General features: G+C 60.7%; 54 protein-coding genes (2 of these 54 only partly in view). 29 read left to right on the top strand and 25 right to left on the bottom strand.

The features are described from left to right. Window positions 1-792, bottom strand: the 5' portion of a protein-coding gene (pcaR, locus tag QMK50_RS19935) for a pca regulon transcriptional regulator PcaR (protein ID WP_095167009.1). Its footprint begins 51 nt before the window's first position; only the first 792 of its 843 coding nucleotides appear in the window; the start codon lies at window positions 790-792; the stop codon falls past the left edge of the window. Window positions 793-1,495: 703 nt separating this feature from the next. Here pcaR and QMK50_RS19930 point away from each other — a divergent pair. Beyond that, on the top strand, window positions 1,496-1,696 hold the full coding sequence (locus tag QMK50_RS19930) for a hypothetical protein (protein WP_095167007.1): 201 nt from the start codon (window positions 1,496-1,498) through the stop codon (window positions 1,694-1,696). A gap of 367 nt (window positions 1,697-2,063) precedes the next feature. After that, complete coding sequence (locus QMK50_RS19925; RefSeq protein ID WP_095167005.1) at window positions 2,064-3,539, top strand: inorganic phosphate transporter; 1,476 nt, start codon at window positions 2,064-2,066, stop codon at window positions 3,537-3,539. 100 nt (window positions 3,540-3,639) lie between these two features. Here the strand turns inward: QMK50_RS19925 and ltrA are convergent, their stop codons facing one another. The 4 genes from ltrA to QMK50_RS19905 form a co-directional block, all read right to left on the bottom strand. Then, a complete protein-coding gene (gene ltrA, locus QMK50_RS19920) occupies window positions 3,640-4,932 on the bottom strand; it encodes a group II intron reverse transcriptase/maturase (protein WP_320333777.1) in 1,293 nt (430 codons plus the stop codon). Window positions 4,933-5,551: 619 nt separating this feature from the next. Continuing rightward, complete coding sequence (ccoM, locus tag QMK50_RS19915) at window positions 5,552-5,668, bottom strand: cytochrome c oxidase subunit CcoM (protein ID WP_305886485.1); 117 nt, start codon at window positions 5,666-5,668, stop codon at window positions 5,552-5,554. Window positions 5,669-5,813: 145 nt separating this feature from the next. Continuing rightward, on the bottom strand, window positions 5,814-5,975 hold the full coding sequence (locus tag QMK50_RS19910) for a hypothetical protein (RefSeq protein WP_007906621.1): 162 nt from the start codon (window positions 5,973-5,975) through the stop codon (window positions 5,814-5,816). A 140-nt stretch (window positions 5,976-6,115) separates the two neighbouring features. After that, window positions 6,116-6,457, bottom strand: a complete 342-nt coding sequence (locus QMK50_RS19905) for an aspartate-semialdehyde dehydrogenase (RefSeq protein WP_095167003.1) — start codon at window positions 6,455-6,457, stop codon at window positions 6,116-6,118. Between the two features lie 206 nt (window positions 6,458-6,663). Here QMK50_RS19905 and rapA point away from each other — a divergent pair, with 206 nt between their 5' ends. Continuing rightward, window positions 6,664-9,510 (top strand): RNA polymerase-associated protein RapA, encoded by a 2,847-nt coding sequence (rapA, locus tag QMK50_RS19900; RefSeq protein WP_159994121.1) that lies wholly within the window; start codon window positions 6,664-6,666, stop codon window positions 9,508-9,510. 85 nt (window positions 9,511-9,595) lie between these two features. On the opposite strand, the gene QMK50_RS19895 is transcribed toward rapA, so the two are convergent. Beyond that, window positions 9,596-10,948 carry a spinster family MFS transporter gene (locus tag QMK50_RS19895; RefSeq protein WP_159994119.1) on the bottom strand — a complete coding sequence of 451 codons (1,353 nt, stop codon included), beginning with the start codon at window positions 10,946-10,948 and terminating at the stop codon, window positions 9,596-9,598. A gap of 288 nt (window positions 10,949-11,236) precedes the next feature. Here QMK50_RS19895 and QMK50_RS19890 point away from each other — a divergent pair, with 288 nt between their 5' ends. Further along, a complete protein-coding gene (locus QMK50_RS19890; RefSeq protein WP_320333776.1) occupies window positions 11,237-13,522 on the top strand; it encodes a bifunctional diguanylate cyclase/phosphodiesterase in 2,286 nt (761 codons plus the stop codon). On the opposite strand, the gene QMK50_RS19885 is transcribed toward QMK50_RS19890, so the two are convergent. Both QMK50_RS19885 and QMK50_RS19880 read right to left on the bottom strand, forming a co-directional pair. Next, window positions 13,413-14,306 carry an NAD(P)-dependent oxidoreductase gene (locus tag QMK50_RS19885; protein ID WP_320333775.1) on the bottom strand — a complete coding sequence of 298 codons (894 nt, stop codon included), beginning with the start codon at window positions 14,304-14,306 and terminating at the stop codon, window positions 13,413-13,415. The two genes, QMK50_RS19890 and QMK50_RS19885, sit on opposite strands and share 110 nt — an antisense overlap. A gap of 281 nt (window positions 14,307-14,587) precedes the next feature. Next, on the bottom strand, window positions 14,588-14,893 hold the full coding sequence (locus QMK50_RS19880; RefSeq protein WP_095166992.1) for a DUF2288 domain-containing protein: 306 nt from the start codon (window positions 14,891-14,893) through the stop codon (window positions 14,588-14,590). 347 nt (window positions 14,894-15,240) lie between these two features. Between QMK50_RS19880 and QMK50_RS19875 the strand changes: the two genes are divergently transcribed. The 5 genes from QMK50_RS19875 (at window position 15,241) to QMK50_RS19855 (ending at window position 20,242) form a co-directional block, all read left to right on the top strand. Then, entirely contained in the window at window positions 15,241-16,368 is a 1,128-nt protein-coding gene (locus QMK50_RS19875; protein WP_095166990.1) for a branched-chain amino acid ABC transporter substrate-binding protein, read from the top strand. Between the two features lie 231 nt (window positions 16,369-16,599). Continuing rightward, entirely contained in the window at window positions 16,600-17,523 is a 924-nt protein-coding gene (gene livH / locus QMK50_RS19870; protein ID WP_095166988.1) for a high-affinity branched-chain amino acid ABC transporter permease LivH, read from the top strand. Then, window positions 17,520-18,776: a high-affinity branched-chain amino acid ABC transporter permease LivM gene (locus QMK50_RS19865; protein WP_095166986.1), complete on the top strand. Its 1,257-nt coding sequence runs from the start codon at window positions 17,520-17,522 to the stop codon at window positions 18,774-18,776. The genes livH and QMK50_RS19865 overlap by 4 nt, the downstream gene beginning before the upstream one ends. After that, entirely contained in the window at window positions 18,773-19,540 is a 768-nt protein-coding gene (gene livG, locus QMK50_RS19860) for a high-affinity branched-chain amino acid ABC transporter ATP-binding protein LivG (RefSeq protein WP_320333774.1), read from the top strand. The genes QMK50_RS19865 and livG overlap by 4 nt, the downstream gene beginning before the upstream one ends. Further along, entirely contained in the window at window positions 19,541-20,242 is a 702-nt protein-coding gene (locus tag QMK50_RS19855) for an ABC transporter ATP-binding protein (RefSeq protein ID WP_095166982.1), read from the top strand. Between the two features lie 60 nt (window positions 20,243-20,302). Here the strand turns inward: QMK50_RS19855 and QMK50_RS19850 are convergent, their stop codons facing one another. Continuing rightward, window positions 20,303-21,211 carry a LysR family transcriptional regulator gene (locus QMK50_RS19850; RefSeq protein WP_320333773.1) on the bottom strand — a complete coding sequence of 303 codons (909 nt, stop codon included), beginning with the start codon at window positions 21,209-21,211 and terminating at the stop codon, window positions 20,303-20,305. Window positions 21,212-21,315: 104 nt separating this feature from the next. Between QMK50_RS19850 and QMK50_RS19845 the strand changes: the two genes are divergently transcribed. The 3 genes from QMK50_RS19845 to QMK50_RS19835 all read left to right on the top strand — a co-directional run bounded on the left by QMK50_RS19845 (window position 21,316) and on the right by QMK50_RS19835 (window position 24,371). After that, complete coding sequence (locus tag QMK50_RS19845) at window positions 21,316-21,915, top strand: short chain dehydrogenase (RefSeq protein ID WP_320333772.1); 600 nt, start codon at window positions 21,316-21,318, stop codon at window positions 21,913-21,915. 61 nt (window positions 21,916-21,976) lie between these two features. Then, window positions 21,977-22,651, top strand: coding sequence for a hypothetical protein (locus QMK50_RS19840; RefSeq protein ID WP_095166974.1), 675 nt, complete (start codon window positions 21,977-21,979; stop codon window positions 22,649-22,651). Between the two features lie 106 nt (window positions 22,652-22,757). Beyond that, window positions 22,758-24,371, top strand: a complete 1,614-nt coding sequence (locus QMK50_RS19835) for an NAD(P)/FAD-dependent oxidoreductase (RefSeq protein WP_320333771.1) — start codon at window positions 22,758-22,760, stop codon at window positions 24,369-24,371. A gap of 144 nt (window positions 24,372-24,515) precedes the next feature. Here the strand turns inward: QMK50_RS19835 and QMK50_RS19830 are convergent, their stop codons facing one another. Beyond that, complete coding sequence (locus QMK50_RS19830) at window positions 24,516-25,610, bottom strand: PLP-dependent cysteine synthase family protein (RefSeq protein ID WP_320333770.1); 1,095 nt, start codon at window positions 25,608-25,610, stop codon at window positions 24,516-24,518. Between the two features lie 250 nt (window positions 25,611-25,860). Here QMK50_RS19830 and nhaA point away from each other — a divergent pair, with 250 nt between their 5' ends. Next, a complete protein-coding gene (gene nhaA / locus QMK50_RS19825; protein WP_320333769.1) occupies window positions 25,861-27,048 on the top strand; it encodes a Na+/H+ antiporter NhaA in 1,188 nt (395 codons plus the stop codon). Between the two features lie 74 nt (window positions 27,049-27,122). On the opposite strand, the gene QMK50_RS19820 is transcribed toward nhaA, so the two are convergent. Further along, complete coding sequence (locus tag QMK50_RS19820) at window positions 27,123-27,587, bottom strand: glycine zipper 2TM domain-containing protein (RefSeq protein WP_095166966.1); 465 nt, start codon at window positions 27,585-27,587, stop codon at window positions 27,123-27,125. Window positions 27,588-27,754: 167 nt separating this feature from the next. On the opposite strand from QMK50_RS19820, the gene QMK50_RS19815 reads away from it, so the two are divergent. Continuing rightward, window positions 27,755-27,991 (top strand): hypothetical protein, encoded by a 237-nt coding sequence (locus QMK50_RS19815; RefSeq protein WP_095166964.1) that lies wholly within the window; start codon window positions 27,755-27,757, stop codon window positions 27,989-27,991. Window positions 27,992-27,996: 5 nt separating this feature from the next. On the opposite strand, the gene pdxH is transcribed toward QMK50_RS19815, so the two are convergent. The 5 genes from pdxH to dinG all read right to left on the bottom strand — a co-directional run bounded on the left by pdxH (window position 27,997) and on the right by dinG (window position 35,822). After that, window positions 27,997-28,644, bottom strand: a complete 648-nt coding sequence (gene pdxH / locus QMK50_RS19810) for a pyridoxamine 5'-phosphate oxidase (RefSeq protein WP_320333768.1) — start codon at window positions 28,642-28,644, stop codon at window positions 27,997-27,999. 24 nt (window positions 28,645-28,668) lie between these two features. Then, window positions 28,669-29,811 (bottom strand): OmpA family protein, encoded by a 1,143-nt coding sequence (locus QMK50_RS19805; protein ID WP_320333767.1) that lies wholly within the window; start codon window positions 29,809-29,811, stop codon window positions 28,669-28,671. Window positions 29,812-29,950: 139 nt separating this feature from the next. Continuing rightward, window positions 29,951-31,096, bottom strand: coding sequence for a serine hydrolase domain-containing protein (locus tag QMK50_RS19800; protein WP_320333766.1), 1,146 nt, complete (start codon window positions 31,094-31,096; stop codon window positions 29,951-29,953). A gap of 114 nt (window positions 31,097-31,210) precedes the next feature. After that, window positions 31,211-33,595: a beta-agarase gene (locus tag QMK50_RS19795; RefSeq protein ID WP_320333765.1), complete on the bottom strand. Its 2,385-nt coding sequence runs from the start codon at window positions 33,593-33,595 to the stop codon at window positions 31,211-31,213. An 82-nt stretch (window positions 33,596-33,677) separates the two neighbouring features. Next, window positions 33,678-35,822 (bottom strand): ATP-dependent DNA helicase DinG, encoded by a 2,145-nt coding sequence (gene dinG / locus QMK50_RS19790; RefSeq protein ID WP_095166957.1) that lies wholly within the window; start codon window positions 35,820-35,822, stop codon window positions 33,678-33,680. A 99-nt stretch (window positions 35,823-35,921) separates the two neighbouring features. On the opposite strand from dinG, the gene QMK50_RS19785 reads away from it, so the two are divergent. Further along, window positions 35,922-36,386 (top strand): CopD family protein, encoded by a 465-nt coding sequence (locus QMK50_RS19785; RefSeq protein ID WP_159994097.1) that lies wholly within the window; start codon window positions 35,922-35,924, stop codon window positions 36,384-36,386. A 182-nt stretch (window positions 36,387-36,568) separates the two neighbouring features. Here the strand turns inward: QMK50_RS19785 and QMK50_RS19780 are convergent, their stop codons facing one another. The 4 genes from QMK50_RS19780 to QMK50_RS19765 form a co-directional block, all read right to left on the bottom strand. After that, window positions 36,569-37,327: a collagen-like protein gene (locus tag QMK50_RS19780; protein WP_320333764.1), complete on the bottom strand. Its 759-nt coding sequence runs from the start codon at window positions 37,325-37,327 to the stop codon at window positions 36,569-36,571. Then, window positions 37,320-37,598: a DUF1145 domain-containing protein gene (locus QMK50_RS19775; protein ID WP_095166951.1), complete on the bottom strand. Its 279-nt coding sequence runs from the start codon at window positions 37,596-37,598 to the stop codon at window positions 37,320-37,322. The genes QMK50_RS19780 and QMK50_RS19775 overlap by 8 nt, the downstream gene beginning before the upstream one ends. A 140-nt stretch (window positions 37,599-37,738) precedes the next feature. Beyond that, window positions 37,739-38,455 carry an OmpA family protein gene (locus QMK50_RS19770; protein ID WP_095166949.1) on the bottom strand — a complete coding sequence of 239 codons (717 nt, stop codon included), beginning with the start codon at window positions 38,453-38,455 and terminating at the stop codon, window positions 37,739-37,741. 90 nt (window positions 38,456-38,545) lie between these two features. Then, entirely contained in the window at window positions 38,546-39,235 is a 690-nt protein-coding gene (locus QMK50_RS19765; RefSeq protein WP_320333763.1) for an OmpA family protein, read from the bottom strand. A 190-nt stretch (window positions 39,236-39,425) separates the two neighbouring features. Between QMK50_RS19765 and QMK50_RS19760 the strand changes: the two genes are divergently transcribed. From QMK50_RS19760 to QMK50_RS19745, 4 genes are read left to right on the top strand one after another with little or no spacing between them, the layout of a single operon-like run. Continuing rightward, window positions 39,426-39,923, top strand: coding sequence for a DUF6231 family protein (locus tag QMK50_RS19760; protein ID WP_095166945.1), 498 nt, complete (start codon window positions 39,426-39,428; stop codon window positions 39,921-39,923). A gap of 4 nt (window positions 39,924-39,927) precedes the next feature. Further along, window positions 39,928-40,401 (top strand): YchJ family protein, encoded by a 474-nt coding sequence (locus QMK50_RS19755; RefSeq protein WP_320333762.1) that lies wholly within the window; start codon window positions 39,928-39,930, stop codon window positions 40,399-40,401. 38 nt (window positions 40,402-40,439) lie between these two features. Continuing rightward, window positions 40,440-40,925, top strand: coding sequence for an LEA type 2 family protein (locus QMK50_RS19750; RefSeq protein ID WP_320333761.1), 486 nt, complete (start codon window positions 40,440-40,442; stop codon window positions 40,923-40,925). Window positions 40,926-40,930: 5 nt separating this feature from the next. Beyond that, on the top strand, window positions 40,931-41,140 hold the full coding sequence (locus tag QMK50_RS19745; RefSeq protein WP_064676164.1) for an SEC-C metal-binding domain-containing protein: 210 nt from the start codon (window positions 40,931-40,933) through the stop codon (window positions 41,138-41,140). Window positions 41,141-41,188: 48 nt separating this feature from the next. On the opposite strand, the gene QMK50_RS19740 is transcribed toward QMK50_RS19745, so the two are convergent. Further along, complete coding sequence (locus QMK50_RS19740; protein ID WP_095166939.1) at window positions 41,189-41,755, bottom strand: cysteine hydrolase family protein; 567 nt, start codon at window positions 41,753-41,755, stop codon at window positions 41,189-41,191. Window positions 41,756-41,940: 185 nt separating this feature from the next. Between QMK50_RS19740 and QMK50_RS19735 the strand changes: the two genes are divergently transcribed. The 6 genes from QMK50_RS19735 to QMK50_RS19710 all read left to right on the top strand — a co-directional run bounded on the left by QMK50_RS19735 (window position 41,941) and on the right by QMK50_RS19710 (window position 48,832). Continuing rightward, entirely contained in the window at window positions 41,941-44,391 is a 2,451-nt protein-coding gene (locus QMK50_RS19735; protein ID WP_320333760.1) for a penicillin acylase family protein, read from the top strand. 240 nt (window positions 44,392-44,631) lie between these two features. Next, window positions 44,632-45,414: a transporter substrate-binding domain-containing protein gene (locus QMK50_RS19730; protein ID WP_095166935.1), complete on the top strand. Its 783-nt coding sequence runs from the start codon at window positions 44,632-44,634 to the stop codon at window positions 45,412-45,414. 58 nt (window positions 45,415-45,472) lie between these two features. After that, on the top strand, window positions 45,473-46,201 hold the full coding sequence (locus QMK50_RS19725; protein WP_095166933.1) for an ABC transporter permease: 729 nt from the start codon (window positions 45,473-45,475) through the stop codon (window positions 46,199-46,201). Then, entirely contained in the window at window positions 46,198-46,908 is a 711-nt protein-coding gene (locus QMK50_RS19720; protein WP_095166931.1) for an ABC transporter permease, read from the top strand. Before QMK50_RS19725 ends, QMK50_RS19720 begins: the two co-directional genes overlap by 4 nt. Before the next feature lie 27 nt (window positions 46,909-46,935). Next, entirely contained in the window at window positions 46,936-48,054 is a 1,119-nt protein-coding gene (locus QMK50_RS19715) for a M14 family metallopeptidase (RefSeq protein WP_320333759.1), read from the top strand. A 13-nt stretch (window positions 48,055-48,067) separates the two neighbouring features. Further along, window positions 48,068-48,832 carry an ABC transporter ATP-binding protein gene (locus tag QMK50_RS19710; protein WP_095166927.1) on the top strand — a complete coding sequence of 255 codons (765 nt, stop codon included), beginning with the start codon at window positions 48,068-48,070 and terminating at the stop codon, window positions 48,830-48,832. Between the two features lie 45 nt (window positions 48,833-48,877). On the opposite strand, the gene QMK50_RS19705 is transcribed toward QMK50_RS19710, so the two are convergent. The 3 genes from QMK50_RS19705 to dcd form a co-directional block, all read right to left on the bottom strand. Beyond that, window positions 48,878-49,249, bottom strand: coding sequence for a hypothetical protein (locus QMK50_RS19705; protein ID WP_320333758.1), 372 nt, complete (start codon window positions 49,247-49,249; stop codon window positions 48,878-48,880). A 205-nt stretch (window positions 49,250-49,454) separates the two neighbouring features. Next, on the bottom strand, window positions 49,455-49,664 hold the full coding sequence (locus QMK50_RS19700) for a hypothetical protein (protein ID WP_320333757.1): 210 nt from the start codon (window positions 49,662-49,664) through the stop codon (window positions 49,455-49,457). 108 nt (window positions 49,665-49,772) lie between these two features. Further along, a complete protein-coding gene (gene dcd / locus QMK50_RS19695) occupies window positions 49,773-50,339 on the bottom strand; it encodes a dCTP deaminase (protein ID WP_003219273.1) in 567 nt (188 codons plus the stop codon). Window positions 50,340-50,693: 354 nt separating this feature from the next. Between dcd and QMK50_RS19690 the strand changes: the two genes are divergently transcribed. Further along, the gene (locus tag QMK50_RS19690) at window positions 50,694-50,903 is read left to right on the top strand and encodes a cold-shock protein (RefSeq protein WP_002554837.1); all 210 of its coding nucleotides are present in this window, start codon (window positions 50,694-50,696) and stop codon (window positions 50,901-50,903) included. 156 nt (window positions 50,904-51,059) lie between these two features. Here the strand turns inward: QMK50_RS19690 and QMK50_RS19685 are convergent, their stop codons facing one another. Then, the gene (locus QMK50_RS19685) at window positions 51,060-52,067 is read right to left on the bottom strand and encodes a DUF481 domain-containing protein (RefSeq protein WP_095166921.1); all 1,008 of its coding nucleotides are present in this window, start codon (window positions 52,065-52,067) and stop codon (window positions 51,060-51,062) included. A 166-nt stretch (window positions 52,068-52,233) separates the two neighbouring features. Here QMK50_RS19685 and QMK50_RS19680 point away from each other — a divergent pair, with 166 nt between their 5' ends. The 3 genes from QMK50_RS19680 to QMK50_RS19670 all read left to right on the top strand — a co-directional run. Beyond that, window positions 52,234-52,587, top strand: a complete 354-nt coding sequence (locus QMK50_RS19680; RefSeq protein ID WP_320333756.1) for an MGMT family protein — start codon at window positions 52,234-52,236, stop codon at window positions 52,585-52,587. Window positions 52,588-52,630: 43 nt separating this feature from the next. Continuing rightward, window positions 52,631-54,193, top strand: a complete 1,563-nt coding sequence (locus QMK50_RS19675) for an AmpG family muropeptide MFS transporter (RefSeq protein WP_095166917.1) — start codon at window positions 52,631-52,633, stop codon at window positions 54,191-54,193. Between the two features lie 129 nt (window positions 54,194-54,322). After that, window positions 54,323-55,497: the 5' portion of a proline--tRNA ligase gene (locus QMK50_RS19670; protein WP_095166915.1), read on the top strand. It continues 541 nt past the right edge of the window; only the first 1,175 of its 1,716 coding nucleotides appear in the window; the start codon lies at window positions 54,323-54,325; its stop codon lies beyond the right edge, outside the window.

The following is a 55,497-nucleotide window of genomic DNA, read 5'->3' as shown; positions in this document are numbered from 1 at the left end:
GAGAAACCGCTGCTCCAGCTCGTTGCGACCGACGCGTCCGGCATGGGTACTGACGTTCAGTGCCGCCAATACCTGGCCCGAGGCGTCGTACACCGGCACGGCGATCGAGCGCAGGCCCTGCTCCAGCTCCTGGTCGACAATGCACCAGCCCTGCTGGCGAACTTCCTGCAGGCACTCGAGCAATGCTTCGGGGGTATGCAAGGTGCGACTGGTCTTGGCCTGCAGGTCGGCGTGATCGAGGTACTCACGCAATGACGCATCATCCAGCGCCGCCAGCAGGATCCGCCCCATGGACGTGCAGTAGGCCGGCAAGCGGCCGCCGACCGAGAGGTCTACCGATATCAGGCGCTGGGTCGTCGCCGAGCGCGCGATGTACAGAATGTCATTGCCTTCCAGCGTGGCCATGTTGCAGGCCTCGTGCAATTGCTCGCTCATGCGGTCCAGGTAAGGCTGGGCCGAGACCGCCAAGGGGGTCGAAGACAGGTAGGCATGGCCCAGGGTCAGCACCTTGGGCAACAGCGAATAGGTTCGCCCGTCGGTGGTGGCATAGCCAAGCTTGATCAGGGTATGCAGGCAGCGACGCACCGCTGCGCGGGGAATTTCGGTGCGGTGGCTGATCTGCGCAATGGTCAGGTGGCGCTTGCGCTCCTGAAAAGCTTGCACCACGGCCAGGCCTCGGGCCAGGGACGTCATGAAGTCCGGGTCCCCGGTAAACGCCTGGATCCGCTTGGCGGGCGAAGCAACAATCGGCGGCGCGGCTGACGTGAAGGAATTGCGCAATTGATCGTTCATTTCAGGTCGGTCCCCAGGGTTCGTCAGCTATTACAGGCTGCCCTCGAGCGTGCGCACAAGCCATGGGCAGTCAACTTTGGGCGATTATCGAACCACCAGCCGATAATCGCAATCCACCCGCGTAGCGCCAAAGGCCTTGTCGACTGCGGGCTGCACCCAGTTAGAGAGGTGACTATAGAGCACGTGTCCTTACCAGACTTTCATACTTGTCCTTGGATAATCGAGTGAGTGCCCCCACATACAAACTTCAGCTGTATTAATGACGTCAGGAAACAAACGTCTGTTGTATGGGTTCAAAATCAACCCAGGTAACAAAACATTTTTACAGGGGCCGGGGACATTTAACTTATTGGCGATAGGCAGCGCTCGATTGAACGCTATAATGGCCACAGTGATGTCCCCGTTTCTCCTCGACAACGGATCCCATCACCCAGGCAGCGCAAGGCTTTGGCCCCGCTACCTGCTGGCAAGCGCTAGACGCGCATTTCGAATGCCCGGCCCATGCGCTTGCAGGAAACAAGAAGACTGATGCTACATCAGTGATTCTTCTCTGGTGCTGTGGCCGCCTGCAACAACGGTGCTGTCAGTGCAGTGCGTTCGTGATTCAAGCAGCCTGTGGCTACTTGCATGATGACGCCTGCGATCAACCGACCCCGCGCAGTGCGTTTCACCAGAGTTTATTTCAACTTGATTAGGTAACACTGTGACGAAAGACGAACTGCGCGCCGAACTTGAGCGCCAGGAACAACGTTACAAGGATGTGTACGGCGGTGAAGTCACCACCTACGCCGCCCAGCCCGAACCGGAACGCAAACCGTGGCGTAAGCGCGCCAGCGTTCAGGACCAGGCATTCAGCCAGGAACTGCAAAAGATGGAAAAGGACCTCAAGGCCGAAGAGCCCTAGCGCCAACGCTTGAGTGTTGCTCAAAACTTGCCCTCAGCCGCTGGGCAGGTTGCTCCGTCACCGCGCCTGCTGAAGACAGGCGCGGGCCGCCACTGCCCGCCAATTGAGGCGAACGGCTTTAAAGCTGACCCTCATTTCAGAAATTTCATACGGCGTTATTTCCCATTGGGCGAAGCGACGGAAAACCCGATTTCTGGTGGTCCACCCAATAAAATCAAGGGGTTAAAAACCCTACGCTGCGACTGGGGCTTAGGGTCTTGTTACAAACTAAATGAATGAAACATGTTGCCGATCGGCACCTGATGCATCGATTAACCATCTTTTCTGGCATAATCGCGCCCCCTTATGACCGGGTCAGAAAACCTTCATGATCGATTTATTCAGCGGACTGGATGCTTGGGTGCTTGTGAGCCTCTTGCTCGCCCTGGCCTTTGTCCTCGCCTTCGAGTTCATCAACGGCTTTCATGACACCGCTAACGCGGTAGCCACTGTTATCTACACCAAGGCCATGCCGCCCCACCTGGCGGTGTTCTTCTCCGGTGTATTCAACTTCCTTGGCGTGTTGCTGGGCGGCGTGGGCGTGGCATATGCCATTGTCCATTTGCTGCCGGTAGAACTGTTGATCAATGTGAACACCGGCCACGGGCTGGCAATGGTGTTCTCGCTCCTCGCGGCGGCCATCACCTGGAACCTGGGCACCTGGTACTTCGGTATTCCGGCCTCCAGCTCCCACACCCTGATCGGTTCGATCCTCGGTGTCGGCCTGGCGAACGCCCTGATCAACGATATTCCACTGGTTGACGGGGTTAACTGGCAGAAGGCTATCGACATCGGCGCCTCGCTGGTGCTCTCGCCAATGGCCGGCTTCGCGGTGGCCGCCCTGGTACTGCTGGGCCTCAAATGGTGGCGCCCGCTGTCCAAGATGCACAAGACCCCGGACCAGCGCCGCAAGATCGACGACAAGAAACACCCGCCGTTCTGGAACCGTCTGGTCCTGGTGATCTCGGCAATGGCGGTGAGCTTCGTGCACGGCTCCAACGATGGCCAGAAAGGCATCGGCCTGATCATGCTGGTATTGATCGGTATCGTCCCGGCGCAGTTCGTTCTCGACTTGAACAGCACCACCTACCAGATCGAGCGGACTCGCGATGCGACCTTGCACCTGAGCCAGTTCTATCAGCGTAACGAGGCCACCCTGGGCGAGTTCCTGGCCCTGGGCAAAAGCGTGAAGGAAGACCTGCCGGAGAAATTCCGTTGCAATCCGCAACAGACCGAACCGACCATCAGCGCGCTGCTGGGCACCCTCAAGGGTGTAGCCGACTACCACTCGCTGCCGCACGAAAGCCGCATCGAAGTACGTCGCTACCTGCTCTGCCTGGACGACACTGCGAAGAAAGTCGGCAAGCTGCCTGGCCTCGACGCCCGTGAAAAGGCCGACCTAGACAAGCTGCGCAAAGACCTGACCGCCACCACTGAATACGCGCCATTCTGGGTGATTCTGGCAGTCGCCCTGGCACTCGGCCTGGGCACCATGGTCGGCTGGAAACGCGTGGTACTGACCATCGGCGAGAAGATCGGTAAACAAGGCATGACCTACGCACAAGGCATGTCGGCCCAGATCACCGCCGCGTGCATGATCGGCATGGCCAACATCTTCAGCCTGCCGGTATCGACCACCCACGTCCTGTCCTCGGGTGTCGCCGGCACCATGGTCGCCAACAAAAGCGGCCTGCAAGGCGGAACCGTGAAAACCATCCTGCTGGCCTGGGTCCTGACCCTACCAGCCACGGTGGCCCTGTCCGCCGGCCTGTTCTGGCTGGCCTCGAAGGCCCTGGGTAGCTGATTCAAAGCTGCAATCGGCATAGGGGACGGCCTTCATAGGCCGTACCCCTGCCACACCACCCGGCATGCGGGTCCGCACCGGGCGGTTCGAGAGATTGAGGTTATGAGAGTCGCACCAGACCCAGCCTGTCGAACCACGCCACATCCAGCACTCGATTGAGCTCAAAGCGGCTGTTACGCCACCAACTATAAGAGTTGGCCGCCACTTTCCGGGCCGTTTGGCTGCTGGCCCCCAACGCCCGCAGTTCGCGGTAGATCGTCGGACCACGCCTCCATTGTTTAAGCTGGATCGCTCGCAATCGGTGTCGCATCCACTCGTCCAGCTCTCGCCAGATTCTCGGCGTTTGTGACAACCCAAAGTAAGTTTTCCAGCCCAGAAGATAAGGGCGTAAATTCTCGACAACTTGTCGCAGACTGCGACCGCCTGAGCGACGGGTGAGCTCGCGTATCCGTTGCTTGAACTGCTTGCGCGCCTTGACCGCTACCGCTCTTTTGACGCCTTGTGAAGATCCCCAGAAGGCGTAGCCCAGAAACTTGCGACCATACGCACTCGCCACCGCACTCTTGCTCTCGTTGACGCTCAAGTGCAGCTTTTCATACAGACGCTTCAGCAAAGCCATCACCCGCTGTCCCGCCTTGCGGCTGCGAACATACACATTCGCATCGTCGGCATAGCGCACGAAACAATGGCCTCGACGTTCAAGTTCCCGATCCACTTCGTCCAGCAGCACATTCGCCAGTAACGGCGACAGCGGGCAGCCTTGCGGCGTCCCACAGCGGCTTTTCTCGACCACGCCATTAATCATCGTTCCCGCGTCCAGATACGCGCGAATCAGCCGGATAACCCCCCGATCCGCAATCCGTTTGCGTAGACGCTCCATCAAGATGTCGTGGTCGACCCGGTCGAAGAACTTCTCCAGATCAACATCCACCACCACTCTGCGCCCCGAGGACACATGACGTTGGGCCGCCAGAACGGCGTCCTGTGCACTGCGTCCCGGACGGAAGCCGTAGCTATGTTCACTGAAAGTCGGATCGAGTAATGGCTGCAAGACTTGCAGCAAGGCTTGCTGGATCAAACGATCGGTGACCGTCGGAATGCCCAACTCGCGCTGACCGCCGTCGGGCTTGGGAATGACCACTCGGCGTACCGGACTGGGCCGGTAGATACCTAACAGAAGCTGTTCACGAATCGCCGCCCACTGAGTGAGCAGATGTTCGGCCGTCTGTTCAATATCCAGACCGTCGATTCCCGCTGCACCTTTGTTGGCCTTGACCCGTTTCCATGCCCGTTTCAGGTTTTCTCTCGCAAAGGCCCGATCCAGCAGCCCTTGCCCTGCGTTATCGGATTCATCTTGCGGGCGATTGACCTCGTCGCTGATGGGGCCTCTCACGGTTTCACCGCTCGCGTCCTCACATCCGCCCCGCGTTTGGCAGGCATCTGACTTCCGGTCGTTCACATCAACATGGCCTATAATGCTTTCTCTCGTTCGGCCCTTCGTCAAAAAAAAAGACTACTACGGCCTCTGCTGACTTCTCGCTCCGGCTTGCGCCGTCGCCCTTTCAGGCACAAGGCGAGATCTCCCCAGGTAAGAACGCAATCCTTCCCCGCACAACCGCCGGATTTACGCAGCCTGATCGTTGACCACAAGAGCTTCGCGATTTATGGCTCGCTCGCCCTGATCGGCTTCGCCTTGTATCCGGTTCTTGTTCATCGGCTCGCGGTTTCGCTCCACGCTTCCTCCCCACACTCGATCGCCCTCATGCAGTTGCGCTTCGCTTCGTTCGCTGTGGTCAGCTTACGGCGGGACTTTCACCCACAAGATTGCGCCCATGCTGGGCGCACCATAAAAAGGCGCGCCCTCCTGGAGGTCGCGCCTTTTTTGTTGGAAAAAACACCAAACCCTAAGCAGCCGTTACCGCAGCAACGGACATGCCCAAAAAATCCAAACCAAAAAAAAGGGCAACCGAAGTTGCCCAAAATGCCTTGCGTGCTCGTGCTCCCAGAAAGACCTAAGGCTTCTTGCGCTTATGCGAGTCTTTCCAGATAAAAAATCCAAACCCAACGAAAAACAGAACCATGAGGCTGACGGTCAGCACTCCGGCGATCACCACATTGTCGAAAAACATGACCAGCCTCCTGTGCTTGCCTCGTTGCGATGGGTCTAAGTTAACCAATCAGGCACAGGAGAAAATTGACCGGGATCAATGTCGCCCAAGACAGGGCGTAAAGGCGGGGAAATAACTGACCTGCATCAACAGATGCAGGGTGGGGTCAACGCTTTTTCGGTTTGTTCTTCGGCTTTTTCTTCGCCTTGCCCAGCGGCATGGCCTGCTCGAATGCCTGGCGCACTTCGTTCAGGCGCTTCTCATTGAGGTCATGCACACGCTTGGCGCGCTCGGTGTTGAGATCGATCAGCTTGTCGTCTTGGCTCATGGCGTGGCTTACGTCTTCCAGTTCAATACAGGCGCGGCACAGCGACCCACGTCACCCTGCCCGCTCAAGGTTGAGCAATAATGCGGCCTCTGGCCAACGAAGACCAGCCACCTGGCAACGCAACAAATGCTCTTCGCAGTTCACACCTCTATATCGACCCACAACCCCTGGCGCGGCTGATCGTCCATCACCGCCACCACTGGCACAGTGTTATCGGCATTCAACTCGTCGCCCGGCACCGCCAGGGGTACCTGCGGATCGTCGCCAGCTTCGCGCCGGCGTTTATCGCGGGCCAACTGACGCCGCTGCTGTTCGCGCAGCCCCATCGCCGCTTCCTCGGGATCGCGCTGTTGCAGGTCGATCGTGCTCTCGCTGGAGCTGGGCTGCACCGGTGCCACCGGCATGATGTCCGGGCGTGGCCGGACCGGATCCTGCTGGGAGGTAATCGGCACGGCGCTCAAGGGAAGCATGGGTGGCAGCATGGTGAGGGTCTCCTGTCGGCAGGCTGTCGGCTGTTTGACCAGCGACTTGAGCCATCGGTCGCAAACTTGTGAGCCAGTTGACACTCACAATCACCAATCGGCTCGATGCGCTACCGTAAGACTAGTAGTTTTTATGAGAGTCCTTTGGCTCTGAAGGCAGCGATCCGTTAAGATAGTCGGCTTTTTCAAGGCGGGAGTCAGGCAGCATGGCGCAGCAGTATCAACCGGGGCAACGCTGGATTAGTGACAGCGAAGCAGAGCTAGGTCTAGGCACCGTTCTGGCACAGGACGGTCGCTTGCTGACCGTGCTCTACCCGGCCACTGGCGACACCCGCCAGTATGCGCTACGGAATGCGCCCCTCACCCGCGTGAGGTTTTCGCCGGGCGACACCATTACGCACTTCGAAGGCTGGAAAATGACCGTGCGCGAAGTCGACGACGTCGACGGCCTGCTGGTCTACCACGGGCTCAACGCAGAGAACGAGCCGGTCACCCTGCCCGAAACCCAACTGTCGAACTTCATCCAGTTCCGCCTGGCCAGCGACCGTCTGTTCGCCGGGCAGATCGACCCACTGGCCTGGTTCTCCCTGCGTTACCACACCCTGGAACACACCAGCCGCCAGTTGCAGTCGTCGCTCTGGGGTCTGGGTGGCGTGCGCGCACAACCTATCGCGCACCAGTTGCACATTGCCCGTGAAGTGGCCGACCGTATTGCGCCGCGGGTTCTGCTGGCGGACGAAGTGGGCCTGGGTAAAACCATCGAAGCCGGCCTGGTGATCCATCGCCAACTGCTCTCCGGTCGCGCCAACCGCGTGCTGATCCTGGTGCCGGAAAACCTCCAGCACCAATGGCTGGTGGAAATGCGCCGGCGCTTCAACCTGCAGGTCGCGCTGTTCGACGAAGAACGTTTTATCGAAAGCGATGCCAGCAACCCGTTCGAAGACACCCAGCTCGCGCTGGTAGCCCTGGAGTGGCTGGTCGACGACGAGAAAGCCCAGGATGCATTGTTCGCTGCGGGCTGGGACCTGCTGGTGGTCGACGAAGCTCACCACCTGGTGTGGCACGAAGACCAGGTCAGCCCCGAGTACTCGCTGGTCGAACAACTCGCCGAGACCATCCCTGGCGTCCTGCTGCTGACTGCCACCCCGGAACAACTGGGCCAGGACAGCCACTTCGCCCGTCTGCGCCTGCTTGATCCGAACCGTTTCCATGACCTCAAGGCCTTCCGCGCCGAGAGCGAGAACTATCGCCCGGTGGCCGAAGCCGTTCAGGAACTGATGGACCAGGGCCGTTTGTCCCCGGCCGCCCACAAGACCATCCAGGGTTTCCTCGGCGACGAGGGCGAAGCCCTGCTGACCGCGGTCAACGATGGCGACATCGAAGCCAGCGCCCGCCTGGTCCGCGAATTGCTGGATCGCCACGGCACTGGCCGCGTGCTGTTTCGCAACACCCGCGCCGCAGTGCAAGGTTTCCCTGAGCGCAAGCTGCACCCGTACCCGCTGCCGTGCCCGGACGAGTACCTCGAGCTGCCGTTGGGCGATCACGCCGAGCTGTACCCGGAAGTCAGCTTCCAGGCCCAACCGGATGCCGACGAAGAACAACGCTGGTGGAAGTTCGACCCACGCGTGGAGTGGCTGATCGACCAGTTGAAGATGCTCAAGCGCACCAAGGTCCTGGTGATCTGTGCCCACGCCGAAACCGCGATGGACCTGGAAGACGCCCTGCGCGTGCGCTCCGGCATCCCGGCCACGGTGTTCCATGAAGGCATGAACATTCTCGAGCGTGACCGTGCAGCGGCCTACTTTGCCGATGAAGAATTCGGTGCCCAGGTACTGATCTGCTCGGAAATCGGCAGTGAAGGTCGCAACTTCCAGTTCTCCCATCACCTGGTGCTGTTCGACCTGCCTGCGCACCCGGACCTGCTGGAACAGCGGATCGGTCGTCTGGACCGGATCGGCCAGAAGCATGTCATCGAGTTGCACGTGCCGTACCTGGAAACGAGCCCGCAAGAGCGCCTGTTCCAGTGGTACCACGAAGCACTGAACGCATTCCTCAACACCTGCCCGACCGGCAACGCCCTGCAGCACCAGTTCGGCCCACGCCTGCTGCCGCTGCTGGAAGAAGCCGACGACGGCGAGTGGCAAGCGCTGATCGATGAGGCCCGCGGGACTCGCGAAGCCCTGGAAGCCGAGCTGCACAGCGGCCGTGACCGCCTGCTGGAACTCAACTCCGGCGGTGCTGGCGAAGGCGATGCCCTGGTCGAAGCGATCCTTGAACAGGACGATCAGTTCGCCCTGCCGATCTATATGGAAACCCTGTTCGACGCCTTCGGCATCGACAGCGAAGACCACTCGGAAAACGCCCTGATCCTCAAGCCGAGTGAAAAAATGCTCGACGCCAGCTTCCCGCTGGGCGACGACGAAGGCGTGACCATCACCTACGACCGCAACCAGGCGCTGTCTCGCGAAGACATGCAATTCATCACCTGGGAGCACCCGATGGTTCAGGGTGGCATGGACCTGGTGCTGTCCGGCTCGATGGGCAACACCGCGGTCGCGCTGATCAAGAACAAGGCTCTCAAGCCCGGCACCGTGTTGCTGGAACTGCTCTACGTCAGCGAAGTGGTCGCCCCACGCTCGCTGCAACTGGGCCGTTACCTGCCGCCGGCAGCCCTGCGCTGCCTGCTGGACACCAATGGCAACGACCTGTCGAGCCGGGTGTCGTTCGAGACCCTCAACGACCAGCTCGAAAGCGTGCCCCGCGCCAGCGCCAACAAGTTCATCCAGGCCCAGCGTGATCAACTGACACCGCGCATCAACGCCGGCGAAGAGAAGATCACCCCGCGCCACGCTGAACGGGTAGCCGAAGCACAACGCCGCCTGGCAGCCGACACCGATGAAGAACTGGCGCGCCTGACCGCCTTGCAAGCCGTCAACCCGACGGTGCGTGACAGCGAGCTGGTCGCCCTGCGCCACCAGCGCGAGCAGGGCCTGGCCATGCTCGACAAAGCGGCGCTGCGCCTGGAAGCGATCCGGGTGCTGGTGGCGGGTTAAGCCCCCGCCTTGCACCGCGATAAAAAAGGCCCGCAGCGATGCGGGCCTTTTGCTTTTCTGTGGGATCTGCCGAAGGCCGTGGTGCTTAACCCGCAGACACCGCACCAACTCCAGGCTCAACCACCGTCCCCATCCCCTCCTTCATGCGCTTGGCATCGCGGACAAAACAGCGCGCTGCCAGGAACAGGAAGACCATGGTGAGCAACAGCGCGACCGGAATCAGGTACATCGCATCGTGCAGGCCGACGGCCTTGAAGGCTTCGGTCATCTGCTCGGCACCCGCCGCTTGCATCGCCGTATGGGCGAAGTGATCGGACAGCCCGCCGACCACCACGGGCCCCAGACCGCCCCCCAACAGATACAACCCGGCGAAGAACAGCGCCATGGCCGTCGCCCGCAAGCGCGGTTCAACCACGTCCTGGATCGCCGTGTATACGCAGGTATAGAAGTTGTAGGCAAATAACCAGCCCAGGCTGAACACCGCCACGAACACCCCGATTTCAATTCGCCCGGCATGCAGCGCCCACGCCGTGCACAGGGTCGAGATAATCAGGCTGAAGCCCGCGAACAACAGCCGACCACTGGCCACCCGCTGATGAATCTTGTCGGCCACCCAGCCGCCCAGCGTCAAGCCAAACAACCCGGTAACCCCGACAATCACCCCGGTGGCCACGGCTGCATCCTGCAGCGGCAGCAGGAAATAACGCTGCAGCATCGGCACCAGGAACGAGTTGCAGGCATAGGTGGCGAAGTTGAAGCACAGGCCGGCCATCACCAGCCAGAGAAAGGTCGGAATCGCCAGGACCCGACGAATCGGCCGGTCGACCCGTTCCTGGGATATCTGCACGGTTTCCGCCGCACCGCGCTTGGGCTCTTTGATGAAGAACATGAAGACCGCCAGGATCAACCCCGGCACTGCCGCGATGAAAAAGGGTGCACGCCAGCTATCGAAGGCCTTGACCATGGCACCGATGGTGAAGAACGCCAGCAACAAGCCCAGGGGCAGTCCGAGCATGAAAATGCCCATCGCCCGCGCCCGGCGATGGGCAGGAAACAGGTCGCCGATCAGCGAGTTGGCGGCCGGAGCGTAACTGGCCTCACCGATGCCCACGCCCATGCGCACGATCAGGAAACTCCAGAAACTGCCCACCAGCCCATTGACCGCCGTCAGCCCGCTCCACACCGCCAGCCCCCAGCCCATCAGCTTGCTGCGCGAACCGGTGTCGGCCATCCGCCCCAGTGGCAGCCCGGCAATCGCATAGACGATGGTGAATGCAGTCCCGATGATCCCCAGCTGAAAGTCGCTCAGGTGCCACTCCATGCGGATCGGCTCGATGATGATGGCCGGAATGGTGCGGTCGAAGAAGTTGAACAGATTGGCCAGGAACAGCAGGAACAGAATGCGCCAGGCATTCGCCGCTTGGGTCGAGTTCTGCATGGGTCCGTCTCTTTTTATTTATTGTTATGGGCGCGCTACTGCCAACCCGGAACCTGCAATCTAGTCAGGCGCCTGCGTGCTGTCTGTAATTATTCGTAAGGCTGATGTCGACTTATCGAAGGCCGCGACTCGCATTCCCCATCTATATTTCTAAACGCTATATATCTAAGTTCAAAATAATAAGAGGCAATGCGCCATCACCGCTTTCACTGAGCTGCCGGCTTCTATACTCCAGCCATTCGCCAGCGTTCATGGCGCCTGCGAGACGTTTCAACGACGGGGCATGCGATGGCCTGGCTAGGATGGCATTTCAGCAGCGAACTGCCCGCAAGCGGCGGCCAGGTCATACTCAACTGCAGCCACGACCCGGCGTTGGTGCTGCTGGCCTACCTGGTCGCCTGCGCAGCCAGTTTTGCCACTCTGGACATGGCCGAGCGGGTCGGCCATGCCGAAGATCCACGCTCGCAAAGGCGCTGGCGCTGGGTCGGAGCCGGCTGTCTGGCCGGCGGCATCTGGGCCATGCACTTCATCGGCATGCTGGCATTCCAGGCGCCAATCACCATCCACTATGACCTGTCGATTACCCTGCTTTCGCTGCTGATAGCCTTTCTTGCCGCCTTCTTGACCATGGACACCCTGAGCCATCCAGAGCCGCGTCCCTGGCAGTACGTCAGCGCCTCGATCGGTGTCGGAGTGGGGATTGCCGCCATGCATTACGTGGGCATGGCAGCCATGCGTTCCAGCGCCCAGATCTACTTCGCGCCAGGACTGTTCGCCGTATCGATCATCATCGCCATTCTCGCCAGCGCCGTAGCTTTGCTGCTCTCCCACTGCCTGCGCACTGGCAGCGGGGTGCTGCACCAACTGCTCAAGTACGCGACCAGCCTGTTGCTGGGGGGCGGCATTGTCAGCATGCACTTCACTGGCATGTGGGCCATGATGCTGGTGCTACCAGAGGGCGTGCCGGCCCCACTCGCGGTGCCCCACAACCCGCTGCAACTGGGTGTGACCATCACCGTGATCACCTTGCTGGTGATCGGCAGCAGCGTCAGCGCAGCGCTGGCCGACCGCAAACTGCAACACAAGGAGCGTGACCTGTGCCGGGTCAATGCCTTGCTCTGCCAACTGGATCAGGCCCGGCAGTCGTTGCAGCAAGTGGCGCATTACGACCCCCTGACCAACCTGATCAACCGTCGCGGCTTCAACCAGATCTTTGCCGAGAAGCTTGCGGAGAAAACCGCACAGGGTGGCAAGCTGGCGATCATGTTCCTTGATATCGATCACTTCAAGCGCATCAACGATAGCCTTGGCCATGATGCCGGGGACAGCCTATTGAAGGTAATTGCCGGGCATATCAAAAGCTCGGTCCGCAGCCATGACGACGTGGTCGCACGGTTTGGCGGCGATGAGTTCTGCGTGCTGGTCAATCTGCTGGATCGCGAGGAGGCCCAGCAAGTGGCTGAGCGCATCATGCAGAAAATGAAAGCGCCGATCGAGCTGGCCGGACGGCGCATGGTCATGACCACGAGCATTGGCATCAGCGTGTTCCCCGACGATGGCCAGCACTGCGAGGAACTGCTCAAACACGCCGACCTGGCGCTGTACCAAGCCAAGGCCAATGGGCGTAACGGTGTGCATTTTTTCAACGAGCAGTTGAAAACCCGGGCAACGGTGGCCCTGCAACTCGAAGAGGAACTGCGCAACGCTCTGCGCGACGACAGCGGGCTGCTGCTGTATTACCAGCCGATCTACGACCTGCGGACCGGCCAGGTGACCAAGCTGGAGGCCCTGATCCGCTGGCAGCATCCGCTCCACGGCGTGCTGGCACCCGACCGTTTCATCGCCATTGCCGAGGCCAACGGGCTGATTGCCGAACTCGACAACTGGGTGCTGCGCAAAGCCTGTGCAGACCTCGGCGAACTGTCCCGACACGGCTGCGACTCGCTGAAAATCGCGGTCAACTGCTCCCCGCTCAACCTGGCGCGCCCGGAGCTGGCCGACGAAATCGAGCAGGCCCTGCACTCGGCCGGGGTAGCGGCTGACAGGCTGGAGTTGGAGGTCACCGAGAACGCGTTGATGGGCAACATCACCAACACCCTGGTGCTGCTCAAGCAAATCCGTGCCCTTGGGGTTTCCCTGTCCATTGATGACTTCGGCACCGGCTACTCGTCCCTCGCCTACCTCAAGCGCCTGCCCTTGAACACGCTGAAGATCGACCGCTCGTTCATCCAGGACATCCCGGATTCAACGCAAGACATGGAAATCGTCCAGGCCATTATTGTCATGGCCCATACCCTGCAGTTGCAGGTAGTCACCGAGGGCGTCGAAACCTTCGAGCAGTACCGCTTCCTCGAACGTTTTGGCTGCGATTTCATCCAGGGTTACCTGATGAGCTGCCCAGTGCCGCTGGCTGAGCTGCGGCCGATTCTCAATGCGCTCAACCAGCGTAATCCCCTACAGCCGGTCAGCCCTTTGTCGCTGGTGCGCGATACAGATGAATCAAGGTTGCCGGGTCCTTTTCCAGGAAGCCCTGGCCACCGTGCAAGCGCATCAGCTGTGCGGCCAGGCCACTGATTGGCGTCGCCGAACCCTGCTCGCGAGAAAACTGCACCGCGCCATCCAGGTCCTTGAGCAGGGTCCGCACGTGCCACTTCACCGGTTCAAAGCGGCTTTCGGCCATCTGCGGAGCCAGTATCTGCAGCGGTTTGGAGTCGGCAAAACCGCCGCTCAAGGCGTCCGCCAACCGGCTTGCATCGACACCTGAACGCTCGGCCAGCGCCACCACTTCGGCAATCACCAGGGCATTGCAGGCCACGATCATCTGGTTGCAAGCCTTGGTCACCTGCCCCGCCCCCACCGCGCCCATGTGCGTGACTCGCTGGCCGAGGTTGAGCAGCACGGCGCGAACCCGCTCCAGATCAGCCGCTTCCCCTCCGACCATGATCGCCAGGCTCCCAGCCTCGGCACCGGGCACGCCACCGGACACCGGTGCATCGAGCCAGCCCATGGAGCAGTCGCTGGCCAGTTGCGCGGCCATGCCCCGTGTGGCGGTCGGTTCCAGGCTGGAAAAATCCACCAGCAACTGTCCAGCCTTCGCGCCACTGGCCACGCCCGCCGGACCAAACACCACCTCGCGCACCACCTCGGTATTGGCCAGGCACAACATCACCAGGTCGGCGTGATCACAGAGTTCGGCCGGGCTCGCCACCTGCCGGGCACCCGCCTCGACCAGGGCAGCGCACTTTTGCGGATGACGATTCCACACCGTCAGCGGATAACCCGCAGCCAGCAGGCGACGACACATCGGCAAGCCCATCAAGCCGATGCCGGCGAACGCAAGTGAAGGTAACGATGCCATTGATATGCCTCTGCGCGATAGAAAGTCTGCGAATAGTCGCTGATTCACCGAGACTTGGGAAAGCCGCGTGCGCCACCAGCCGGAATGGTCAAACAAAGGTCAGCAAGGTACATCCAGAAACAATTAAGCAGCCATTCGGCTGCTCAATAAACTGTTCCCATTACGCGAACGTCACCCTCGATCAGGCCTGGCTGTGGCCTTTCTCTACGGCAACGTGCCATCACGCTACTCCGCTACACACTTTACCTGGCGCAGCCTTCGCACCAAACGGGTGCACTGCGTTAAACCGGCGCCCTTTCCTGGATCAGAATCCACGGTGAAACCACCACGGCCCACAGTTCTGGATCGCGCTCGAAAAGATCCAGCGCCCGCGTTTCAGACAGCTTCGCGAGCTGGTCGGCGGCCAGCCAGGCAGCCACTTTCTCGCCTTCGTCCTGCGCCACCGCCTCGGCAGCGGCGATCAAATCCAGGCCAGGATCGACCCACAATAGGGCGCCCTTGGCAAAGAACGGTTCCAGTTCCTTCCAGGTAATAGATGCAGTTTCACCAAGCAGCTTGGCATAGAGGGTGCTAGGTTCTTGAGTCATGGGTCCTGTCCGCAAATGAAATCGACGCAATCATAACGTTGGTGCTCTGGCAGAAAAACCCGGATTCAAATGCGTCATCGAACGAAAAGTACCGGAACGCCCAGGCAATGCTGCTGATTCAGCTATAAGCCGGCCAAAGCCATGGCGTTATTCTGTCTTTTTCTTTCAATAAAGCGACACCACCAGGTTTTGCCCCCAGCAGCCAGCTTTTCAAGCGAACAACCGGCGCTCTACACTGTACCGGTACAGTTGCCAGGGGCATTTCCGCGAGAGACTTAGGTCATCTACCGGTTCTGCGCCTCAGGCCGCCAGAACTATAAAAATTACAACAGTAAGAGTGGAGCACTATGAATAAGGCTACTAAGCAGATTTCCAAACTGTTTGCCGCTATGGTTCTGGCCGGGGTTGCCAGCCATTCGTTCGCAGCTGACACCATCAAGATCGGCATTGCCGGCCCTAAAACCGGCCCTGTAGCCCAATACGGCGACATGCAGTTCAGTGGCGCCAAAATGGCCATCGAACAAATCAACGCCAAAGGCGGCGTCAACGGCAAGAAACTCGAAGCCGTTGAATACGATGACGCCTGCGATCCAAAACAAGCCGTGGCCGTTGCCAACAAAGTCGTCAACGATGGCGTCAAGTTCGTGGTCGGTCACCTGTGCTCCAGCTCCACTCAACCGGCTTCCGACATCTACGAAGACGAAGGCGTGATCATGATCACCCCGGCTGCCACCAGCCCGGACATCACCGCCCGTGGTTACAAAATGGTCTTCCGTACCATCGGCCTCGACAGCGCCCAGGGCCCTGCCGCCGGTAACTACATTGCCGATCACGTAAAACCGAAAATCGTTGCCGTCCTGCACGACAAACAGCAATACGGTGAAGGCATCGCCACCGCCGTCAAGCAAACCCTCGAGAAGAAAGGCGTCAAGGTTGCCGTGTTCGAAGGCATCAACGCCGGCGACAAAGACTTCTCCTCGATGATCGCCAAGCTCAAGCAAGCCAACGTCGACTTCGTCTACTACGGCGGCTACCACCCGGAGCTGGGCCTGATCCTGCGTCAATCCCAGGAAAAAGGCCTGAAAGCCAAGTTCATGGGTCCGGAAGGCGTGGGTAACGACTCCATCTCGCAGATCGCCAAGGACGCTTCCGAAGGCCTGCTGGTAACCCTGCCGAAGTCCTTCGACCAGGACCCGGCCAACGTTGCCCTGGCTGATGCATTCAAGGCCAAGAAAGAAGACCCGAGCGGCCCGTTCGTGTTCCCGGCCTACTCGGCTGTTGAAGTCATCGCCGGCGGCATCACTGCAGCCAAGAGCGAAGACGCGGCCAAGGTGGCAGAAGCCATCCACGCCGGTACTTTCAAAACCCCGACTGGCGACCTGAGCTTCGACGCCAAGGGCGACCTGAAAGACTTCAAGTTCGTGGTCTACCAGTGGCACTTCGGTAAACCTAAAACCGAAGTTTCGCCTCAGTAAGGCCTTGCCTGACTGACTGCCAACAAAGCCCACGGCGTGCCGTGGGCTTTGTTTTACGAATGTATGGGCCGCGCCTGCGTGATCCGCAAGCCTCCCCACCTGAAAATCTCAAAACCGTCATCAGCGGTTCGCTGGCAAACCTCATGCCCGAAGTGGATGCAGATCCTCGGGGCTCGAGCGGGAAAATGACTCCACCAGTGAAATGCGTATCAGGTTTTTAGGAGCGTTGTAATGCCTGACCTCTATCACTTTTTCCAACAGCTGGTTAACGGTCTGACCGTTGGCAGCACGTATGCCCTGATCGCCATCGGCTATACGATGGTTTACGGCATCATTGGAATGATCAACTTCGCCCACGGCGAGGTCTACATGATCGGTTCCTACGTGGCGTTCATCGCCATCGCCGGGCTGGCCATGATGGGACTCGACAGCGTCCCGTTGTTGATGACCGCAGCCTTCATCGCGAGCATCGTCGTTACCAGTGCCTACGGCTACAGCATCGAACGGATCGCCTACCGCCCATTGCGTGGCAGTAACCGTCTGATTCCGCTGATTTCCGCCATCGGCATGTCGATCTTCCTGCAGAACACGGTTCTGCTGGCGCAAGACTCCAAGGACAAGTCCATTCCCAACCTGATCCCGGGCAACTTCTCCATCGGGCCAGGCGGTGCATCGGAAGTAATGATTTCCTACATGCAGATCGTGGTGTTCGTGGTGACGCTGGTGGCCATGCTTGGCCTGACGATGTTCATCTCCCGTTCGCGCCTGGGTCGTGCCTGCCGCGCCTGCGCCGAAGACATCAAGATGGCCAACCTGCTGGGTATCAACACCAACAACATCATTGCCCTGACCTTCATCATCGGTGCTGCACTGGCGGCGATCGCGGCCGTCCTGCTGAGCATGCAATACGGTGTGATCAACCCGAACGCCGGCTTCCTGGTCGGGCTCAAGGCCTTCACCGCCGCGGTACTCGGCGGCATCGGCAGTATTCCGGGCGCCATGCTTGGCGGTCTGGTGCTGGGTGTGGCTGAAGCATTCGGTGCTGACATCTTCGGCGACCAGTACAAGGACGTCGTGGCATTCGGCTTGTTGGTTCTGGTGCTGTTGTTCCGTCCGACCGGCATTCTGGGCCGTCCGGAGGTTGAGAAAGTATGACTAGGAATCTTAAATCGGCGCTGTTCAGCGCCTTGCTGGTGTGGGCCGTGGCCTACCCGGTACTGGGTCTGAAACTGACCATCGTCGGCATCAACCTGGAAGTCCACAACACCAGCCCGGCCATCCTGGCGACCATCGCCCTGTGTTCGGTCCTGATGTTTTTGCGGGTCCTGTTCAGCCACCAGATCAGCGCGGCGTGGAAATCCTCGCCAAACATGCCGCTGATCCCGGCCAAGGCCAGCAACTTCCTGACCCTGCCCACCACTCAGCGCTGGATCATCCTGGCCCTGATCGTCGGCGCCCTGGTCTGGCCGTTCTTCGGCTCGCGCGGGGCGGTGGATATCGCCACCCTGATCCTGATCTATGTGATGCTCGGCCTGGGCCTGAACATCGTGGTCGGCCTGGCCGGCCTGCTCGACCTGGGTTACGTCGGCTTCTACGCCGTCGGCGCCTACAGTTATGCGCTGCTGTCGCATTACTACGGCCTGAGCTTCTGGATCTGCCTGCCTATCGCCGGGTTGATGGCGGCCACTTTCGGCTTCCTGCTCGGCTTCCCGGTACTGCGCTTGCGCGGCGACTACCTGGCGATCGTGACCCTGGGTTTTGGCGAGATCATCCGCCTGTTCCTGCGTAACCTGACCGACCTCACCGGCGGCCCGAACGGCATCAGCAACATCGAGAAGCCTACGTTCTTCGGCCTGACTTTCGAACGTAAGGCCGCCGAAGGGCTGCAGACGTTCCACGAGTACTTCGGCCTGCCGTACAACTCGATCAACAAGGTGATCTTCCTCTACCTGGTTGCCCTGTTGCTGGCCCTCGGTGCGTTGTTCGTGATCAACCGCTTGCTGCGCATGCCGATCGGCCGTGCCTGGGAAGCCCTGCGTGAAGACGAAATCGCCTGCCGTGCCCTGGGTCTCAATCCCACGGTCATCAAGCTGTCGGCCTTCACCTTGGGTGCCAGCTTTGCCGGTTTTGCCGGGAGCTTCTTTGCTGCCCGTCAGGGTCTGGTCACACCGGAGTCCTTCACCTTCATCGAGTCGGCGATCATTCTCGCCATCGTCGTATTGGGTGGCATGGGCTCGCAACTGGGGGTGATTCTTGCCGCCGTGGTGATGATCCTGCTGCCGGAAATGATGCGTGAGTTCAGCGAGTACCGCATGTTGATGTTCGGCGCCTTGATGGTGCTGATGATGATCTGGCGTCCTCAAGGCCTGCTGCCCATGCAACGTCCTCACATGGAGCTGCGAAAATGAGCTGTGAGATCCTCAAAGTCGAAAATCTGAGCATGCGCTTCGGCGGCCTGCTGGCGGTCAACGGCGTGGCCCTGACCGTCAAGGAAAAACAGGTCGTGGCCCTGATCGGTCCCAACGGCGCTGGCAAGACCACCGTGTTCAACTGCCTCACCGGTTTCTACAAGCCGAGCGGCGGCAGCATCCTGCTGGACGGCGAGCCGATCGAAGGCCTGCCCGGCCATAAGATTGCCCTCAAAGGTGTGGTGCGTACGTTCCAGAACGTGCGGTTGTTCAAGGACATGACCGCGGTCGAGAACCTCTTGATCGCGCAACACCGTCACCTGAACACCAACTTCCTGGCCGGCCTGTTCAAGACCCCGTCGTTCCGCAAAAGCGAACGCGAGGCCATGGAGTTTGCCGAGTACTGGCTGGAGAAGGTCAACCTCAAGGAGTTCGCCAACCGTACCGCCGGCACCCTGGCCTACGGTCAGCAACGGCGCCTGGAAATCGCCCGCTGCATGATGACCCGTCCGCGGATCCTCATGCTCGACGAACCGGCCGCCGGCCTGAACCCCAAGGAAACCGAAGACCTCAAGGCGCTGATCAGCGTCCTGCGTGAAGAACACAACGTCACCGTGTTGCTGATCGAGCACGACATGAAACTGGTCATGAGCATTTCCGACCACATCGTCGTGATCAACCAGGGCACACCGCTGGCCGACGGCACGCCGGAACAGATCCGTGACAATCCTGAAGTGATCAAAGCCTACCTGGGGGAAGCGTAAATGCTGCAATTCGATAACGTTTCCACCTTCTACGGCAAGATCCAGGCCCTGCACAGCGTCAACGTGGAAATCCGCCAGGGCGAAATCGTCACCCTGATCGGTGCCAACGGCGCCGGCAAGTCGACCCTGCTGATGACCCTCTGCGGCTCGCCGCAGGCTCACAGTGGCAGCATCCGCTACCTGGGTGAAGAACTCGTGGGGCAGACCTCGGCGCAGATCATGCGCAAGAGCATTGCCGTGGTGCCGGAAGGTCGTCGGGTGTTTTCCCGCCTGACGGTGGAGGAGAACCTCGCCATGGGCGGATTCTTCACCGACAAGGGCGATTACCAGGAGCAAATGGACAAAGTCCTGGGGCTTTTCCCACGTCTGAAGGAACGCTTTGCCCAACGCGGCGGCACCATGTCTGGCGGCGAGCAGCAAATGCTCGCCATCGGCCGGGCGCTGATGAGCAAACCCAAGCTGCTGCTGCTCGACGAGCCGTCGCTGGGTCTGGCCCCGATCATCATCCAGCAGATCTTCGATATCATCGAACAACTGCGCAAGGACGGTGTGACGGTGTTCCTGGTGGAGCAGAACGCCAACCAGGCATTAAAAATCGCCGACCGTGCCTACGTTCTGGAGAACGGCCGGGTGGTCATGCAAGGCACTGGTGAAGCCCTGCTGACCGACCCCAAGGTGCGCGAAGCGTATCTGGGCGGCTAAGCCCTGGCAGTCAAGAGAAAACGGCCTTCGGGCCGTTTTTTTTATGCGCCAGACAACTGATTACAGGCGGTCCAGCGCCTCCCCACTGCGCTTGAACCAACCGATCAGGTGATCGGCCAGGACCTGGGTACGCCTGGGCAAGCCACCTTGATACGGGTGCACCAGATACATCGGCATGCTGCGGGTCTGGTAGTCACGCAGCAGCCAGCGCAAACGGCCGTCAGCCAATTCCGCCTGCAACAGGTAGGACGGCAGGCGCGCAATCCCGGCGCCAGCCAAGGCGGCTTTTTTCAACAGGTTGTAGTGGTTGCTGGCGAACGGCCCGGATACCCGTACCCGCAGCAATTCGTGCTGCTGGTGATACAGCCATTCTTCGCGGCCGCTGTAGTGGCTGTTGAGCAGACAGCGGTGGTCGGCCAACGCTTGGGGGGTCTGGGGCTCACCGAACTGCTCGAGGTAGGCCGGGCTGGCGCAGGTCATTTCGTGCCAGGCCAGCAGCGGCTTGGCCACCAGTCGCTCGTCATTGGCGACCTCGGAGCGGATCGCCAGGTCGAAGCCGTCGCGAGACAGGTCGCGGTAACTATTGTTCAGCTCCAGCTCGATCTGCACCTGCGGGTACTGGCGAGAAAACTCCAGCAACAAGCCATCAAAAAACGTCTCCCCCAATGACACTGGTACGGTGATCCGCACTGGGCCGGCCATGTCGTCCTTCAGGCGCGCTAACGCCTGGCGTGCGCGCTCCACCTGCACCACCAGTGCCTGGGCCTGGGGCAGCAACGCCGCACCGGCCGCGGTCAGACTCAGCCGGCGCGTGGTGCGCTGCAGCAATACCACACTGAATCGCGCTTCCAACTGGCTGATGCGCTTGGACAGTTGGCCCTTGCTGCAGCCCAGGCGCTGCGCCGCCAACGTGAAACTACCGGCTTCGATCAGCACGGCGAATGCCGCCAGGTCATCCATTTCACTCATGGATTGTTTCCATCTGAAAACCAAAGGTTGCCTATTAGCACGCTTATCCGCAGAAAAAACCACTCTAGACTGAAACCTCGTTCACCCCTTGAGGAAACAGCACGATGAAAATTCTATTGATTGGCGCCAGCGGCACCGTGGGTTCGGCAGTCGACAAAGAGCTGTCGGCACGTCACGAGATCATTCGCATCGGCCGCAGCAGTGGCGATTTCCAGGTCGACATCAGCGACAGCGCCTCGATTCGCGAGCTGTTCGGCAAGACCGGAAAGTTCGATGCCCTGGTCTGCGCCGCTGGCAACGTGACCTTCGCGCCCCTGGCCGAGATGAACGCGCAAAGTTTCGCCCTGGGCCTGCAAGACAAGTTGATGGGCCAGGTCAATCTGCTGCTGATCGGCCGTGAGTTTGCCAACGATGGCGCTTCGTTCACCTTCACCAGCGGCGTCCTCAGCCACGACCCGATCCGCAGCGGCGCATCGGCGGCACTGGTCAACGGTGCACTGGACAGTTTCGTGCGGGCCGCCGCCATCGAACTGCCCCGTGGCTTACGCGTCAATTCGGTCAGCCCTACGGTGCTGGTAGAGGCCATGGGCAGCTATGCGCCCTACTTCCGGGGCTACAAACCGGTGGCCGGCGCCGATGTCGGGCTGGCCTATGCAAAGAGTGTGGAAGGTTTGCAGACCGGACAGACCTTCCACGTCGGCTGACAGCCCTTGTGATGAACGGCCTGCCTGCGTAACGTGTCGGCACCTGCCTGGAGACCCAACGATGCGTGCTGCCCGTTCCCTGATGTTTGTCGCCCTGCTCCCGCTGTTTGCCGGTTGCCAGTTGCTCGAGAGTTCGCCCCAGGCGCCCTCCACCGCTGGCCTGACCCGCATGCAGGGCGAGCTCGGCATGGCCAACGGCAAGCTGGTGTTCAAGCCCTGCCAGGGCAACACCCTGTATGCCGTGCATGACGGCGGCAGCACCAGCGTCATGCAAGAGGCCGCCACACTGGCCGGGACCCAGCACCAGGTATTCGCCGATCTGCGTGGCCGGGTACCCTCGGCAAAAGTTACGGACGGCCAGGCGCAACTGGATGTCCAGCAGCTCTATCGCCTGGAACGCTCGACGAGTGCCTGCAACAGTCCAGACTTCCAGAAACTGATCCTGCAGGCCGGCGGCAATACGCCCAACTGGAGCGTCAAGATCAGTGGCAAGGGCATGCTGGTCGAGCGCGCTGGACAACCGGCCCTGGTCCTGCCCTACCTGGAAGAACAATTGGGTGACGGGCGCTTTCACCTCAGCAGCGAAGCCAATAACCAACGCGTCGAACTGTGGATCGCCCCCCAACGCTGCGTCGACCCGAGCCGCCCCAGCGTCCAGTTCATGAGCGCCGAGTTGCGGGTTAACGATCAGGTACAACGTGGCTGCGCCTATTTTGGCGGCTCACGCAGCGACTGATGCGACGAGCTGTTGTTTTAGCCTCACTGGAAATCCCGGTTGAGGCTTATAATCTGCGGTTTGCAACGCCTTGGCGCATTGGTGCGCCCGCGAACCGGATACCGACATGTTACGAATCACCGAACTCAAGCTGCCAATCGACCATCCCGAAGAAGACCTGCGCCCTGCCATCGTGCAGCGCCTGGGCATCGCCAGTGATGACCTGCTCGATTTCACCTTGTTCAAGCGCAGCTACGATGCGCGCAAAAAGTCCTCCGAACTGTGCTTCATCTACACCATTGACCTGAGCCTGCGGGACGAGGCCCAGGTGTTGCAGGCGTTCGCCGATGACCGTAACGTCAATCCCGCCCCGGATGTCAGCTACAAGGTCGTGGGCCACGCCCCACAAGACCTGAGCGAGCGCCCGGTGGTGGTCGGTTTTGGTCCCTGCGGGATTTTCGCCGGGCTGTTGCTGGCCCAGATGGGCTTCAAGCCGATCATCCTCGAGCGTGGCACCGAAGTTCGCCAGCGCACCAAGGACACCTGGGGCCTGTGGCGCAAAAGCGTGCTCAACCCCGAGTCGAACGTGCAGTTCGGCGAAGGCGGTGCCGGTACGTTTTCCGACGGCAAGCTGTACAGCCAGATCAAGGATCCCAAGCACCACGGCCGCAAAGTCCTGCACGAGTTCGTCAAGGCCGGCGCGCCGGATGAAATCCTCTACGTCAGCAAGCCGCACATCGGTACGTTCCGCCTGACTGGCGTCGTGGAAAACATGCGTGAGCAGATTCGTGCCCTGGGTGGCGAAGTGCGCTTCCAGCAACGGGTCACCGACGTGCTGATCGAAGACGGCCAACTGACCGGCGTCGAACTGGCCAGCGGCGAGCAGATCCACTCCCGCCACGTGATCCTGGCGCTGGGCCACAGTGCCCGCGACACCTTCCGCATGCTCCACGGCCGCGGCGTGTACATGGAGGCCAAGCCGTTCTCCGTGGGCTTCCGCATCGAGCACCCGCAATCGCTGATCGACAGTGCGCGCCTGGGCAAGTACGCCGGTCACCCGAAACTCGGCGCCGCCGACTACAAACTGGTGCACCACGCCAAGAACGGTCGCTCGGTCTACAGCTTCTGCATGTGCCCAGGCGGTACGGTGGTAGCAGCTACCTCCGAGCCCAATCGTGTAGTCACCAACGGCATGAGCCAGTACTCGCGTAACGAGCGCAACGCCAACTCCGGGATTGTCGTGGGTATTACCCCGGAAGTGGACTACCCGGGTGGCCCGCTGGCCGGTATCGAGTTGCAGGAGCAACTGGAGTCCCACGCCTTTGTGCTCGGCGGCAGCAACTACGAGGCACCGGCGCAACTGGTTGGCGACTTCATTGCCGGCAAGCCGTCGACCGCGCTGGGCAGCGTCGAACCTTCCTACAAACCTGGGGTGGCCCTGGGTGACCTGGCGCTGGCATTGCCGGCCTTTGCCATCGAAGCCATCCGCGAAGCCCTGCCGGCATTCGAGAAGCAGATTCGCGGCTACTCGCTGCATGACGCGGTGCTGACCGGGATCGAAACCCGCACCTCGTCACCCCTGCGCATCACCCGTAACGAGTCGATGCAGAGCCTGAACGTCAAGGGCCTGTTCCCGGCCGGTGAAGGCGCTGGCTACGCGGGTGGGATTCTCTCGGCGGGGGTGGACGGGATTCGCATTGCCGAGGCTGTGGCGCGGGATATCCTGGGCTTGGAAGCCTGACACACAATCACTGCAGCAACACACAACCTGTGGGAGCGAGCTTGCTCGCTCCCACAGGGGAAAGTCGAACGCCATAAAAAGCAGGTCTACCGGCAGCTTCCACAGGTCCTCACCACCATGGAGGCCTTGAGCGTCTGATCTATCTCAGATGTTTGCGCGCAACACACTGGCTGGCAGTGCCTCACCCCGCTCGACGCTGGCCGCAACGGCCGCGATCAAGTCACTCAACTCGTAACCCTGGGCCTTCAGCCAGTCCTGATCGTAGTAGGTGGTTGCATAACGCTCGCCGCCGTCGCACAGAATGGCCACGATCGACCCACTCTCTCCCGCCGCGACCATCTGCTGGGCTGCCATCAACGCGCCAATCAGGTTAGTCCCACTGGAACCGCCGACGTTGCGACCCAAGCGTTGCGCCAGGTAATGCATGGCCGCCAGTGACAAGGCGTCCGGCACCTTGACCATCGCATCGATCACCTTCGGCAGGAACGACGCCTCGACCCGCGGCCGACCGATGCCTTCGATACGCGAACCACACTCCAGGCGCAGGCTCGCATCGCCACTCAGGTAATAGTCAAAGAACACCGAACGCTCGGCATCGGCACAGAGCACCCGGGTGGCGTGCTGCCGGTAACGCACGTAGCGCCCCAGGGTCGCGGTGGTGCCGCCGGTGCCGGGGCTGGAAATCAGCCAGCTGGGTTCCGGATGCCGCTCGAAACGCATCTGCTGAAAGATCGACTCGGCGATGTTGTTGTTGGCCCGCCAGTCGGTGGCGCGCTCGGCGTAGGTGAACTGATCGATGAAGTGCCCATCGTGCTCACGGGCCAGGCGCTCGGACTCGGCATAGATCTGCGTCGGGTCCTGCACCAGGTGGCTCTTGCCGCCGTAGAACTCGATTTGCGCGATCTTTTCCCGGGAAGTGCTGACCGGCATCACCGCAATGAACGGCAGTCCCAGCAGTCGAGCGAAGTAGGCCTCGGAGATCGCCGTCGAGCCGCTGGACGCCTCGATCACCGGGGCACCCGGCTTGAGCCAGCCATTACACAGCGCATATAGGAACAGCGAGCGGGCCAACCGATGCTTGAGGCTGCCGGTAGGGTGGCTGGACTCATCCTTGAAGTACAGCTCGATGCCCGGCAACCCCGCCAACGGCAACGGGATCAGGTGGGTATCGGCACTGCGCTGGAAGTCGGCTTCGATGATGCGGATGGCTTCGCGGGCCCATTGGCGGCTGTCGCTCATGGTGGGTTACTCGTGGAATCAATGACGGCGGAAGGAAACCTGAGGGTGACAACAGGCCAATTCTTAAGCTTAGGAAAAAACCTACATAACGCACAGGTACAGCTGGGGTTCAATACGCCAGCCAACTGCTAGGCTGTGTGCAGCTTGGGTTGTAACGGCATATAACAAAAAAGAATATAACTTTTGTTTTAACAACTAACCGCACAGGTTAGGGTGTGCCACCTTTTGAATCTATAGATGGAGAGCGACCTTGCCTCTGCGTAGCACTTTCACTCGTTTCTTTCAGTTGGAAGCTGCCAGCGGTCTGTTATTGATTGCCGCTGCAGTCCTGGCCCTGATCATCAACAACTCACCGCTGTCCTGGCTCTACACCGGCTTGCTGGACACCCCCGTGGTGGCCCAGATCGGCGCCTTGAAAATCGCCAAGCCGCTGTTACTGTGGATCAACGACGGCCTGATGGCCCTGTTCTTCCTGCTGATCGGCCTTGAGGTCAAGCGTGAAGTCCTCGATGGTCACCTGTCCAAACCTTCGCAGATCGTCCTGCCGGGTGCCGCCGCCGTCGGTGGCATGCTGGTGCCAGCGCTGATCTACTGGTTCCTCAACCGCGACAACCCACCTGCGCTGAATGGCTGGGCAATTCCGACCGCCACCGACATTGCCTTCGCCCTGGGCGTGCTGGCCTTGCTGGGCAAGCGTGTACCGGTGTCGCTGAAGCTGTTCCTGATGACCCTGGCCATCATCGATGACCTGGGTGCGATCGTCATCATTGCGATCTTCTACTCGGGCGCGCTCTCGACTCTGTCGTTGATGCTGGCGGGCGCATGTATTGCCGCGCTGGTGGCGATGAATCGCCTGGGGGTGGTCAAGCTGGGTCCGTACATGATCATCGGCCTGATCCTCTGGGTCTGCGTGCTCAAGAGCGGTGTCCACGCCACGCTGGCCGGGGTGACACTGGCGTTCTGCATCCCGTTGCGCACCAAAAATGCCGAGCCCTCGCCCTCTCTGAGCCTGGAACATGCACTGCATCCGTGGGTCGCCTACGGCATCCTGCCGCTGTTCGCGTTTGCCAACGCCGGCCTGTCGCTGAGCGGCGTCACCGTCGAGAGCTTCACCCACATGGTGCCGATGGGCATCGCCATCGGCCTGCTGCTGGGGAAAACCGTCGGTGTGTTCGGCCTGACCTGGCTGGCGGTTAAATCCGGTATTGCTGCCCTACCCGCCGGCGCCAACTGGGGCCAGGTCCTGGGTGTGGCGATTCTCTGCGGGATCGGCTTCACCATGAGCCTGTTCGTCGGCTCCCTGGCCTTTGAGGCGGGCAGCAGCGAATACGCCGGCATGGACCGCATGGGTATCCTCACTGGTTCGCTGTTCGCCGCCCTGATCGGCTATGCCGTGATGGTGGTAGCGAGCCGCAAGAAACCGGCACAGGCTGCCTAGCCAGCCGATTAAAAGCCAGAAAAACAAAACCCCGATCAGTTGCCTGATCGGGGTTTTGTTTTAACGGTTGGAACTTAGTGCGATACGCGGCTGGTGCCGTCGACGGTGGAGATGCGTACACGCTCACCCACACGGAACACTTCGTTTTCCTGAACCTGCTGCACATAGGCACGCATGCTGCCGTCGTCTTCACGCACGGTGATTTCCACGCCCTGGGTACGGGTCAGGCCTTCTTCAGTGGCCGAACCGATCAAGCCACCCGCTACCGCACCAATGACCGCGGCAACGATACTGCCTTTGCCGCCACCAATCGCGCTGCCACCGACACCACCTACCGCCGCGCCAGCCAGGCCGCCGATAGGGGTCTTGGTACCTTCGATTTTCACCGGACGCAGGGACTCGATGGTGCCCATGCGCACGGTCTGCACACGACGCGCTTCGTCACGGGAGTAGGAGTCACCGGTCAGGCTGGACTGGCAACCCGTGAGCAACATCGCCATCGTGGAAAAGGTAGCAACCAGCAGAACAGACTTACGCATAACATCAACTCCAAAGGACAAGTATTCATTAAACTCCGCAGCTTGACGCCTGTCACGGCGCCGCCCGGATAAAATTGGTTTCATTCAGGCGCGGTACAGCGGCGTCTGCGAGGTCATCACACAGTAGCGGCCATTTCGAAAAATTGCGCCATCCCCCAAGGATTTCCATGGATTACTTCATCATTATCGTCACCACGGTCGCCGGCCTGTACTTCCACTGGTGGCTGTACGTGCGAATCAAGCGCTGGATGGACCGCGACCTGGCGCTGTCACTGGCGGGTAATGACGAACAGAAAAAGCAGTTCATGCTGCAGCAACTGGACCGTGCCCGGCAGCAACGCATCAAACGCCGGGACCTGGCGCAGTGGCTGGAGGCGGCCGCAGCCACCTATCCTGCCCGGTAGACTGCTCAGGGCGCTAGACGTTCACGGCTCCAACCACCGTCTTGCAGACGGTAGTTCAAGCGATCGTGAAGACGACTGGCACGCCCCTGCCAGAACTCGATGCGCTCGGGCAACAGGCGATAGCCACCCCAATGCTCCGGGCAATCGGGCTGGCTATCGTGAAAGCGCTGCTCAGTAGCCTTGAGTAATCCTTCAAGCTCAGCACGATCGGCGATCACCCGACTCTGCGGGGAAGCCCATGCCCCCAGGCGACTGCCCAATGGCCGCACCTGGTAATAGGCATCGGACTCCTGCGGCGTGACCTTGACCACCCGCCCCTCGATACGCACCTGGCGCTCCAGGGCCGGCCAGAAGAAGGTCATGGCGGCATAGGGGTTGGCCGCCAACTGCTGGCCCTTGGCACTCTGGTAGTTGGTGAAGAAGGTAAAACCTTGCTCATCCAGGCCCTTGAGCAACAGGATCCGGCAATGCGGGCGACCCTGCGCATCAACAGTGGCCACGGTCATGGCATTGGCCTCGACCGGAGGCTGTTCGGTTTTCACCGCCTCGGCAAACCACTGATGAAACAGCGCGAAGGGTTCGGCCGGGGCCTGGGCCTCGGTCAAACCATCGCGGGTGTAGTCGCGGCGCATATCAGCCAGAGCCTGGGTCACGGCGTTTTCCTTGTGCAGGGTCGATCAGTTTGCAGCAGCTTTGGCCGGCACCGGTTTTTTCGCCGGGGTCGGGGTCTTGGCTGGCTGCTTTTTAGCCGGTGCGGCTTTCTTGGCGGTGGTCTTTTTCGCCGGTACAGCTTTTTTCGCTGGCGTGGCTTTTTTATCGGCCAGGGCAACGCTGGCAGGTTTGACGTCCTGGATCGCAACCATCTCGGCCACCGGCGGAGTTGGCGAGCTGTACTTGCTCAGCAGGGCGAGCATGGTGGTGCGCTGGGTCAGCACGATCTCGACACGTCGGTTCAAGGCGCGTCCCTGGACACTATCATTCGCTGCACGCGGCATCAGGTCACCCATGCCACGCAACATCAGGCGATCACGCTTCATGCCACCGAGGCTGAAGATCGAGGCTACCGAAGTCGCACGCTCCTTGCTCAGGGTCTGGGTCGCCGGGGCTGCGCCCGAAGAGTCGCCGTGGCCGAGCACCAGTACCGAAGTCTTGGTGTCGGATTCCACCAGCTTGGCAATCCGAGTGAACGGGCCGAGGGTCGAAGGCAACAGCATGGCCGGGCGTTTCGGGTTGAATGCTTCATCCACCGGAACGATCACTACCAGGATGTTCTCGCGACGCTCTACCTGCAGGCGCTTGTCCTGAATAGCACTGCGCAGGCGCGGCTCGTAGTCGTCCAGCCAGGCCTGGGTGATTTTCGGGTCAGGCATCGGTACATCCTTGATGTCCGCCTTGGTCACAGCCTTGGTCTGGTCGCTGAACGGCCACCACCATTTGCTCTCGGAGTCGGCCTTGGCCGCTGCGGCGGCAGCGCTGGTCGCCGTCAGCGGCACCACAGGCGCGGTGGTTTTGCTATCGACGGCGGCTTTGGTGGTGCTCTCCTTGGAGGAGAACGGCCACCAACTGCTGCCACTGTCCTGGGCCTTGGCCACGGGAGCCGGGGTTGCCGGGGCGGCAGCGACAGTCTTGTCGGCAGGTGCTGCTGGCGCCGCTTTGGCATCGACCTTGGCGTCCGGCTTGGCGGTGCCCTTGTCCGCGACCTTGTCGGAACCGGAACCGAATGACCACCAAGGGCCACCGTCTGCGTCACTTTGTGGGGTTTGTGCACAACCGGTGATGCTGAGACACAGGGCCAAGGCTAAAAATTTGTTCGGTGACATGGGATATCCACAAAATGAGATAAAAAGCTGTGGGTCTGCGACCCGTATAAACAGATGCTGTGCAACATGAAAAGCCACAGGGTTCCATTCCATGACTTGGTGGCATCTTTTATCAGAAAAATGCCTGGCAACCACCTTTTTACAGACAATCGCCGAGAACCCGCACCAGCTTCTGCGCACGCGGGTCCATCAACACGTAAGGGCCCAGGGTATTGGTGACAAAACCGAAGGCCACATCGTGTTCGGGATCAGCAAACCCGACGGATCCCCCCGCCCCAGGATGACCAAAAGCCCGAGGGCCGAGGCCGAAGGTGGCGTTGGGTACGTCCGGCTGATCCAACATACAACCCAGACCAAAACGCGTCCGGGTCAGTAGTGTCTTGTCCTCGCCCAGGCTGTGCTCGCGCGTCAGCTCCTGGAGCATGTCACTTTCCAGCAGGCTGCCATCCAGCAGTCCGCTATAGAAGCCGGCCAGGCTGCGGGCATTGCCGTGGCCATTGGCCGCCGGCTGCTGCATACGTCGCCACTCTGGCTTGTTGGTGCTGGTCATGATCGAGGGCGGATTGGTAAACGCCCGGGTGCTCATGGCTGTTGGCTCACGCAAAGTGACCTGCAACAGGCGCTGGGCGGCCGCATCGCCGACGTTGCCTTTGCCCCGTGCGATGTGCGCCACCCGATGGAACTCTGCATCGGCCAGGCCGACATGGAAATCCAGTCCCAAGGGGCGTGCCACCCGCGCGACGATCGATTCGCCCGGACCGCGGCCATCGGCCCGACGCAACAGTTCACCCACCAGCCAGCCATAGGTGATTGCCGCATAACCATGGCCTTCACCCGGCGTCCACCAAGGAGCTTCGGCCGCCAGGGCCTCCACCATGGTCTGCCAGTCGTAGAGCGCTTCGGGTGCCAGCAACTCACGCAGAGCCGGCAGGCCTGCCTGATGACACAACAACTGGCGCAAGGTCACCGCTTCCTTGCCGGCGGCGGCGAACTCGGGCCAGTAGCGTGCGACCGGCGCATCGAGTTGCAGCTTGCCCTCGGCAACCAGTTGCAGGGCGGTCACGGCGGTAAAGGTCTTGGTGCAGGAAAACAGATTGGCGATGGTATCACTGTGCCATGCCTGACTGCCGTCCTTGTCGGCCGTGCCCGCCCACAGGTCGAGGACGGTTTCGCCACCGATCTGGATGCACAATGCCGCGCCGCGTTCCTGGGAGTTATCGAACAGTGCCGCGAAGGCTTCGCGTACTGCTTCGAATTGAAGCTCGTAATGACCCTGAATCTGCACCCACCACTCCCCGGAGAAACATCTCGAATCGTTAGCGCATTGTTCCAGCCCTTGAGGGTTTTGGGAACCCGCTCGGGCTGGGCGGTCGCTGGTTTAAAGGGGTTGTTTCAGCGATTAATGGCCATTACCCGAATGCCCACCGGTGTGGCCGCCCTGCCCCGCGCCCTGCGGCTCGTGAGCAGGCTTTTCGCCCTCGGGTTTGTCACCCGCATTGCCGGCTTTCTCGGCGGCCAGTCGGGCTTGTTCGCCCGCCTTGGCGAGCTGATCGACGGCCTGCAGATTGGCCTTGCGCACACTGTCGACAAAACCTTGAAACGGAATATCGGTGATCCCCACCAGACCAAAATGTCCGTTTTCGCCATCCAGCAAGCGCCCGGTCACCGGTTGATCGAGGTACTGGAACCAGTGCACCCCGACAATCGACGGCTCGCTGAGCGCCTGTTTGACGAAGTTGGCATACGCCGGTCCCCGCTCCTCCTCCCTCGCCAGCTCCGTTACCCCACCCCAGAATGGGCCGCGATCCCGTGAACCGAAGTTGAACTCAGTGATCAGCACCGGCTTGTCCAGCGCCTGCAACTGGCTGAAGTCATAGCCGTCCTGGGGCTTGAGCGTGTACAGGTTGAAGCTCAGCACATCGCAATACTGTGCACAGGACGCCACCGCTTCGGGCGTACTGACGGCAAATCGACCGCCGAGCAGCAGGTGGTTCGGCGCATGCCATTTCAACGAATCGGAAATGGTCTTGAAGTAGGTGTCGGCAAAGACCTTCTGGAAGTATTTGAAGTCGGCTTCGATTTCCGGATGCTCGGGATTGGGTACCGGCGGCACAAACCCCGGGTCTTCCATCAATTCCCAGGCTGGCAGGTCGATGCCCCAGGCCTTCGACAGGCCGGCCTGATTGCGGTACTTGTCACGCAACTGCTTGAGGAAGGCGCGTTTGGCCGGCACGTCGGTGGTCATTTTCAACGTGCCATACGCCAGGGCATAACGCGCCTTGGGATCGTCACCGGGACCGGCCCAGGCCAGCTCGTTGTCCGCAAAGTAGCCGATCAACCAGGGATCATCCCGATGATCGCGTGCGGCAATGGCCACTGCACGTTCGGTGGCCATGGCAAAACGCGGGTCGAACGGGTCGGGCATGCCGCCCCACCAGTCGTTCCCGGTACTGATGCTGGTGTAATCGCCGACGATCGACAACGGCAAGGTGTAGGGCATTCGTGCGCTGTGGCCCAGAGCCGGCTCGCTCCAGTTGCCCAGGGTGTTGAAGCCCCACGCCTGCAGGCGATCCAGGGTGTGCCCGGCCCAGCGTTTTTCATCGAAGGCATAAGGTGCGCACGGCGCGACGGGCGCTTCGGCGCCGGTCTCGGCAACCTTCGCCGGGGTGCCGGCGACACAAGGCTGACCGTAGGTGCGTTGCAGGTTGGCGCCATAAAAGTCATACCAGCGACCGCCATTGAAGGCACGCCCGCGATCGACGCCATTGCCGCCGCGGTTATCGCCTTCACCGTAATGCACGGCCAGCGGCTGGTCGTTGCCCGGCAATACTTCGAACATGCCCTCGCGACCGGCGACGTAAGTCTGGCTGGCGTCTGCAGTGACCGTGTTGACCCCCAGGGAGTAGAACGGGTGACCTTGTGGTGTCACCAGGTACCAGCGCCCGTCGCGTTTCTCGGTGCGAAAAAAGCCGCTGGCCTTGAAGGCCGGGCCCTTGTTCAAGCCGCCGAAGGTGTCCAGGGCCGAGCGCTCGCGCTGGGCCAGCCAGCCACTCAATTGCTGCTGTTCCTTGGCGGCCGCCGCCTTGAGCTGCTCGTCAGTGGCGATCTTTTCCGGCCATTTCGCCCGGCTCGACTGTCCATAGGCATCCACCAGGGAACCGTAGACCGCCTGGGTGACCGCCACGCCGTCCTGCACACCAAAGCGCTCGATCAGGATGCTCTGGGCCACTTTCGGCTGATCCATCGACAGAGTGACCGACACCACCTGGGCCGGGTCCAGCTCACCCTCGCTGCTGGCCAGCAGGATCCGCTGACCATCAACGGTCATCGGCATCGGCGGGCCGGCCTTCATTCCTTGGCTCAGGGGCGAGCTCGGCTTGAGCGGCACCAACAGGGTTTGCGCCGGTCCGGCAGGCAGGTCGACGCGGCTGACCAGGGTTTTACCGTCGTTGCTCTGGATCTTGACGTAAAGCGTGACAGCCCAGTTCATCGCGCTCTGCAGGCGCAGGCTCATGACCCCCGATTGCGACCAGTCCCAGGCCCCGGTTTGCGGGGTCAGGCGCAGGCTTGGTTGCGCCGTCGGGTTGAACGTCACACGCCGCAGCACTTCGCCCTCGGCCGTTTGCTCCGCGTTGGATTGCGGCAGACTGGCATCCTGTGTCGTCACCTGGACCACATCGGCAGGCCGGACAAAGTTGAACAGCGTCTGCTGCCCGGCGGGTGCCGCCAGCAGAGGCGCAGCGAACATCAGGGCAAAAACAGCGGGTAACGAGCGGCGAATCATATGAACCAGGTTCTCCCTAGGGCCAGTGTGAAATCGGTGATAGGAGATAGACAACGAAGTGGGCGTTTCCGCCCACCCTGTCTCAAGATATTTCGCGACGGAACGGTGGCAAGGCGTTGAGGATCGCCTTTCCGTAACGCTGCGTGACCAGGCGTCGGTCAAGCAAGGTGATGGTGCCGCGGTCTTCTTCGGTGCGCAGCAGGCGACCGCAAGCCTGGACCAGCTTGAGCGAGGCGTCCGGCACAGAGATTTCCATGAACGGGTTGCCGCCCCGCGCTTCGATCCATTCTGCTAGTGCGGCTTCCACCGGGTCATCGGGAACCGAGAACGGGATCTTGGCGATCACCACGTGCTCGCAATAGGCCCCCGGCAAGTCGACACCTTCGGCAAAACTGGCCAGGCCGAACAGCACGCTGGAGTCGCCACCATCAACCCGCGCCTTGTGCTTGTTCAGGGTTTCCTGCTTCGACAGGTTGCCTTGAATGAACACTTGCTTGCGCCAGTCGCGGTCGAGGCCGTCGAACACGTCCTGCATCTGTTTGCGCGAGGAAAACAGTACCAGGGTGCCACGCGAGCCTTCCACCAGTTCCGGCAGGTCACGGATGATCGCCGCAGTGTGCGCCGGGGCGTCCCGCGGATCGGCGCGCAGGTCGGGAACCCGCAGCACACCGGCATCGGCATGGTGAAACGGGCTCGGCACGACCGCCGTCACGGCTTTTTTCGGCAGGCCGGCACGCATGCGGAAGCGATCGAAGGTGCCGAGGGCGGTCAGGGTGGCCGAGGTTACCAAGGCACCGTAGGCGATATTCCAGAGGTTGCGCCGGAGCATTTCCGCAGCCAGGATCGGGCTGGCATTGACCTCGATATCGAACAGCGAACCGCTTTCGGCCAGGGTCAGCCAGCGCGCCATGGGCGGGTTGTCTTCCGGGTCTTCGGCGGTAAAGGCGGTCCACAATTCCCAGTTGCCCTGGGAGCGAGACAGCAGGCTGCCAAACAGCGGGTACCATTCTTCCGCCTGGTTGCTGGCGATACCAATGTTGACCTCGCCGTCCATACCTTCCTTGAGCAGCTCCGTGAGCCGGGTGAAGACATCGGTCAGGCGGGCAAAGCCCTTCTTCAGTTCGATGCCCATCTCGCGCATGTGCTCGGGAATCACCCCACCGACAAACCGATGACGCGGGCGCTCACGGCCTTCGACGTCTTCGCCGGGCTTGAAGTCGGCTACTTGCTCGCAGGCACTGAACATGAACTGCTGCTGAGTCTTGATCTCACGCGCCAGCTCCGGCACTTGCTCGATCAGCTTGCCCAAGTCGCCGGGCAACGGGTGCTGGGCGAGCAACTTGGTGAGGTTCTTGGCGGTGGTTTCCAGCCAGTCGGCGGTGGAGCGCAGGCGCGTGTAATGGGCGAAGTGGCCGATGGCCTTGTCCGGCAGGTGGTGGCCTTCGTCAAACACATAGATGGTGTCGCGCGGGTCCGGCAGCACGGCACCGCCACCCAGGGCCAGGTCAGCGAGGACCATGTCGTGGTTGGTGACAATCACATCGACCTTGCCCATGCCTTCGCGCGCCTTGTAAAAGGCGCACTGACCAAAATTGGGGCAATGGCGGTTGGTGCACTGGCTGTGGTCGGTGGTCAGGCGCGCCCAGTCGGCATCTTCCAGGGCGGTGGACCAACTGTCGCGGTCGCCGTCCCACTTATTGCCGGCGAGTTTCTCGATCATGCTGGTGAACAGCTTCTGGCTGGCCTCATCGACCTCGATCTTGAAGCCTTCTTCCTCGAACAGCTGGGCCGTGGCGGTTTGCGCGTGGCCTTCCTGCAGCAGCATGTCGAGCTTGGACAGGCACATGTAGCGACCCCGGCCCTTGGCCAGGGCAAAGCTGAAATTCAGCCCGCTGTTGCGCATCAGGTCCGGCAGGTCCTTGTAGACGATCTGCTCTTGCAGGGCGACGGTGGCGGTGGCAATCACCAGGCGCTTGCCGGCGGCCTTGGCAGTGGGAATCGCCGCCAGGCTGTAGGCCACGGTCTTGCCGGTACCGGTACCGGCTTCCACCGCGACAATCGCGGGGTCGCCACTGCGCCGGCCTTCGTCGTCGGTGTCGATGTCACCCAGGACTTTGGCAATTTCGGCGATCATCAGGCGCTGGCCGTAGCGCGGCTTAAGGCTCTTGGCTTCGAGAAAACGCGAATAAGCGCCCTGGATCGTGGTTTTGAGTTCAGTGCTGATCATGGATTGTCGGGCGCAAAAAACGCTGGATAAATTTTCAGTGGTTCGGATCGGCCGCTATCATACCCCGCTAATTAATCCCGCGCAGAACGGAGTACCCCAATGACACTTTTCGCCTTCATTTATAGCCTGCACACACTGGCAGCCCTGGTGTGGGTCGGCGGCATGTTTTTCGCCTGGATGGTCCTGCGCCCCGCCGCCGGAAAGGCCCTCGAGGGCCCGGCCCGCCTTAAATTGTGGCTGGAAGTGTTCCCGCGCTTTTTTCTCTGGGTCTGGATTGCCGTGCTGATCCTGCCGATCAGCGGCGTCGGCCTGATCCACCTGCGCTTCAACGGCTTCGAAACCGCACCACGCTACGTGCAGATCATGATGGGCCTGTATCTGGTGATGACTGCATTGTTCATTCGTATTCAAGCACTGCAACTGCCCGAGCTACGCAAGGCCGTCCTGGCCGAAGACTGGCCGACCGGCGCCGCCACCTTGGGTGGGATACGGCGCCTGGTGGGAATCAATTTGATTGTAGGATTGGTGCTGGTCGCAATTGCGGCGGCGCGCCCGACATTTTAAAGACTCAGAGCCCGACGCCCCCAGCGACCACCGCGCAACCGGCCGAGCGTTAGCTCGTCTGAAGCTTTTAATCTCGAGGCCGCAGGGGCGAGGACTGCGTCCTCGAACGCAGCCTCGCGGGCTCGGCAGCTGCTACAGGGGATTGCCGAGATTGATCATGTGGCGCAGGTCGTCATCACTCCCTACAACCGCTGCAAACTAACAGCCCCAGCCGCTCCCTCTACCCCTGGCTGCCCGGCCACCCCAGGCCGCCCGCTCTTACCACCATCGGCACGATAAACCAGACACCCCTTGGCCTTGCCCCCCGCACCAGGTTTACCTCCAGCCCCCGGCACTCCTCCGGCGCCACCCTCAACCTGCACCTTGATCTGCTGCTCTGGATAATCACGTGGCAACTCCAGACGCACCAAAGCCCCTGGCGCACCAGCACGACCATCCCCCCCGTTATCCCCATCGGCACCACGGCCAGCCTCGCCCCAGGTGCAACCGGGTTCCTGACCGTTGGCCCCATCGAGCCCCACATAACCCGGGGCGCCAGCGCCACCGCGCGCATCCACCGACAACTCGGGCGCGTTCAACGACGCAATCCGCAAATTCAGGTTACGCCCGCCGCGAGCGGCCTTGAGGTAAGTACCCGGAGCGCCACGGGAAGTAATCTGGCTACCACTGGCAAGCTGGGCATGCCCGACCTTCAACTGCAGGACCTGCTCACTGGGAACAATCGCAATCCGCGCCTCGCGCCCCAGGCGTAACTGACCCACGTCCAACTCAGTGACGTTCGAGGGGATCAGCAAGGTGCCATAGTCCGCAACGTCCAGACGCTCCAGCTGCAAGGTGCTGGTGGTATTGGGCAGACGCATCAGCGAATGACTTTCAACACTGACCACCTGCGCCGTGGCCAGTGGGCTTACCAGTGCGGCAAGCAAACAGAGTTTACGCATGGCGATGCTCCCCAGACGTAGGGGCAGACAGGGTCCGCAGGTGAAAAATGCCAAACAGGAGGATTTGCAGGCGATCACGCCACGGGTGAGGGCGGCCCTTGAGGTTGCGGTGCACCAGCAGCACTTCCAACAGGTGGGTCAGCAGCAACAGGCTGGCCGCCAGATTGACCAGCAGATCAATCGGGTTGATTAGCGGTTCCACAAGATTGACCAGCACCACCAGCCAGAACATCAGGGTCAAACACTTGCCCAGCCCCCAAAACACTTTCATACGCTCCCCCGTGCTTCATTATTCTTTGCGCGCACAGTAACGACTTCCACGAGGGATGCGCCAGAGGTCCGTGAAAATTCTTGCGCGCCGGGCTGTTTAGCTGCCGGATCGACGAGAATCGACCATCCGGCAGCCGTCGATCAGCGACCGATCACCAGTTCAACCCGACGATTTTTCGCCCGCCCTTCTTCGCTGGCGTTGTCGGCCACAGGCTGGCTTTCGCCCATGCCCTGGCTGGTGAGTTTGTCCGGCGTCAGCCCCTGCTCCAGCAGGAAGGCGGCGACACTGCTGGCGCGCCGTTCGGAGAGCGCCTGGTTGTAGGCGTCTGTTCCCTGGCTATCGGTATGCCCGACCACCTTGATACTCAGTACGTCGGCGTTTTTCAGTTTATCCATCAACCCCACCAATTGTTCCTGGGCCGCTGGAGTCAATTGCGCGGAATCGAAGGCGAACAACACCTCTCCCTGGTCACTCAGGGTGATCACTTCACTTTGCGGTTCGACCGGCTTGACGGTGGCCGGGTACTGGGGAATCGGACACCCCCTGTTGTCGACCGGGGTATTGGCCGGGGTATCCGGGCAATGATCGCGACGATCGAAGACCCCGTCTTCGTCCTCATCGCCATCCTGCGCGTAACAGATCAAGCCTCCCGTCAACAAACCGAGTGCCGCGCCACCTGCCGCCCAACCACCACTTTCAATCGCGCCCAGGCCACCGCCCACCAGGCCGCCGATAAGGCTGCAGATCGGCCAGGTACGTTGATTGAGGGGGGCAGTGCCGTCGCTGTGGGTGGCGCAACCTGTCAACAGGCTGCCGAACAGTAGTACCGGTATCACGGTCCGCGCACGAAGACTCATGGTGAATGCTCCTGTGTTACCGGCCCATACCGGTCACTCAGGAGTAAAGACCCGCATCCGCGACTGCACAAGCCGCGGATGCGAGAGGGACTAGCGGTTGATTTTGATTTCGGTACGACGGTTCATGGCACGCCCGTCAGCGGTTTTGTTGTCGGCCACTGGCTGGCTTTCACCGGCACCTTGTACCGACACGAAGCTGGCACGTGGCACACCTTCTTCAATCAGGTACTCGACCACCGAATGCGCACGTTTATCCGAGAGTTTCTCGTTATAGGCATCGCTGCCCACGCTGTCGGTATGCCCGGTGACGGTCAGTTGCGCTGTAGCGGCTTCCTGTTTCAGTCGGGAGGCAATGGTTTCCAGCTTGGTTTTGTCGGCTTCGGTCAACTTCGCTGAGTCGAACTGGAAGTGCACATCACGAATGACGATGGTTTCCTCTTTGACCACCACCACTTCTTCAACCACCGGCTCAGGTGGTGGGCAGCCATTGGCATCGACCTGCACGCCTTTTGGTGTGCCCGGGCACTTGTCACGACTGTCCAGCACGCCGTCGCCATCTTCATCACCGTCGCCATGCACCCAGCAATAAGCGGCTGCCAATCCACCTACGAACAGCGCGCCACCGCCGGCCCATGCCGAACTTTCCGTCGCGCCGAGACCCGCACCGACCACGCCGCCCACCGCCGCACAGGTCGGCCAGTCGGTTTTCTGCAAACCTGCACAACCAGTCAACACACTGGTTAGCAGAACCAAGGGTAATGCTGTCCGAACTATGCTCATCGAGTTTTCTCCTGAGGGATCGGCGTACGACCGATTCAAGCAGTAAAGACCCGAGTTTTAATATCCGCCAGCAATAGGCCAGCTTGGCTGCATCGCATATTTACGGGCGATCGCAACATCCAGTGCAAACCCGCTCTAGGCCCGAGCGTTCGGGCAGGCTAGTCTTGGCAGTTCTGATTGAGGATCCTTGATGACCGCCGCTATTTCTTTGCGTACTCCCCAGCAGGCGCTCGCCGCCTTGCTCGATCGTTATGCGCCCAAGCGGCTGCTGCTGATCGGTGCCAGTGACTTTCCGGCGCTGCAGGCGTTCAAGCTGGCGCACCCCGACACCATCGTTGCCCAGGTCGCACCTGGCCCACTGCCGCCGGACCTGGCTGCGCAGCGCTTCGACCTGGCCCTGGCCCTCGACTGCCTGGAGCATTTGCCCAAGCGCGACGGCCTGAACCTGCTCGGCGGGATCCGCAACCTCAACGCCAGTCGCATCGTGGTCCTCGCCGACCTGGGTGCCTGCGGCTGGCAGGACACCGACTTCTTCTCCCTGGCCCTGCAAGCCAGCGAACGTTTCCAGCGCGACGAACAAGTATTGACCCTGTTCACCTATGATCTGCTTGACTACAAACAAGTACCTGACTGGCTCAACTCACGGTTCTGGGCCAATCCAGAGAATTTCGGAAAATACTGGTGGTAACACAATGAGTACATCCATCTGCCCTTGCGGCAGCGGCACGCCACTCGATGCCTGTTGCGGGCATTACCATGCCGGGCACCCCGCGCCATGCGCCCAAGCCTTGATGCGCTCGCGCTACAGCGCCTATGTGCTGGGCCTGATCGACTACCTGGTGGCAACCACCCTGCCCGCCCAGCAATCAGGCCTGGACCGCCAGTCGATCAGCGCCTGGAGCGCCCAGAGCACCTGGCTAGGCCTGGATGTGGAAAGCTCGGAAGTGTTCGGCGGCCAACCTGAACACGCCTTCGTCACCTTTACTGCACGCTGGCATGACAGCGACGGCGAACACAGTCACCGTGAACGTTCTTCTTTCGTACAGAACGCCGGGCACTGGTACTTCATTGACCCGACCGTACCGCTCAAGGCCGGACGCAATGACGCCTGCCCGTGTGCCAGCGGGCAGAAGTTCAAGAAGTGCTGTGCCGGGTACTTCGCCTAGGGGACTGAACCTGTACAGCGGGTAAAGGGAGCCAGACCATGCTCAACCAGCGCCGCGCCCTGCACTGCATCAGCCTGCTTTTGCTGCTGAGTCTCAGTGGTTGCGTGTCCTGGTTCAGCGACGATGAGCTTGAGCCTCAGGTCCACCTGCTCAAGGTCGAGGTGGTCCGGGCCCGGCTGCTTGACCAGAAGTTCATGCTGTACTTTCGCGTCGACAATCCCAATGACTCCAACCTGACGGTCCGCGGCCTGGAATACCGCATTCACTTGAGCCAGTTCCTGCTGACCGAGGGCGAGAGTGATCAGTGGTTCAGCGTCGACCCCAATAGCAGTGGGTATTTCCAAGTGCCGATCCGCACGAACCTGTGGCAGCACCTGCGGGAAGTGGTCAAGTTGCTGAAAAAACCCGAGCAGCCCATCCCGTACCGCCTGGAGGGAACCCTGCAAACCGGATTATTGTTCGGCAAAGACGTGCACCTTTCGCGTTATGGCGAGATAATTCCCGGCGATTTTATTCCGGAGTAACCCTGATGACCCAGCAACCCCACGTCCATGGCCCTGACTGCAACCACGATCATGACCATCACGAACACCATGATCACGACCATGGCCATGTGCACGGCCCAAACTGCGGCCACGCTCACCAGGAACCGGTGCGTAACGCCTTGAAAGATGTTGGCCGCAACGACCCTTGCCCATGCGGCAACGGCAAGAAGTTCAAGAAGTGCCACGGCGCCTGATGCGCTAGCCCCAGGCGTGTGGGAGCAAGCCGGACGGCGCTCCCACAATTACCCGATGCGGCTCGCCATCAGGATGTCGCGGGCAGTCACCACCGTTGCGTACTCGCCCTGCAAATTACCCAGCGACATGGCATGCACCTGCTGCGCGCAATGCCACTGGCCAAAATAGTCCTGCTTGTCGAAGGTGTAGCAGGCGTCCTCCACCACCCAGGTCTCATACCCCAGGTTGCCGGCAGTTCGTGCAGTGGCCTCCACCGAGTTATTCGTCGCCACGCCAACGATAATCAACTGGCTGACTCCCCCTCGCTGTAAATCCTCTGCCAGCCCGGTTGCGCAGAACGCATCTGGCACCTGCTTCTGGATCACCGGTTCACCCGCCAAGGGCATGAACCGCTGCTGAAATTCCACGCCCGACTGTTGCGGCCAGAACACCGATTCCGGCGAGCGGGACAGGTGCTGCACGTGGATCACTGGCCACGACCTGGCGCGCCACTGCTCGAGCAACTCGGCAATGCGTTCCTCGGCCTGAGGGTTGTTGCGCGGCCCGAGCCGGGGCTGATGGATTCCTTTTTGCTGATCGATCAGGATCAAGGTGGCATTTATCTGCAGTTGCATGGCGCTATTTCCCTCTGCCAATTACCCAATACCCCCCTTCAATACCGTCATTTACGGCAGCCAAACAGGCCTATGGTCGAAAAATCCGTGATTTATCCGACAAACCCTCAAATAAGCTCGGCCCCTGCTTGCGCGGCCCTCGGTCGCTCACTAACGTAGCGCCTTTCTTGGTACGGAGCTTTGCCATGGCCTCGCCAGCCTTTACATCTTTTCTTCCCCGGTTCGGCGTTGCCGCAGCAGTCACCAGTGTGCTCAGTCTTGGCGGATGCCAGACCTGGAATGCCCAGGACACGCTACCGCCGACCTCCGGTGTGCAACCGCTCAAAGGGCTGGCGCAAAACGTCTCCGTGCGACGCAATGCCATGGGTATGCCGCTGATCGAAAGCAGCACCTTCCACGATGCCTTGTTCACCCTCGGCTATGTGCACGCCACTGATCGCATTTACCAGATGGTCAGCATGCGGTTGCTGGCCCAGGGCCGCCTGGCGCAAATGTCGGGCCCACAGATGCTCGACGCCGACCGTTACATGCGCGCAGTGAACCTGAAGAAAAGCGCCGACGAACTCTATAAAGCCTCCTCGCCTCGCCTCAAGCGCTTCTTTGAAGTCTATGCGCGCGGGGTCAACGCTTACCTGTTCCGCTATCGCGACAAGCTGCCAGCAGACCTGGCTGCCACCGGTTACCAACCGGAATACTGGAAACCGGAAGACTCGGCGCTGATTTTCTGCCTGCTGAACTTCAGCCAGTCAGCCAACCTGCCGCAGGAAATTTCCGCGCTGGTCATGGCGCAAACCGTCACCCAGGACAAGCTGGCATGGCTGTCGCCGTCCTATCCGGACGAAAAACTGCCGTTGGCGGAAACCGACAAACTCCAGGGCATCAAGCTCAACGGTACGATCCCAGGCCTTGCCGAGGTGGCTAACGCTGGCGAGCAACTGGGCACGTTGAACATGCTCGGCGGCACGGCATCGAACAACTGGGCGATCGCCCCACAACGCAGCCGCAGCGGTAAAAGCCTGCTGGCCAGCGACAGCCAATTGCCGCTCGGCGTGCCGTCGCTGTGGAGCTTCGTGCAGATTCGCGCCCCGAAATACCAGGCTGCCGGCGTTTCCATCGCCGGCTTGCCAATGGTCCTGGCCGGTTTCAACGGCCAAGTGGCTTGGAGCATGACGGCGGTGCTGGGCGACAACCAGGACCTGTTCCTGGAAAAACTCAAGCGCCAGGGCAACGGCCTGAGCTACGAAGTTGCGGGTAAATGGCAGCCAGTGATGGTGCGCAACGAAACCTACTTCATCAAAGGCCAGCGACCGATTCGCGAAGCCGTGTACGAAACCCGCCACGGCGCCTTGCTCAACAGCGCCCAAGGCACTGCGCTGGGTAATGGCTTCGGCCTGGCCTTGCAGCAACCCAATTTGACCGACGACAAGAGCCTGGACGCGTTCTTCGACCTGACCCGCGCGCAGAATGTGGAAAAAGCCTCGGACGCCAGCCGCGAAATCCGCGCGATTGCCCTGAACATGGTGTTTGCCGACGCTCGCAACATCGGCTGGCAGGTTACAGGCCGCTTCCCCAACCGTCGCGAAGGCGAAGGCTTGCTGCCATCCCCCGGCTGGGAAGGCCGCTACGACTGGGACGGCTACGCCGACCCGATGCTCCATCCGTATGATCAGGACCCGGTGCAAGGCTGGCTCGGCACCGCCAACCAGCGGGTGATTCCTCACGGTTACGGCATGCAGCTGTCCAATTCATGGGCCGCACCCGAGCGCGGCGAGCGCATCGCCGAACTGGCTGGGAGCGGCAAACACGACAGTCGCAGCATGATTGCCATGCAATACGACCAGACCAGCCTGTTTGCCAGCAAATTGAAGAAAATGTTCGAGTCGCCCGGCATGTCGGCGCCGCTCAAAACAGCCATCGCCGCCCTGCCCGCCGCCGAGGCTGGCAAGGCACGCGAGGCCTACAGCCGCCTGATGGCCTTTGACGGCAAGCTCAGTGCGACCTCGACTGACGCGGCGATCTACGAGTTGTTCCTGCAGGCCAGCATGCAGCAGATCTTCCTCGACGAATTGGGGCCGCAGAACAGCCCGGCCTGGAAAGCTTTTGTTGCCAGCGGCAAGTTGTCCTACTCGGCGCAGGCTGACCATTTGCTCGGCCGCGAAGACAGCCCGTTCTGGGATGACGCCCGCACCCCGCAAAAGGAAGACAAGCCGGCGATCCTTGCCCGTAGCCTGGCCGCCGCCATTTCTGCTGGCGAAAGCCAGATGGGCGGTGACCGCAAAGCCTGGCAATGGGGAAAACTGCACCACTACGAATGGAAGGACGTGCGCGGCCAGACTGTGCGCGCGCCTATGTCCGCCGGTGGCGATCACACCACCCTGAACATGTCCGCCTACACCTGGGGCCAGGACTTCAACGTCACGCTGGCACCGGCGATGCGCTTTATCGTCGACTTCGCTCAGGCAGAACCGTTGCAGGCGCAGAACGGCAGTGGTCAGTCCGGTAATCCGGCCAGTCCCAGCTACCTGAACGGTATCGAACCGTGGCTCAAGGGCCAGTACCAGAGCCTGCCGATGCAGCCGCAGAACTTCGACAAGGTCTATGGCAAGACGCGCCTGACCCTGGTGCCCGGAAAGTAAACTCGCGGGGACCGGTGCCTGGGGCACACCGGCTCAGTCAGCCCAGGCTCCATGCTGGTGCAGTCAATCCTTCGCGCCCATTTTTGGGCGCGAATCTGCCCAGGACTTTTGTTGAATCATCTTTTAAAACGCTTGTTCGGGACTCTGGTTCGGAAATTGCTACTTTCATAAGGTCTTACGCTTTCCAGTAACAATAATTCTGCGCCACAAGCGCTCATATTGGTTCTTAGGGATTGAATAATGAAAAAAGCATTGCTGACCCTTTCTGCACTGGCGTTGTGCATGGCCGCGGGTTCCGCGCTGGCCAAAGAATACAAAGAGTTGCGATTTGGTGTTGACCCCTCCTACGCGCCGTTCGAATCCAAAGCAGCGGACGGCAGCCTGGTTGGCTTCGATATCGATCTGGGCAATGCGATCTGCGCCGAGCTGAAGGTCAAATGCAAATGGGTCGAAAGCGATTTCGACGGCATGATCCCTGGCCTCAAGGCCAATAAATTCGACGGTGTAATCTCTTCGATGACCGTTACCGAGGCCCGCGAGAAGGTTATCGACTTCTCCAGCGAGCTGTTCTCCGGCCCCACTTCATTCGTGTTCAAAAAAGGTTCTGGGCTGACCGCCGATACCGCATCGCTCAAGGACAAGGCTGTCGGCTACGAGCAAGGCACCATCCAGGAAGCGTATGCCAAGGCCGTGCTGGACAAGGCCGGGGTCAAGACCAAGGCTTACGCCAACCAGGACCAGGTCTACGCCGACCTGATTTCCGGGCGTCTCGACGCGTCGATCCAGGACATGCTGCAAGCCGAACTGGGCTTCTTGAAGTCGCCACAAGGCGCCGACTATGAAGTCAGCAAACCCGTTGACAGCCCACTGTTGCCAGCCAAGACCGCTGTCGGTATCTCGAAAGGTAACAAAGAGCTGAAGGCCCTTCTCGATAAAGGTATCAAAGCGTTACACGATGATGGCACCTACGCCACCATTCAAAAGAAACACTTTGGTGATCTGAATCTGTACAGCGGCAAATAATGCCCGGCGCCCATCCTCGTGATGGGCGCCTTTTTTTCGCTATCAGGTTGCTGACTTCATGTTTGAACAACTCCTACAAAACCTGGGGCTCTCAGCCTTCAGCTTGAAAGGCTTCGGCCCCCTGCTGATGCAAGGCACCTGGATGACCATCCAATTATCGGTACTGTCGCTGCTGGTGGCCGTGTTACTCGGCCTCCTGGGCGCCAGCGCCAAACTCTCAGCTTCCAGACTGCTGCGCATACCCGCGCAGTGCTACACCACGTTGATTCGTGGGGTGCCGGACCTGGTGCTGATGCTGCTGATTTTCTACAGCCTGCAAACCTGGCTGACGTCCCTGACCGACCTGTTGGAATGGGAATACATCGAGATCAACCCGTTCAGCGCCGGGGTCATCACCCTGGGCTTTATCTACGGTGCCTATTTCACCGAAACCTTCCGTGGCGCGATCCTCGCCGTGCCCCGCGGCCAGGTTGAAGCCGCCACCGCTTACGGCCTCAAGCGCGGCCAGCGTTTTCGCTACGTGGTCTTCCCGCAGATGATGCGCTTCGCCTTGCCGGGTATCGGTAACAACTGGATGGTGATGCTCAAGGCGACTGCACTGGTGTCGATCATCGGCCTGGCCGACCTGGTCAAGGCCGCCCAGGATGCCGGTAAAAGTACCTACCAGCTGTTTTACTTCCTGGTGCTGGCAGCGCTGATCTACCTGCTGATCACCAGCGCGTCGAACGTTGTCCTGCGCTGGCTGGAACGGCGTTATGCCGCCGGTGCCCGGGAGGCCGTACGATGATCGAACTTCTGCAAGAGTACTGGCGCCCGTTCCTGTACAGCGACGGCTACCACATCACCGGCCTGGCGATGACGATGTGGCTGCTCAGCGCCTCGATCTGCATCGGCTTCCTGGTGTCGATCCCGCTGTCGATTGCCCGGGTTTCACCGCATTTCTACATCCGCTGGCCGGTGCAGTTCTACACCTACCTGTTCCGTGGCACGCCGCTGTATATCCAGTTGCTGATCTGCTACACGGGGATCTACAGCCTCGCCGCGATCCGCGCGCAACCGGTGCTCGACGCGTTCTTTCGCGACGCGATGAACTGCACGATCCTGGCCTTCGCCCTGAACACCTGTGCCTACACCACGGAGATTTTCGCCGGGGCGATTCGCAGCATGAACCACGGCGAAGTCGAGGCTGCCAAGGCCTATGGCCTGACGGGCTGGAAGCTGTATGCCTACGTGATCATGCCTTCGGCCCTGCGCCGTTCGTTGCCCTACTACAGCAACGAAGTGATCCTGATGCTGCACTCCACCACCGTGGCCTTCACCGCGACCATCCCGGACATCCTGAAAGTCGCGCGGGACGCCAACTCGGCAACCTTCCTGACGTTCCAGTCGTTCGGCATCGCCGCGTTGATCTACCTGGCCGTAACCTTTGCCCTGGTCGGTCTGTTCCGGGTTGCCGAACGCCGCTGGCTGGCATTTCTCGGACCAACTCACTAGCTCTCACGTTGCAGGACACTCACGCACATGCGCCACCAGATTCATGACTTGCTTGCCCCGCTGCCGGGCACCGCACGCCAGATCCACAGTTTCCACTTTGGCCCGACACAGGCCCAGGGCAAGGTCTACATCCAGTCCTCACTGCATGCCGACGAACTGCCGGGCATGCTGGTGGCCTGGCACCTCAAACAACGCCTGGCCCAACTCGAAGCCGAGGGCCGCCTGCTCAGCGAGATCGTGCTGGTACCGGTGGCCAACCCGATTGGCCTCGAACAGGTGTTGATGGACGTGCCCCTGGGTCGCTACGAGCTGGAAAGCGGGCAGAATTTCAACCGTTGGTTTGTCGACCTCGGCGAAACGATCGGTCACGAAATCGAAGGCCAGCTCAACCAGGATCCGCAGCACAACCTGGCACTGGTGCGCCGGACTTTGCGTCAGGCATTGCTGCGCCAAAGTGCCGCCACGCAACTGCAGTCCCAGCGCCTGGTGCTGCAGACCCTGGCCTGCGATGCCGACATGGTGCTGGACCTGCACTGTGACTTCGAAGCCGTCACCCACCTGTACACCACGCCCCAGGCCTGGCCCCAGGTCGAACCGCTGGCGCGCTACATCGGCGCCGAGGCCAGCCTGCTGGCCACTGACTCCGGCGGCCAGTCATTCGATGAGTGCTTCACCCTGGTGTGGTGGCAGTTGCAAGAGCGCTTCGGCGAACACTTCCCGATACCCTCTGGCAGCTTCTCGGTGACCCTGGAGTTGCGTGGCCAGGGCGACGTCAACCACCCACTGGCCAGCCTCGATTGCCAGGCCTTGATCGACTACCTGACGCACTTTGGTGACATCGACGGCCGAATCCAACCCCTGCCGGACCTGCCCTACCCGGCCACGCCACTGGCGGCGGTGGAGCCGGTCGCGACTCCGGTCGGCGGCTTGCTGGTGTACTGCGTGCTACCGGGAGAGTACCTGCAGGCCGGGCAATTGATCGCCGAGATCATCGATCCGATCAGCGACCGGGTCACGCCGGTCCATTGCACCAACGAGGGCCTGCTGTATGCCCGCTCGACCCGCCGCATGGCCACCGCTGGCATGGTGATCGCCCACGTGGCGGGCCTTGAGGCCTATCGAACCGGCTACCTACTTTCGCCTTGAGGATGTTCACTCCATGTACAAATTGACCATCGAAGGCCTGCACAAAAGCTACGGCAGCCATGAAGTCCTCAAGGGGGTGTCGCTCAAGGCCAGGACGGGCGACGTGATCAGCTTGATCGGCGCCAGCGGCTCGGGCAAGAGTACCTTTTTGCGCTGCATCAACTTTCTCGAAACCCCCAACGACGGCGCCATGAGTCTCGATGGCCAGGCAATCCGCATGATCAAGGACCACCACGGCATGCGGGTCGCCGACGAAGCCGAGCTGCAACGCATCCGTACCCGCCTGGCCATGGTTTTCCAGCACTTCAACCTGTGGAGCCACATGACTGTGCTGGAAAACATCAGCATGGCTCCGCGCCGGGTGCTGGGGGTGAGTAAAAAAGACGCTGAGGACCGCGCGCGCCGCTACCTCGACAAGGTCGGCCTGGCTGCCCGTGTGGCGGACCAGTACCCGGCATTCCTCTCCGGCGGCCAGCAGCAGCGGGTGGCCATTGCCCGTGCACTGGCGATGGAGCCGGAAGTCATGCTGTTCGATGAACCGACCTCCGCCCTGGACCCGGAGTTGGTGGGTGAAGTGCTCAGGGTGATCCAGGGGCTGGCCGAAGAAGGCCGGACCATGATCATGGTCACCCATGAAATGAGCTTTGCGCGCAAGGTGTCCAACCAGGTGTTGTTCCTGCACCAGGGCCTGGTGGAAGAACAAGGCACGCCCGAGGATGTACTGGGCAATCCCCGAAGTGAACGGCTCAAGCAATTCCTCAGTGGCAACCTGAAGTAGCGGTCAGTGGGAGCGCTGGCTCCCACTGCGCTCCTTTGCCCCGGCTTAAGCCTGGTACTCCAGCCTGAAGCTGCCATTTTCGATGCGGATGCCATCGGCATCCGTGCCGCTGAAGGTACCGGTAAACTGCGTATCCCCAACGACCGTCAACGTCAGGCTGCCCAGCGGGTACAACTCCGCTTCGCTGATGCCCGTCACATGGATGACCGAGGGTAACCCGACCTGGAGCTGGTACGCGCCGGCCTGGATGTCGTCTGGCAGATACAGGTAGAAGCCTTCCCCCGCAGCGTTGACCGCCTCGAGGTTGTGCACGCCTTGGCGCAGGTAGTACCGCAAGCCCTCGGTTACCCGAAGCGCCTTCAGGCCGCTGGCGGTATGGATGTCAGCGCTGAAATGACCCGATCGAACTGAACTCATTGGAAATTCCTTTTTCACGACTATGGCTAACCGCTCGCCTCAAGCGTTGTTCAAGCCACGCAGGGGAGCACCGCCGCGATAAAAACACGGCAGACCTGACCATAGGTTTCAAAGGTGAACACAGGTGTTTCGAGGCATGAACGTCCAGTGAACAGCGGTCAACCCTCACCACAGTTCACTGGCGATGCACCAAGAGCCGGACCAATCAGGCCACTGGCGCGGGAGGTGGCTCGTCCGGCAGGGTCGGTTCACCGGGCTCGGTGGGTTGTTCGTTGGGGGTGTCCGGGTCGGGCTGACCGGGGATGCCGCCAGCCTGGGCGACGGGCGGATGGGCTAACAACGACCAGGCCAGTACGCCCACCTGATTGGGCTCAAGCCTTGCCAGTTCGGCACTTACGCGTGGATCGATCTTCATTGGGCACTCCTGGGCGATGGCCCGATCCGCCTTGCGCGGATCCGGGCAGTACACTCCATAGAGTCTACGCTCGCCGAGGAATTCCCACGGTCTGTCCGGACGACTGACTCAGGTGCGCGGCAGGGTCACGCCACGTTGGCCCTGATACTTGCCACCACGGTCTTTGTAGGATACTTCGCACTCTTCGTCGGATTCGAAGAACAACATCTGCGCCACGCCTTCGTTGGCGTAGATCTTCGCCGGCAGCGTGGTGGTGTTGGAGAATTCCAGGGTCACGTGGCCTTCCCACTCCGGTTCCAGCGGCGTGACGTTGACGATGATGCCGCAGCGCGCGTAGGTGCTCTTGCCCAGGCAGATGGTCAGGACATTGCGCGGAATGCGGAAGAACTCAACGGTACGGGCCAGGGCGAAGGAGTTCGGCGGGATGATGCAGACATCGCTCTTGACGTCGACGAAGCTCTTCTCATCAAAGTTTTTCGGATCGACGGTGGCCGAGTTGATGTTGGTGAACACCTTGAACTCATCGGCGCAGCGCACATCGTAGCCATAGCTCGACACCCCGAAGGAAATCAGTCGTTCGGCGCCTTCGCCACGCATCTGGCGCTCGACGAAGGGCTCGATCATGCCGTGCTCTTGCGCCATGCGGCGAATCCACTTGTCCGATTTGATGCTCATGGCGGGTGTCCTGAATAGCGAGGTGGAAAAATTCTGTCCGGCATCTTACCGGGGCGCGCCGCCGGGTTCAAAGTCCGGTACGCATTAATCGCCGATCGCCTTTAATATCGGATACCGCGCGTCGATCACGCGCACCGTCAGTCACGAAAACAGATAAACCTTCGCAAAGACCATTGGCACGTTCCGGAAAAAGGGTTAAGGTGGCGCCACTGTGCTGCTTGTGTCACTGAGAATCTCTACACGATATGTTGAATTTCGATCCAACCATCTACAAGAATTTTTCCTGCTCTTTGCACTCAGTCTCGGCCAGGGTTCTTCCTGAGTCGCAGTTATCTTTGTTCAAGGAGTTACACCATGTCTAATCGCCAAACCGGTACCGTTAAGTGGTTCAACGATGAAAAAGGCTTCGGCTTCATCACTCCACAATCCGGTGACGACCTGTTCGTTCACTTCAAAGCTATCCAATCCGACGGCTTCAAAAGCCTGAAAGAAGGCCAACAGGTTTCTTTCATCGCTACCCGCGGTCAGAAAGGCATGCAAGCTGAAGAAGTTCAAGTTATCTAACTTGTACTGATTTAGTAAAAAAAGCCCCGCCCTCAAAAGCGGGGCTTTTTTGTGCCCGTAGATTTTGTACTCGCTTTCGACACGTGCTTGCGACACCTGCTTGCGGCGCCAGCGGGAGCCGCAAGCAGGCAACAGTTTCTGCCAGGTGACTGGGCGTTACCAGGTCACCCCAAAGCCTGCGGTGTAACGGGTCTTGCTGAAGTCGGCATCATCGGAACCGCTGATGATATCGCGCTCGGCCTTGAGGTTGAGCGATGCCCAGTCCGTGACCTTGTAACGCAAGCCCAGCTCGGCATCGAGGGCAAAGTCGGCGACGCCCGACAGCGGCTTGCCGACTTCACCATTGGTGAAGAACTCCACCGACTTGCCGATCAGGTAACGGTTGTAATCCCACTTCATCGCCAGCGAATAGAAGTTGTCTTTGCCGCCATCCGAATATTCGTAATCGGTGCGGTTCAGCAGTGAGCCGAGGGAGAACGCACCCAGTTCGTCATCCCAGAACTGGTAGCCAGGACCGGTACCGACCGTGCGCTGGCGGGAGAGATCCTCGACCTTGTCGCGCTTGTAGGTCAAACGCCCCTGCCAGAACCATTGATCGGTAATGAAGCGGTCAAGGGAGTACTCGGCCCGCCAGTTGTCGGTAGTCACTACCTCATCCTGGAACTCGCGGTTGTATTCACCTTCTGCGGTATGACGCCACTTGCCATGTCGGGCGGAAGTCTTGAAATCCACGTCATAGTCGTCGGTGTCATTTTCCGCCCGCTGATAATCCAGGGCGACATCGACATTGCCCTTCCACACCAGATCCTCGACCACCGGCTTAGGCTTGAGAATCTGCTGGATACTCGCCAATTCGACGGTCTTGGGGGTTTCGCCATTGGCCAAGGTGACCTTGCCCTCATCGGCCGCCTGCAGGGACTTGGCTTTTTCACCAGTGTAGGCATCCTGCTTGACCAGCAGCTCCTGGTCACTTTCCAGGGTCTTGACCTGTTTCCAGTCGATCGGGATGGCTCCAGCGTATTCGGTCTGGATCAGCAGTTTGCCGCCGTCAAAGAGCTTGATCTTGCCACTCAGGCGATCGCCATTCTTTAACCAGACGGTGTCGCCGAGTGCAGGAGCGCAGGCACTGATAGCGGCGAGGCAGAGCAGAATTCTGGACGGCATAAACAAGGACAAGCCTCAGGTTCGCGAAAAAAAGGCGGCATTATCCCTATAGAGAAAGCCTGAGCAAGGACTGACCGGGGTATTTGTGATGAGTTCATTTATCATTGCGTGATCGGCGCTTTACTCTACCAGCGGTGCAGCGCCTGCCCGTCAAGGAACCCAACACGTGAGCGACTGCGAGAGCCAACCTCAGGACCCGGCACAAGTCCGCCGAACGGCACTCTACCTCACCCTGGCCCAAGTGCCCGAAGGCAAGGTAGTGAGTTACGGCCAACTCGCCGAACTGGCCGGCCTGGGTCGGGCTGCGCGCTGGGTCGGGCGCACCCTGAGCCAATTGCCCGGCGACAGTAAACTGCCCTGGCACCGCGTGCTCGGCGCAGGCGGACGTATCAGCCTGGCCGTTGGCACCCCCTCGGGCGACGAACAACGCGCGCGCTTGCGAGCCGAGGGCATCAGTATCCAGAACAATCGTGTTGATATTCAGCGCCATGGCTGGCGTCCGGTAGAGCACAGCGGTTAGAGTGCGCGCTTTGTTTCCGCAATTTTGAGGCAGACTCCAGCCCATGCCCCGTAAAACCTGGCGCGCCGCGCTCGCCGCTTATGCCAGCCCCTCGACGCTCGTGCTGTTGCTGCTGGGTTTCGCCGCCGGCCTGCCCTACATGCTGGTATTTTCGACGCTTTCCGTCTGGCTGCGCGAGGCCGGTGTGGCCCGCGAAACCATTGGCTATGCCAGCCTGATCGGCTTGGCCTACGCCTTCAAATGGGTGTGGTCGCCGCTGCTCGACCAATGGCGCCTGCCCTTGCTCGGCAAGCTCGGCCGTCGTCGCTCCTGGTTGGTGCTGTCCCAAGCTTTGGTGATTCTCGGCCTGATCGGCATGGGCTTCTGCGACCCGCAAAAACACCTGTCCTGGCTGATCGCGATCGCGGTGGTGGTGGCTTTCGCCTCGGCCACCCAAGATATTGCCGTCGACGCCTACCGCCTGGAAATCGCCGACGACACGCGCCAGGCTGCCCTCGCCGCCAGCTATATGTCCGGCTATCGGGTGGCCGCCCTGCTGGCAACTGCCGGCGCACTATTCTTTGCCGAAGGCTTTGGCTCCACCGGATTCAATTACCAGCACTCGGCCTGGACCGGTACCTACGTGCTGTTTGGCCTGTTGATGGTCCCGGCGTTGCTGACCAGCCTGTTCATGCGCGAACCGCCCGTACCCTTGCGCACCCAGCTGTCCGCCGGACGCTACAGTTTTGTCCACCAACTGGCATCGGTGTTCGTGCTGATTGTGTTGCTGGTCTCGGTACCGGCGATGTGCACCCAGCTCTACAACACTGACTTTGCCAGCGTGCTGTTCGGCGACACCAGCCTGCTCGACTTGCTGCTCGAAGACCGCGCCTTCCTGCGCGCCATTCTCTACATCACCCTCACCGGCATGTGCCTGTCGACCATGGGCCGCCGGGGCCTGGCGCCAGTTCTGACACCAATCAACGACTTCGTCATGCGCTATCGCTGGCAGGCATTCCTGCTGCTGGGGCTGATTGCTACCTATCGGATGTCCGATACGGTGATGGGCGTCATGGCCAACGTGTTCTATATCGACCTGGGCTTCACCAAGGACCAGATCGCCGGGGTCAGCAAGATTTTCGGCCTGATCATGACCCTGGTGGGTGCCGGCATGGGCGGCCTGCTGATCGTGCGCTTCGGCATCCTGCCCATACTGTTCATCGGCGGCGCGGCGTCGGCCGGCACCAATATCCTGTTCGTGATGCTCGCCGACATGGGCGCCAACCTGCAGATGCTGATTGCCACCATTTCGCTCGACAACTTCAGCTCGGGTCTCGCGACGTCGGCCTTCGTGGCCTATCTGTCGAGCCTGACCAACCTGAAGTTCTCCGCCACCCAATACGCCCTGCTGAGCTCGATCATGCTCCTGCTGCCGCGCCTGATCGGCGGTTATACCGGGGTCATGGTGGAAAAATTCGGCTATCACGACTTCTTCATCATCACCGCCCTGCTCGGCGTGCCGACGCTGATCCTGATCGCCATACACTGGTTCCAGGAAAGCCGGCGCGAAGGTCCGACCCCGACACCTGGGCCCGTGACGAACACCAGCACCCTCGAAGAATCCTGACAAACGCCCGGGGTGCGGGGCTTTCCCCGCCTCAGGGCGACACCACGGACCGCACGCCTGTACGCCAGCACATCTCGCCCGTACAATGCTCCGTCATTTCTAGTCTTCAGCAACCGACAACGGCCTACCATGCGCACCAGTCAATTTTTGCTCGCCACACAGAAAGAAACGCCTTCCGATGCGGTCGTCATCAGCCATCAGCTGATGCTGCGCGCCGGCATGATCCGCAAACTCGCCTCGGGCCTGTACACCTGGCTCCCCATGGGCCTGCGGGTAATGCGCAAGGTAGAAGCGGTCGTTCGCGAAGAAATGAACGCCGCCGGCTCTCTTGAAGTGTTGATGCCGAGCACTCAACCGGCTGAGCTGTGGCAGGAATCCGGGCGTTGGGAAGAATACGGCCCTGAGCTGCTGCGCTTCAAGGATCGCCATGGCCGCGATTTCTGCGCCGGTCCGACCCACGAAGAAGTGATCACCGATCTGATGCGCAACGAGTTGAGCAGCTATAAACAGCTGCCAATCAACCTGTTCCAGATCCAGACCAAATTCCGCGATGAAATCCGCCCACGCTTCGGTTTGATGCGCGGCCGCGAATTCATCATGAAGGACGCCTACTCCTTCCACGCCGACCAGCCTTCGCTGCAGGTCACCTATGACCGCATGCACCAGGCTTACTGCAACGTATTCACCCGCCTGGGCCTGAAATTCCGTCCAGTCGAGGCGGACAACGGCTCGATCGGTGGCGCCGGTTCCCACGAGTTCCACGTTCTGGCCGAATCCGGCGAAGACGACATCGTCTTCAGCAACGGCTCCGACTACGCAGCCAATATCGAAAAAGCCGAAGCCGTGCCACGGGAAACCTCCCGTCCTGCGCCAAGCGAAGAGCTGCGCCTGGTGGATACACCAGAGACCAAGACCATCGCGGCACTGGTGGAAAAATTCAATCTGCCGATTGAAAAGACCATCAAGACCCTGATCGTGCACGCCGAAGAAGCCGGCAAGCTGGTTGCCCTGGTCATCCGTGGCGACCACGAACTCAACGAGATCAAGGCCGCTAACCAGCCTGGCGTTGCCAGCCCGCTGGTCATGGCCGGCGACGCCGAACTGCGTGACGCCATCGGCGCCGGCGCTGGCTCCCTGGGCCCATTGAACCTGCCGCTGCCGATCATCATCGACCGCTCGGTGGAGCTGATGAGCGACTTCGGTATCGGTGCCAACATCGACGACAAGCACTACTTCGGCGTCAACTGGGAGCGCGACCTGCCGGTTCCAACCGTGGCCGACCTGCGCAACGTCGTGGCCGGCGA

This window comes from Pseudomonas sp. P5_152 (genome assembly GCF_033989915.1).
In the GTDB taxonomy this organism is placed as follows: domain Bacteria; phylum Pseudomonadota; class Gammaproteobacteria; order Pseudomonadales; family Pseudomonadaceae; genus Aquipseudomonas.
This window is presented reverse-complemented; position numbering and strand designations above follow the sequence as displayed.

What these genes read in the sequence shown, in the direction of transcription:
- QMK50_RS19925 (WP_095167005.1), top strand. Translation starts at nt 2,064, where the DNA reads ATGATCGATTTATTCAGCGGACTGGATGCTTGGGTGCTTGTGAGCCTC.
- ccoM (WP_305886485.1), bottom strand. Translation starts at nt 5,668, where the DNA reads ATGTTTTTCGACAATGTGGTGATCGCCGGAGTGCTGACCGTCAGCCTC.
- QMK50_RS19910 (WP_007906621.1), bottom strand. Translation starts at nt 5,975, where the DNA reads ATGAGCCAAGACGACAAGCTGATCGATCTCAACACCGAGCGCGCCAAG.
- QMK50_RS19905 (WP_095167003.1), bottom strand. Translation starts at nt 6,457, where the DNA reads ATGCTGCCACCCATGCTTCCCTTGAGCGCCGTGCCGATTACCTCCCAG.
- rapA (WP_159994121.1), top strand. Translation starts at nt 6,664, where the DNA reads ATGGCGCAGCAGTATCAACCGGGGCAACGCTGGATTAGTGACAGCGAA.
- QMK50_RS19895 (WP_159994119.1), bottom strand. Translation starts at nt 10,948, where the DNA reads ATGCAGAACTCGACCCAAGCGGCGAATGCCTGGCGCATTCTGTTCCTG.
- QMK50_RS19890 (WP_320333776.1), top strand. Translation starts at nt 11,237, where the DNA reads ATGGCCTGGCTAGGATGGCATTTCAGCAGCGAACTGCCCGCAAGCGGC.
- QMK50_RS19885 (WP_320333775.1), bottom strand. Translation starts at nt 14,306, where the DNA reads ATGGCATCGTTACCTTCACTTGCGTTCGCCGGCATCGGCTTGATGGGC.
- QMK50_RS19880 (WP_095166992.1), bottom strand. Translation starts at nt 14,893, where the DNA reads ATGACTCAAGAACCTAGCACCCTCTATGCCAAGCTGCTTGGTGAAACT.
- QMK50_RS19875 (WP_095166990.1), top strand. Translation starts at nt 15,241, where the DNA reads ATGAATAAGGCTACTAAGCAGATTTCCAAACTGTTTGCCGCTATGGTT.
- livH (WP_095166988.1), top strand. Translation starts at nt 16,600, where the DNA reads ATGCCTGACCTCTATCACTTTTTCCAACAGCTGGTTAACGGTCTGACC.
- QMK50_RS19865 (WP_095166986.1), top strand. Translation starts at nt 17,520, where the DNA reads ATGACTAGGAATCTTAAATCGGCGCTGTTCAGCGCCTTGCTGGTGTGG.
- livG (WP_320333774.1), top strand. Translation starts at nt 18,773, where the DNA reads ATGAGCTGTGAGATCCTCAAAGTCGAAAATCTGAGCATGCGCTTCGGC.
- QMK50_RS19855 (WP_095166982.1), top strand. Translation starts at nt 19,541, where the DNA reads ATGCTGCAATTCGATAACGTTTCCACCTTCTACGGCAAGATCCAGGCC.
- QMK50_RS19850 (WP_320333773.1), bottom strand. Translation starts at nt 21,211, where the DNA reads ATGAGTGAAATGGATGACCTGGCGGCATTCGCCGTGCTGATCGAAGCC.
- QMK50_RS19845 (WP_320333772.1), top strand. Translation starts at nt 21,316, where the DNA reads ATGAAAATTCTATTGATTGGCGCCAGCGGCACCGTGGGTTCGGCAGTC.
- QMK50_RS19840 (WP_095166974.1), top strand. Translation starts at nt 21,977, where the DNA reads ATGCGTGCTGCCCGTTCCCTGATGTTTGTCGCCCTGCTCCCGCTGTTT.
- QMK50_RS19835 (WP_320333771.1), top strand. Translation starts at nt 22,758, where the DNA reads ATGTTACGAATCACCGAACTCAAGCTGCCAATCGACCATCCCGAAGAA.
- QMK50_RS19830 (WP_320333770.1), bottom strand. Translation starts at nt 25,610, where the DNA reads ATGAGCGACAGCCGCCAATGGGCCCGCGAAGCCATCCGCATCATCGAA.
- QMK50_RS19820 (WP_095166966.1), bottom strand. Translation starts at nt 27,587, where the DNA reads ATGCGTAAGTCTGTTCTGCTGGTTGCTACCTTTTCCACGATGGCGATG.
- QMK50_RS19815 (WP_095166964.1), top strand. Translation starts at nt 27,755, where the DNA reads ATGGATTACTTCATCATTATCGTCACCACGGTCGCCGGCCTGTACTTC.
- QMK50_RS19805 (WP_320333767.1), bottom strand. Translation starts at nt 29,811, where the DNA reads ATGTCACCGAACAAATTTTTAGCCTTGGCCCTGTGTCTCAGCATCACC.
- QMK50_RS19795 (WP_320333765.1), bottom strand. Translation starts at nt 33,595, where the DNA reads ATGATTCGCCGCTCGTTACCCGCTGTTTTTGCCCTGATGTTCGCTGCG.
- dinG (WP_095166957.1), bottom strand. Translation starts at nt 35,822, where the DNA reads ATGATCAGCACTGAACTCAAAACCACGATCCAGGGCGCTTATTCGCGT.
- QMK50_RS19785 (WP_159994097.1), top strand. Translation starts at nt 35,922, where the DNA reads ATGACACTTTTCGCCTTCATTTATAGCCTGCACACACTGGCAGCCCTG.
- QMK50_RS19780 (WP_320333764.1), bottom strand. Translation starts at nt 37,327, where the DNA reads ATGCGTAAACTCTGTTTGCTTGCCGCACTGGTAAGCCCACTGGCCACG.
- QMK50_RS19775 (WP_095166951.1), bottom strand. Translation starts at nt 37,598, where the DNA reads ATGAAAGTGTTTTGGGGGCTGGGCAAGTGTTTGACCCTGATGTTCTGG.
- QMK50_RS19770 (WP_095166949.1), bottom strand. Translation starts at nt 38,455, where the DNA reads ATGAGTCTTCGTGCGCGGACCGTGATACCGGTACTACTGTTCGGCAGC.
- QMK50_RS19765 (WP_320333763.1), bottom strand. Translation starts at nt 39,235, where the DNA reads ATGAGCATAGTTCGGACAGCATTACCCTTGGTTCTGCTAACCAGTGTG.
- QMK50_RS19760 (WP_095166945.1), top strand. Translation starts at nt 39,426, where the DNA reads ATGACCGCCGCTATTTCTTTGCGTACTCCCCAGCAGGCGCTCGCCGCC.
- QMK50_RS19755 (WP_320333762.1), top strand. Translation starts at nt 39,928, where the DNA reads ATGAGTACATCCATCTGCCCTTGCGGCAGCGGCACGCCACTCGATGCC.
- QMK50_RS19750 (WP_320333761.1), top strand. Translation starts at nt 40,440, where the DNA reads ATGCTCAACCAGCGCCGCGCCCTGCACTGCATCAGCCTGCTTTTGCTG.
- QMK50_RS19745 (WP_064676164.1), top strand. Translation starts at nt 40,931, where the DNA reads ATGACCCAGCAACCCCACGTCCATGGCCCTGACTGCAACCACGATCAT.
- QMK50_RS19740 (WP_095166939.1), bottom strand. Translation starts at nt 41,755, where the DNA reads ATGCAACTGCAGATAAATGCCACCTTGATCCTGATCGATCAGCAAAAA.
- QMK50_RS19735 (WP_320333760.1), top strand. Translation starts at nt 41,941, where the DNA reads ATGGCCTCGCCAGCCTTTACATCTTTTCTTCCCCGGTTCGGCGTTGCC.
- QMK50_RS19730 (WP_095166935.1), top strand. Translation starts at nt 44,632, where the DNA reads ATGAAAAAAGCATTGCTGACCCTTTCTGCACTGGCGTTGTGCATGGCC.
- QMK50_RS19725 (WP_095166933.1), top strand. Translation starts at nt 45,473, where the DNA reads ATGTTTGAACAACTCCTACAAAACCTGGGGCTCTCAGCCTTCAGCTTG.
- QMK50_RS19720 (WP_095166931.1), top strand. Translation starts at nt 46,198, where the DNA reads ATGATCGAACTTCTGCAAGAGTACTGGCGCCCGTTCCTGTACAGCGAC.
- QMK50_RS19715 (WP_320333759.1), top strand. Translation starts at nt 46,936, where the DNA reads ATGCGCCACCAGATTCATGACTTGCTTGCCCCGCTGCCGGGCACCGCA.
- QMK50_RS19710 (WP_095166927.1), top strand. Translation starts at nt 48,068, where the DNA reads ATGTACAAATTGACCATCGAAGGCCTGCACAAAAGCTACGGCAGCCAT.
- QMK50_RS19705 (WP_320333758.1), bottom strand. Translation starts at nt 49,249, where the DNA reads ATGAGTTCAGTTCGATCGGGTCATTTCAGCGCTGACATCCATACCGCC.
- QMK50_RS19700 (WP_320333757.1), bottom strand. Translation starts at nt 49,664, where the DNA reads ATGAAGATCGATCCACGCGTAAGTGCCGAACTGGCAAGGCTTGAGCCC.
- dcd (WP_003219273.1), bottom strand. Translation starts at nt 50,339, where the DNA reads ATGAGCATCAAATCGGACAAGTGGATTCGCCGCATGGCGCAAGAGCAC.
- QMK50_RS19690 (WP_002554837.1), top strand. Translation starts at nt 50,694, where the DNA reads ATGTCTAATCGCCAAACCGGTACCGTTAAGTGGTTCAACGATGAAAAA.
- QMK50_RS19685 (WP_095166921.1), bottom strand. Translation starts at nt 52,067, where the DNA reads ATGCCGTCCAGAATTCTGCTCTGCCTCGCCGCTATCAGTGCCTGCGCT.
- QMK50_RS19675 (WP_095166917.1), top strand. Translation starts at nt 52,631, where the DNA reads ATGCCCCGTAAAACCTGGCGCGCCGCGCTCGCCGCTTATGCCAGCCCC.